Raw genomic sequence first — 56,039 nt, forward strand, 5'->3', positions numbered from 1 at the left:
ATCGCATGTGTTAAAAACAGATCATTGTCTCTTATGTAGTTAAAGTAGTTTTTTATATTTACAGACCACTCAGGATTGTACTGATCAAGGAACCAGCCATTGTGCGCCATGCCTGTTACAACAACGTTTAGAAAATCAGGAGTACGGCCCATCAGTCCAAAAGTAGATTTTGCGTAGATCTCAAACAGCTGGCTGCGCGCCATCAATTCTTCATAGGTTGTCGGATGGAGAAAAGCATTGTTTACACGCTCACCCGTCTCTTTGCAAATATGTGTAATGGAATCTTGATATTGTGGATCGTGCTGCATGTCGTACAATTTAGCGATCTCTTGAATTGGCTGATTAAAAACAGGTTCGTTTACAACATCTGTTACTCTCCTGCCCTCTAACCAAATTTCTGGCGAACGAGATTTTAAAGCTTGTATATATTGAGCACCAGTTCTTATTCCCATACCATATACCTCCTCTATGAATCTTGTTTTAATTTGTTTCAACTATATAAGAAAGCGCTTACAAGTCTCAATGCTGTAATTTCACATTATGAAATTATCTGAAAATTTTATTCGCAGGTGCTATTGGGAGCAGTTGATCTGCGTTTCAGATTGCTCGCTTTCCGCGGGGCGTGCGGTGAGCCCTTTGCCGCTTTGCGCCTTTAAAGGTCTCACCTGACCGCTCGTCCCGCAGGAGTCTCGCATCTTTCACTGCAATCAACTTATCAATGAAGAGAAGGCCAAAAAATTGAGGCCTTAGCGATAAACTTCTAGGGAGAACTTTACAAAAATCCAAAAAAAATAGAGCCTTAATATTAGGCTCTATGATATTTAAAGACCGATCATTCTAGGAATCCAAAGGACCGCATCTTCTAAATATGTGATTAAGAACAAGATGGCGATTGCAATTGCCAAGAACGGCCCTGATGCTCTAACTAGCTTTTCGAAACGCACTTCAGCAATAGATGAAACGATAAACAGCCCTGTTCCAACAGGCGGTGTTAATAAACCAATCGTTAAGTTGATGCAAATGATTACACCAAAGTGTATTGGGTCGATCTCAAACGAGGTCACGAGCGGCATAAAAACGGGAACTAAGATAATTAAAGCTGCAATCCCGTCCAGCAGCATACCGACAAACAACAGCATGACATTGACCAACAGAAGAAAAACGAACGGATTTTCAGAGATGGACAACATGCTGTCTGCAAAAACTTGCGGAAGCTGTTCAAAAGCAATCAGCCATCCAAAAATATTAGCCATTGCGATCAAGAATGTAACCGTTGCAGTACTTACTACAGTGTTAATAAGGATTTGAGGAATCGACGTCCATCTTAGTTCTCGATAAAAGAAAACGCCTACTAAGAATGCGATCACGCAAGCTACCGCCGCAGATTCAGTTGCCGTAAATGCACCAGACAGGATACCAAAGATAATAACAAATGGAACCAAAAGTGCCGGCAATACCTTCACTGTGCTGTTCCACATTTCTTTTCCTGTCGCTCTTTTACTTTTAGGAAAATTGTATTTGTAGCCCATATAAGCAATAACACTTACAAACGCGACTCCGTAAATCAATCCTGGAACAATGCCTGCCATAAACAGTCCGCCGATGGATGTTCCTGACAGCGTCCCGTAAATGATAAAGATCATACTTGGTGGAATAATGGGTGCAATAATAGATGAAGCAAGTGTTAAAGATGATGAAAATTCCCTGGAGTAACCTTCCTTCTCCATCTCAGGAACCATAATTTTACTCATCATAGCAGCTTGTGCGTTTGCAGATCCTAAGATTGAGGCTAAGAACATGTTGGCAACTACAGTCACGTATGCTAATCCTCCACGCACATGACCTACGAACACTTTTGCAAACTTAACAAGACGAGTCGTGATTCCTCCGCCGTTCATCAGTTCTCCGGCAAGCATGAACAGTGGAATGGCAAGCAAACCGAAATTATCAAGACCTGAATACAGTCTCATTGGTGTGGAATCTAATAGAGCCGTGTTCCCGTTCAGAAAAAAATAAACGACTGTAATCATTCCTAAAACAAGTGAAATCGGAATTCCCATTAACAAAAACAGAATAAAAATCCCGATAATAAGAGCAGTTGTCATAGCTCTGCCCCCTTTGTTTTAACAACGTGAACCAATTGAGCCAGTACATGAACACATGCAAACGTTAAGCCGATCGGAACAGCACTATAAGGAATCCACATCGGAAGCAATATAGCTGTGGATTTTTGAAAAGCTACACCGTCTGACAATATCCACGTGTACGTGTACGATAGAATCAAAACTAAAAAGATAATAATGAAAACCTGACTGAACACCGCTATCCACATTTTTACTCGTTGCGGGTAATAATCAAGCAATAGTGTGACAGCAGCCTGGGACCTGTACTTCAACCCCAGACTACCACCGATAAAACTGATCCAAATCAATAGAAATACAGCAACTTCACCTGACCAAGATAATGGTGCGTTCAAAAAGTAGCGAAATGCCACCGAAACGGCGACAATAACTGCTAATGCGAACATGAGAATCGCAGCAAGAAATTTTTCTACCTGGCAAATTCCGTTGCTAAGGCTTTGTATTATGCCGCTTCCCCCATTTATTGGAGGCTTTACACTTTGATTGATATCCCTGTCGTAATTAATCTTCAATTAAACCACACCAATCTCTCAATCTACTTTCTTACTGAATCTATAAATTCTTGAATAAGAGGGTCAGTCGGTCCGTATTTTTTATCAAATTCTTCAATATATGGCTTGAATAGTTCTGGGTCAATATCATAGATTTTCATTCCGTTGTCAGCTAGTTCTTTTCTAAACTCTTCTTCTTGCCCTGAACGTGTTTCAACAGCATAATCTGCTGCAGCTTCTAAAGATTCGCGTACAATCTTCTGATCTTCTTCAGACATGCCTTCAAACGTTTTTTTGTTAACCATTGCGACTGCCGGCCAAACCATATGATTTGTAACCGCTCCATATTTTGCAACTTCATAGTACTTGTTTGTAATCGCTGCATCCAAGTCCATGTCCATTCCGTCGATTACTCCTGTCTGTACAGCTGAGTAAACCTCCGGCAGGGGTAGTCCTTCGGTTGATGCACCCGTAGATTTATAGAAGTCCTGCATTGGCGGACTTGGTGTTACACGAAGTTTTAACCCTTTCATATCTTCAGGTTTTTGAACATCCTTGTCTTTAAACAACATGACGCGCTGACCCGCAAAAAGATAATCCAATCCTGTAATTCCTTGCTCATCCAGTGTTGCTAGAATTTTTTTCGCTGGTTCAGACTGTCTAGCCTTATGTGCTGCTTCCAGGTTTTCAAAAGCATATGGAGCAAACCATGCTGCAAATGAAGGTGAACGAGAGCTTGTGTAAGCAGCTGTTATAAAACCAAAGTCAACAGAACCTGATTCGATTTGCTGCATCATATCCGCTTCACTTCCAAGCTGGGAGGATGGATAGATTTCGAGTTCAATCCTTCCATCTGAACGTTTAGATAACTCTTCTTTAAATTTCTCTGCAGCTTTATGCCACATGTGTGAAGGCGGTGTGATATGCGCTAGTTTGAACTTGTATGTCTTTCCATCAGAAGATGCATCCCCTGAACTTGCGGAATCTTTGGCTCCGCTGCTGCAGGATGTTAAAAGAATCAATGCCAGCAATACAGTCATTACGATTTTTAATTTCTTCATCCCTATCAACTCCCTTGTTTATGTAAGCGTTATCATAAAACACTAATATAACCGAGTTCTTTTGAGATTGACTCTGCTGTTTTAACGACATGATGAATCATTGAAGGCGTATCTTGCCCTAACATATACGAGACTGGTCCTACCATATTAAGTGCAGCGATGATTTGTCCTGTATAAGATTTAATAGGAGCAGCAATTCCATACAACCCCATTTCGTTTTCGTTATTGCTGATGGCATAGCCATTTGTTCGTATAACATCAAGTTCATTCTTTAATTTTTCAACACATGTAATGGTATTAGGAGCGCGGCGAAGCAATCCCCTTGATATGGTCGGCTTAATCATGGAGGGGTTAAAGGCTAGCAATACTTTTCCTGTACTTGTACAATAGGCAGGTTTTGTATCGCCTATAAAAGTGGGGACAGCTACTGAATTTGATGAAGCTACTCTTAGAACGAAGCGAACTTCACCACGATCGAGCATTCCGATATGTACGGTTGTGTTAAACCTTCTGACAAGACCTTCGCACAATGGTAGTGCTTCCGTATTGATGTCTTGCTGATACATGACGTGATTGCTCCATTCGAGCAATTTCCATCCTAATCTATATTTTTTCTGACTGTCTTGAATCAGTATGCCTTCTGAGCAAAGTGTGCGAACTAAGTGATGAACTGTGCTTGCGTTCATGTTAAGTTTTTCGGCAATCTGCAGGTTTCCTAGTGCTGGTTCATCTTTCGTAAAGCAATTTAATATCCTTGAAATTTTTTGAACAGATGAAATCACCAATTCTCCCCCTCAAACGGATACGATTTAGTTGAAGTCAGCTTAGCAACCACCCCTTTCAATATGCGTTCATCGTATTGAAAACGGTCGGCTTGTACAATATCAAAATTTCACAATATGAAATTACAAGAAATATATTTTGAATTATTAGAAAATTATAGAGGATTGTATTCACTCATAAAGAAGAAGTAAGGACTAGAGGTATATGTAAGTTTTCGTGGTCTTCTGTCGATTTACCTCCTATTTTCATAATTTCATGAAAAAAATGTAAACAGCATATGGCAATTCGTCTATATTTCAATTACTATATGTAGTATAAATACTTTTATATATCAAATGATTGATTCATTCTTTCCATGATTTTAATGTTGAAAGAGGTGCGAGAGTTGGACATTACTGAAAGTCTTATCACTTATATGGATGAAAACCTGCCTACCTACTTACAAGACTGGCATCAGAGAGTTGTCATTTCAAATCATGACATACATAAAGAAAAAGTAATTGAAAATGCCCTGCATATGATTGAGCTAGTCAAGTTATCCTTACGCGGACAACTATCCCCTCAAAAAATAATGCACCTCGCACATGAAGTAGCCGTCCAGCGGTTGGAAGCGAAAATCAACATAGGGGAATTTGTTTACAATGTAAATCTGGGCCGCAGTGAGATTGTGCGGTTTGTTACAGGCTCTGGCATATCTATCGAACAGCTTCAGCCTGTCATTGAAACAATTAATTCTCTTTTTGATGAATTTTTGTACCATGCCGTTAAGAAATATACACAGTTAAAAGATGCGGAGATTCAAGAAAAGACGCTGTTCATCGATCAGAGTCATAAAGAGCGTTTGACCATTTTAGGGCAAATGTCATCAAGCTTTGTACATGAATTTAGAAATCCTCTTACAGCTGTTATGGGGTTTGTGAAGCTCATGCAGCAAGAGAATCCGAACATGAAATACATAGATATTATCAGCCATGAATTAACACAGCTAAACTTTCGAATTTCTCAATTTCTTCATGCCTCCAAAAAAGGGGTTCAAGAACGTGAAGCAGAGGATTTTTCATTAGAGGATTTGTTTACTGATATTCTAGACTTTATGTATCCAAGCCTAGTGGATGCAGATGTTACAGTGATTCCGCGTATCGATCCCACGATTACGCTTAAGGCACACAAGGACGAGTTGAAACAAGTTCTGCTCAATCTCATCATGAATTCTATCGATGCGCTGCGACAAAAAAAGCAAAACCGGCGCATCATGATCTTTAGTAAAATGGAAAATGACTCAAATGTTCAGATTACCATTTCAAACAATGGACCTGCTATTCCATCTGAAACTATCAGTACGATCTTTGAGCCTTTTTTTACAACGAAAGAGTTAGGAACAGGTATTGGCCTTTTTGTGTGTAAAAAGATTATCGAGAAGCATAACGGTGCAATCAGCTGTTCGTCAGATGATAACATCACTACTTTTACGATCGTTCTTCCAATTCGCGGAGCTGTTATAGAAGAAGAAATCTCACACTTGGAAATATAAAAGGAACTTGGAATATCCAAGCTCCTTTTTTAATGCAAACTTTTAATGCATCTCTTCACGATACAAGGGCATCGAGCAGCATCTGAACGATCCGCCTGATTTAATGATTTCGGATATATCAACCTCAAGCACGTCAAACCCTCTTTCACGAAGTGCCGCATTTACTTTTTTATTGACGGGTAAGCTTAAGACTTTATTGTTGCCAATCGACAAAACATTTGTCCCCAATGTAAACTGTTCATCTTTCTCTACTTCAATTATATTAAATTTCGCTGCAAGAATTTGATATTCCTTATCATCAAAGGCATCTTTATAAATCAACGCATCTTTTTCAGATAAAATGTTAAATACACAGTCCAAATGTAAATACTTCGGATGAAAAGGTACGGAAACAACATTCATATGAGGCAATTGAGACTGAAGTTCCTTAATCGTCTCTTCAGAAGTTCTTCCGCTCACACCGATAAACACGGTATCTCCATGAACGATGACATCGCCACCTTCAATACGGTCACCTTCAATTAGAGAGAGATTGATCTGGTGTTCCAACAGCCAGTTTCGCAAGACTTTCTCTTCACCATCACGAATGTTGCTTCCCATTCGAGAAACGAACACCGTCTCACCAATGGTAAAACCAATATCACGAGTAAAAACTTGTTCCGGAAACCTTTCTATCGCAGGAAGCTTATAAACGTCAACTCCATTGTTTTTCATCGTCTCTACAAAGAGCTGATGCTGTTTCATCGCACGCTTCATGTTGATATTATCTTTAGCAAAATGCCTCTGAGTTTCATTAATAATTTCATCGATCTTCATGTATCTTGGTTCACATACGATTACCTTTTTCAAAACACCATATTCACTATCACAATTCACGTGTTTGTATTCTCCTTTTATTACGGTAGCCATTTATAATCCTCCATTACGCACATAAGGTATTTATAAGGCTCTTCCCTAAATCAATAGTCCCGTAAACGTTTTTTGCATCTTTCATTAGTTTATTTATATTTTTTCCAAAAATGGCTAAAAGTTATCTTCTTTTTGTTACATTCATGAAAAAACAAAGAACAGCTGACTCAAATTGTTGCGTTTCGCTGTCAGCTGTTCTTTAGTATGTGTATTTTGAAGGGTGTATTAGCTTGTTTGCGCGCAGGTGAGCCAAAGCTGCGCGGAAAAGAGCCTGGGCTGCGCGCAATACAGCGAAATGCGCGCGCAAAAGTGCCGGTACCGCGCGCAACGGACAACTTCCTGCGCGAATGTGTAAAAATTATAAAAACACGTACAGTAAAACCCTTATTTAAACAGGTTTTGATCATCCCGTCCTTACTACCTTACTTCCACCACGTGTCATGCATGCTCGCAGGAAGTTGCCGCTTATGTTCTGTCATGAGATAACGGTCCTCAATTTTCTTGGCTGCCTCTTCAGAAACTTTCTTACCTTCTAAATAATCGTCAAGTTCATCGTACGTAATTCCTAATTCCGTTTCATCCCCTTGCTGAGGTTTTTTATCTAATAGATCAGCAGTTGGCTGCTTTAAGTAAAGTCTCTCAGGTGCTCCTAATTCTTTTAATAACATTTTGCCTTGACGCTTCGTCAACCCTGACAACGGGAGAATATCTGCTCCGCCGTCTCCGTACTTGGTGAAGAAGCCCGTTACCGCTTCAGCAGCATGATCCGTGCCGATCACTAGCAAGTTCGCTTGGCCACCCACAGCATATTGAGTAATCATCCTTACTCTAGCTTTGACGTTACCCTTGTTAAAGTCGGAAAGCTGTCCTGACGTAAAGGTGTCATAGCTTCCTGCAAAAGCATCTACTGTTTTTTGAATATCAAATGTTATACGTTCGTCGGCATTGATAAAAGACATGGCGAGATCTGCATCTTCTGCATCTCTTTGTGTTCCATAAGGCAGGCGAATCGCAACGAACTTTACGATGTGACCTGATTCCCTCAGTTCTTCTATGGCCAACTGAGCTAATCGACCAGCAAGTGTGGAGTCCTGCCCACCGCTAATTCCTAGAACAAATCCCTTAGCTTTAGATTTTATTAAATATTCTTTTATGAACGTCACTCGGTGTTGTATTTCAAATTGCGGTTCAATTTCAGGCTTTGTATTCAGTTCACTTATGATTTTCTGCTGCAATGACATTGCTATCCCCTCCTATCACGTATACAATTCGTGTTTTTTAATATAGTCATAACAAGAGTCCGGCAAAAGGTATCTTGGTTCTCCGCCTTTAGAAAACTCGTCTCGAATATAGGAGCTGCTGATCTCCATAGATAGCCCTTTATCGATCAGGTGAAATTTGGTTCCATCGTCATGGTTTCTAAGGATTGGTGAACGAGAGATGGTCTTCACCATATTAATTTCATCCCTAGCCATCACAATGAATTTGTTGCTAGAGATCAATTCTTCGTCGTACTTCCATTTTCCGTCTGCAATATCTACTAGAAGATCGGCTCCCATAATAAAGTAAACCTCATCTTCTGGATATTTCTTTTTAAAATGTTCCATCGTGTAAAACGTGTATACTTCCCAGGCATCTTGAAGCATCTCATAATCATCTGCTACAAATTTGTCGTTATTATAAATCGCTAATTGCAACATACTCCACCGGTGTTCATCAGAAGTCTTCATGATTTTGTCTTTTCTTTTACTTGAACACGGAAGGAAGATAACTTTATCCAGTTTACAGCGATGTGCAACCGTGCTCGCAGTCCATAAATGAACATTTGTTATGGGGTCAAAAGATGAACCATAGATACCGATCTTAGCCATTTTACTTCCTCCTTATTTTTCACCAATCAACTGCATGACTTTTGTCTGTACATCTTGAATGTTCTTCATCTTGTTATCCCAGCATGCTTGGCTGAGGTCCACTGGATATTCTTCCGGATACATCGTGCGTTTGTACTCATCCCATAACACTTCCAGATTCTCTTTAGCATATTGCTGTATTTCTGTCAGACTAGGAGTTTCATAGACTAAGTTGCCACCTACAAAAATATCCTGATGAAGCTCTTTCGCTTCAAAGTTCGTGACGAATTTACTGATAAACGTGTGAACAGGGTGAAACATTTTTAGTTTCGATTCTTCCTGAGGTGTTTCGCTATCCATCGCGATATAATCACCTTCAGATTTGTTATTAAGTGTATTAATAATTCGATAAACTTTTTTCATACCAGGCGTCGTAACTTTCTCGGGATTGCCGCTGATCTTAATCGTGTCGACCATCTTTCCATGTTCGTCTTCAATCGATACGAGTTTGTAGACCGCACCTAAAGCAGGCTGGTCATACGCGGTAATTAATTTTGTTCCAATACCCCATGAATCTATTTTTGCGCCTTGTGATTTCAAGTTGATAATCGTATTCTCGTCTAAATCGTTTGACGCAATAATCTGGGTATCTGTGAAACCTGCTTCGTCCAGCATCTTTCTAGCTTCTTTAGAGAGGTAAGCCAAATCACCGCTATCTAAACGAATTCCTTTAAAGTTGATTTTATCGCCTAACTCTTGAGCCACTTTTATCGCTGTAGGTACACCAGATCGCAACGTATCATACGTATCTACTAAAAACACACAGTCTTTATGGCGGCGAGCATACTTATGAAAAGCGACATACTCATCACGGTACGTTTGTACAAGTGCATGGGCATGAGTGCCGGCAACTGGTATTCCAAAGAGTTTTCCTGCTCTTACGTTAGACGTTGCTTCAAATCCTCCGATAAAAGCCGCTCTCGTTCCCCAAATCGCTGCATCCATTTCTTGTGCTCTGCGTGTTCCAAATTCCATTGCTCGTTGCTCTCCAACGACTTGTTTGATGCGAGAGGCTTTTGTCGCCACAAGTGTTTGATAATTGACGATGTTCAAGATCGCCGTTTCAATAAGCTGTGCCTCAGCAAGTGGTGCTTCAATTCGTAAAATGGGTTCGTTTGCAAATACAAGCTCTCCCTCCACCATTGAACGCACTGTTCCAGTAAATTTCACTTGCTGCAAATAGTCCAAATAATCTTCTTCATACCCTAGTTCATTCCTTAAATAATCAATATCACTTGCAGTAAACTTAAAGTTTTGCAGATAATCTATGATTCTTTCTAAGCCAGCAAATATAGCATATCCGTTACCAAAAGGAAGCTTGCGGAAAAAAACTTCAAACACCGCTTTTTTATTGTACATATTGTCTTCCCAATACGTTTCTGCCATATTGATCTGGTAAAGGTCTGTGTGAAGCGTTAAGCTATCATCAGCATAATGTGTATTCATCGTTAGGTTACCTCCAAAAAATTAAAATTATAGAACTTTTGCGTTTAAACAACTTTTAAAGTGTCCTAAAGCCCATTCATGTCCAGCTTGGTTGAAGCTTGCCACACCTTTTTCATGTACAACAATTTGAAGTCCCGCATTGTAAGCATCAATTGCGGTGTGAAGACAGCAGATGTCTGTGCAGACGCCTACGATATGAATCTCTGTAATACCGCGTTCACGCAGCTTCATTAATAGGTCCGTTCCAGCAAAGGCGCTATATCGTGTTTTATCCATCCAATAAACGTTAGATTTATCTTTGTTGTTTTCGTAGACTTTTTGAAGGTTGCCATAAAGTTGTCGACCAGGAGTTCCTGCAATGTTATGTGGGGGAAAAAGCTTGTTTTCCGGATGGAATTCATCGTTAAGTTGATGCTGATCAATGGCAAAAACAACAAGGTCACCGTTCTTAAGAAATTGTTCTGTGATCGAGATGATTTCAGATTCAATGTCTTGAGCTGGTTTTCCACACGTTAGTGCACCTTCATCTGCTACAAAATCAAAGGTATAATCAATGTTTATTAAAGTCTTTTTCATCATAAATTCCTCCTACTGATTGTTTTTCCAACCTACAATAAACAACTTGTTAATTATAATTCATAAAAAAATTTAGAGTTAATATCGTGCTGTATAGATTGGCTTTACAACATCCATATCAATAAACGTGAAAAGCTTTGTTGCTCTTTTTGAAGTTCTAGTAGTTGTTTTTCCCTGTACTTCTTGAATAAAAGGAAGTGATTTTATTTTTCTTGAGAACGATTGATCGCTTAATATGGCTGGATCGTCTGTTACCGTTTTTAGTACGGCTTGCAGCTCAGAATAGGTAAAATGTTTTGGCAGGAAATTCTTAGCTACTGTCGTCTGCAATAAGTCGTTTGTAATGACTTTGATGGCATCCCCTATAATCTGTTTATGGTCGAAAGCAAGATCAAGATTGAGAACCTCTTTTACTGAAAAAAGCTCTATATTCGCTGCGTCGTCTTGCGCTTTTCTAAGCGATAAATACGTATCAGGTACGATGGCATAATGTGCATTTGAGATAATCCATCCTCTGGGATCCCGCCCCGGCTTGTCGTATACTCCAAATTGTTTAATGTGAATTCCTGAGATGTTCGTTTCTTCTTCTAGTTCACGTTTTGCCGCTTGGAAACCCGTTTCATCATCTTGCACAAAGCCACCTGGAATAGCCCATTTGTTTGCTTCAATGTTTGTATTACCCTCTGTATCAAGTCCTGCTCTTTTGATCAGCATGACCTTGAGGTCCATCGTTGGAGGTTTATACGCTTCGCTTTTTTCAGAAATGATAGTAAAGACACAAATATCGGAAGTATAACCATCTGGTGTACGATATTTTTTGATGTCGTATTGTTCAAGTGCTTGCTTATTAGACAATGGTGTCCCTCCTCTTTCAATTAACAAAATGTTTATTGTTAATTTATTTATATTCTATTTACCTCAAAATGTAAACACGTAAACCTATTATGAAACAAGATTATTTTTCAATGGGGCAACCATTTTTAAAACCATTCATGACTACTAAAACAGCCAAAACAAAAACCACCCGAGAAGACGAATCCACCCGGATGGCTATTTCTATTGTGTATGAATTTTTTTGTTTTTATACTCTTATTGTGTGATCAGATCATATTTTTGGGCCGCACAAAAGCCATTTTTTCTTTGTATGTATCTAAGAAAGGAAGATTTGGATAATGCTTCTCAACTAGTTGAAATACTTCTTCAATCAGCTGCTCTAATTTTTGTATACTTTCTTGAACATCACCAGTTAGAATAGCTGATAATCTCTGATTTAGATTTTCTGGTTTTGTCACAAAAATCTCACTGTATTTGTGCATCCACTTAAAAGAAGGATGGTGGATGTACAATTTATTTAATGCAAAAAGTGTTCCTAATAACTTCTTCTGTACACCGCTCATCAGATCATACAACATAATCCAATCTTTCCTGTCTAATAAGGCATAACGGTTGTTCCATCGATACCAAAGAGCTAGGTTTTCTTCAATCATGTTTTTCGCAAGATCATCTGGATAAATTTCAACCTTCTTTTTCAACTCGTTAATGACATGATCACCATATAAACTTTGTCCATAATAAACGGACGAAACCATGCATTGCTTGCCATAATCGATCTCATACTGCTCCACAACCTCAGCTATCCACTTTTCTGCAGTAGTTGTTAAAAAGCTGCTAATCTCGAGCTTAACATTCTGAGGTGTCAAATAACTCTCCGCCCATTCTTCCTCTTCATACGGGTGAAAATCAATGATAGAGCCATTTATTGCTATGATGGGATTCATCCGGTCTTCATCATGAGGTTTTTCCGACCAAAAAATATTAAGTTCAATGTCAGAATGCTTATCCTCCCATCCCCTTGAAACAGAGCCAGCCAATAATACTGCTTGTACTTTAGGGTTTTGTTGATAAATTGCGGCCAATTCTAACGCGATATCTTTTAATTTCATCTTATACTCTCCCGTAAAACACCTTGTTAGTTAGGCATGTATCCATAACTCTCATCACTTACGAACCTACTAACTTATGTAAATAATTGATACTATAAGATTAGCATATTTTCTTTTATAAGGAGCTTCTCCAGTTCGGCCTTGAAAAGTTACAGCTTCATCGCATTTTTGCGACATGCGTTCCAAGAAATAAAGCATCTGAAAAAGTATTATCTAAAATAGGCATGACGTTAGAAGGAAGAATGCGTGAATGCATCCTTCTTAAAGACGGCTGGCGTGATTCTATGTTGTTCAGCATGCTAGAGCATGAATGGAAACGCCTTAATGTTGATATTTTAGGGTAAGTTGTTGATATTTCATAAATTTTTGTTGATATTCAACAACTTTGTGTTGATTTAACAAAAAAAGGACTCGGCTAGAGTCCTTTTTTCCATTTATTTATGATGAAACGGACATTTTCCTGTTATCGGTTCAACGTCGTCTCCAATAAAATATTGCTTCCACTCACGATGTTCTGGATCACCGTAATGACTAATGTTCGGATGTTTCGGAAGATTATCCCACTTTTCTACCCGCTCCCGGACCTTTTCACGAGACATCGCGCCACCAGGTGACGTCCCCTCTAGCCCGTCAAAAATACGGCGTGGCTGAAAACCAAGAACTAAACTGTTGCCAAGATCTCTTGTTTTACGCTGCTTGTAGGCAGGTGCATTTCCAAATACAAAATACGGCTCGTTATCGAATGAGAACGCAAACAAGTGATGATCTGGATCTTTCGGAATGTGTTCAGGCCAAGGCTGATTATCGGTCTCGTGCAGAGACTGAAGCATCTTCCAGAAGTAATCCCGATAGTACGGAATGTCTTTTTCTTCTTTCTCAGGCTCCACAAACACAAACAATCCATGACGAATTAATTTTGGTGCATCAAAAAGCTTGTTAAACTCTCGGATTGCTTCTGGCAGATTCGACCAATCATCATGCGTCACATACGCATAGCGAAGCTCTCCCTTGTTCTCAGCTGCCATTCCAAAATAACAAGGAAACGTCTTGTTGGTTACGGTTTCGTGAAAGGTCTTATACTCCTCAATGACCCAAGCTGGAACTATTTCTGGATTTGTCATATCTTCTTTTTTCAGCAAGCACAATTGTTTCGTCTCCACTTAACCACTCCTCTAGTCTGTTAATGAGGAAGTTCCCTTATGCTACTTTGTTAAAACATAAAAGTTGCTGCTTCTTTTTTCCAGCCAAGCATTTTTTCTAACTCATCCAGATGTTGTGCTAACCATACCATCTCATGCTGAAATCGTTTCGGCGGCTCTCCCTCATGAAGTTCAACGCTGACCCACCAAGTGCTTTCCATGTACCAAACCAATTTTAACGATAATACTAACCTTTCAATTGATAATTTATTTGTATTACCGTATCCCTTTAGAAATGCATGCACAGCTTCGACATTAATTGTATCGTCGTGTAAGCATGTTGAGATGATGATTCTGCCAATATCCAACTCGATAAAATCATAGTCCAATCGGTCAAAATCCAGGATAGCGGTTATGTTTTCCCCCGAGAATAGCAGGTTATCTACCCAAAGATCACGGTGGCACCAACCAGGAGTAAGGTGTTCAAGTTGAAGTGTTCCCATGTTTATTGTTGCTTTTCTTTGAAGTTCGATTAGTGTTCTTAAATGATCTAAGTCTTGTTCTTCGCATTGAATCCCAACTGATCCCCAATAGTCTAGACGATCTTGAAGAGCAGGAATCTGAAAAACAGTCTTCGATTTTGCCGGCAATGTACCATCATTTAATAGTCGATGAAGCTTTCCAATCTCTTGGCCCAATGACTCCATCTGCTCTGGTGAAGCTTCTCCCGGTTTTATAAGACTACCTTTCATAAAACGCATGACGGTAAAAAGCTCACCACTTGAAGACTTATGTAAAAGGTTGCCTTCATTTGATAGAAGTTCCGGGCAAGGGATGTCAGCAAGAAATGAACGATTTTGAGTGCGAAGAGCTGTATGTATTGTTTTCAAGTCATATTTCTTAATACGCTCTTTATTGTATTGTTTTACTAAAAAAATACCTTGATCCGTCTCTATTTTCCATTTTTGATTCAAATAACCTCGATTAATTTGTGTGCTTTTCATTACTTGAAAACCAAAACGCGTCTGTACTTCTTCCTTTAAGTGCTCCCATAATAATTCTAATTCTCCATTCAGCTCTCTCACTTCTTTCTGTTACTTAAGCTCTTGCCAATTCGTCCAAAGTGATTCGTCTCTTTTTTTGTAATTACCATCTTCTCGATCCATATATCCATTTACGATAAACTCTCTTCGAATCGTACAAAAATCTTCATGATACTTTTTAATAAACTCGTTTATCTCCCTTTCTGTATATGTTTGGTTATCATCCAGCTGTTGAACGAGATATTCCAGCACCACTAACTTTTTCTTCTTTTGAGAAGGAATGTTTTTAAGACGTCCCTCTTTATTTAAAAATGCATTCAACACACTTTTTTGATAGTTTTCTAGACTTGCTGTCATATAGATCATTCTCCTTTTAGCTTAATTCTGATTGTCTATTCCGTTCAAATCCTAAATAACGAGTTCCTTGAAAATTCAGTATTCCTCTATCTCCTTCTACCAGCATACCGTATTCTTGTGAACCCACATGAAACTCCATACGATCACCGCTTTCCACTTCAAACGTTGCATAGTACCATGTAGAAGCTGACGTGTCATTTGCGCCTCCACTTACTTTCGTTCTCTTCGTAACTAACTCGGCAGTCACAGCTAATTTAGGCTGTTTATTATTGCTGCTCCACTCACCAATTCCTTTTATGATAACAAAAATGAAAATGCTGATTACGATTACAAAAAGAGCTCCTCCAAATAAAGGAAGAACATCAAACATCCAATCGCCGCTGCTACCAAAGCCTGGTTCTTCAAAATGATCAAAATCTGTTTCCTCAAAGTTCCCCATGGCTTAACCCCCTCCTACTCCCTTACCATAATATTACATACGAAGGAGAAAAAACAGAAGTTTCAGTTTATAAAAAAGCTTTTTACGATCCGTGTTCTTTTATGTATTAAACGTTCGCGGAATATAAAGTCTTTGACACGTGTTTGTGTATTTATTTCTCGCATAACAAAAAAAGCCGCCGAAGCGACTTTTTTCGATTAAAGAGATACTTTGTTCACCTTGAGTTCATGCAGTGCATTTCGCACTTTTCCGAACTCAGATGCATGAGGCCGATCTTCACCATCACCATAGCCGTAGTCTACCATTCGATTGCGGTTCAGACATAGCTTCGTCAATTCAGGTTTAAAGAAGTCAAACAGTTTAAAACGTTCTTCTAAATGTGAAAACCTCGTCTGATAGGCTTCAATACTATCCACTAAGTGTGACCAGAATGCTGTTTCTTCTATTAACTGATTGCGCACCATGACATTTGACATGTAGCGCAGGTGGCAAATGAACAACCCCGTGAAAATAAACTGAGTCAATCCTTCTGGCGGCTCGCTGCGCAGTACAGACCGCAATTCTTCCGTCACTCCCTCTAACTCAGGAAATGGCTGATCCGAGATATTCACGTCATCTACGTAATCTTTTACAGCTAATCTCTCAGGCTTATAGTCTTTTAAAATTAAAATCGTGTTCTGACCGTGCGGCGAGAAGACTGTTCCATATTGATAAAGAAAATGCAGCAGTGGCGGCATCACTACACCAAAGAATTTCTTCATCCATTCGTCAGCACTCAATCCAGACTTTTCAATCAAACTTTGGACATACGGCTTGCCATCTACATCGACATGATGGAGAGCTGCAAGCGTGATCGGCTGCTCACCATCTTTTAAATACGTATAGATACTTTCACGCCAAATGGTTCCGAGCATCTCCAGGTATTGATATGGAGCACCTTTCAAATTGCTGTAATGAGCGTGATCCACGTTGATGCTTGCTACTTCTCCAGGCAGCACGACTTCACATTCATCTCTTAAAAAGCTGTCACGGTCAAAGATTCCTTTGATGTGTTCTGTTACACGCGGTGCAATTACCGTTCGTTCTGATGGAAGACCTCGATACACGAGCGTATTTAAAATACTCATTGGAAGTTTCACATGTGATTTCAACGGATTACTTCGGTTTACAAACGTTCGCACTGACTGCTGCGGCAAATAGTGATCTGTTCCTTCTTCTAACGGAACGATCATACCGTTCGCCAAGTCTTCAGGGAAGTTTTGGATCAGCACATTTTTCCACTGCCATTCATGAACAGGCATAAAGTAATAATCGAGAGGCAGCTTTCCGTTCTCACGTAAAATTTCGTTAAAGCGCTGAATAAGAACACCATCAAGCTCTTTTATCAACAACTTCTCATAATGCAGTTCACTAACGGATTGAAACTGTGCGCGGTCACGGTGAACGGCAATCCAAAACAGTTTCGTTTCATTCTGGTTTTCAGGGGCATACTTGCTGTAATCATCAAAGCCGAAACCGATTCGCCCTTTGTTGTATGTGATCCACGGATGGCCTGACATTTCTCCCTCTAACTCCGCATAATCAAGATTCACCAACTCATCTGACGTTTTTTTATGGTGATTTAATAGATTGGCATCCGCAATTAGCGTATGGTTCAATTCCTTAATCAAATGACCTGCTGTTTCTGCTGACATACCGATCATCGGCTGAATATCCAATAAGAAACGAATTGCACTTGTTGCCGGCTTCCACTCTTCTCCCTCAAAAACTTCAATAGATTTCGGATCTACATCAAAGCTGTCAAACAAACGTTTTTCAGCGGTAAAACGATACTGACGATCCTCTGTAACAGTAAATACGTATCCCTCTTCTTTTTGCTCAGGAAAAATCATGTCTTCATACATATACTCAGCAAGCATCTTCGCGAGCAAATTTTTGTTTACCGTCTCCCACGTATCCTTCTTAAGAATCGATTCTGTTTCATTTATATAAAACATGTTTTTCCTCCTTATGTAAGTGAAGTTTCTCTCTGTTTTTTTCTCTCGTGAACGTACCCCATAGGAAAACAAGTATATGGAGAACGACGAACAAACTTGCATAAACAAAGATAGCTGATATCGATTGTTCGTTTACAATGGATGATGCTGCTACAGGTGCGAGCAAGAGTCCTACGTTTTGAATCGCAGAGATCTTGCTATAATCGCCATGCGTGTTCTGACTACACTTGAAAAGTAACACATCCAATTTAGCCAGACACCACGCTGCTCCAATTCCAAACATGCATCGGAACAGTACAAGACCCGCAATGCTTGTTTCGATACCTTGAAAAAATAATCCAACAACCATCATGCCTGTTGCCGCTATATAACCACTCCGTCCTAATTGATCACTGTATTTTCGGATGAGAGGCAAAGATACAATCGCCATCAGACTTGGTATTAAGTACAATAAACTGCTCATCAACGTACTCGTGTGATACACAGCCTCAGTGTACGTTGTGAAAAATGGCCGAACCATATTCACTGCCAAATGGAGGGTTAACACGACAATTCCGAAAAGAAAGAATTGCGGCAACAAGCTGCGTTGGTTTTCTTGTAGTGCTGCATCCATGACTCTGGTCTTGCTCACTTTTTTTAACATGAAATAACTGAACAACCCTACCAAACATTCCATGATCCCTATCACCCAGAAGATCAATAAAGGATTGTCCATCTGAATGACCCATCCTGACAATAAAGTTGCTATTACGATTGCTCCCTGCAAAACAGCATGATAACTAGCAGCAGCACTTGTTGTACTCTTCCGGTTCTCCTGCATCAAAATCGTGTAAAGCAGAAAATAACTGCTCTTAAAGATCAGCAACAGAACACTCGCTGCAACAAACATTTCAAAGGTCTGTGAAATCGCCATCAAAAAGCAGGATAGCCCTGTTCCCCATTGACCGATTATCAAAAGAAAAGAACTGTTTTTCCATTTGTTTGCCATAAGACCCCAGATTGGTGTGAAGATCACGACAACGAGCCGGCAGGTCATAATGTAAAACCCTGTAATGTTCGGATCTGTTATCCCATAAACCTTTTTAAAAAACTGCGGGTAAAAAGGCGATAACAGTACTTCTGTACAGATAAACAGAAAAACACAGCTCAACAGAAAAAGATTTAACGAACGGTTGTTGGATTCCATGAAGGTTCCGATCCAAAGTTCTGAAACACGTTTTTATGAGAAACAGAATAGATTTCTTTTTCAAAAAGTTTATTGATGATAACTGCGTTTCTGTGTGCACCAAGGCCAAGATCTGGAGCACCAACACCATGTGTGTGCAGCTCACCATTCTGAATAAAGATATGGTTGTTCTCAAGGTCCTTCATCTTCAATCGATAATCATGTGTAATCTGGTAACGGTTTTTGTAATCCCACTCGATACTCTCCTGCATGTTAATCAGGAAATGCGGGAATGACGGTGCATAACCTGTTCCTAAAATAACGACTTCAGATTCTAGTTCAAACACATCTCCCGTAACGTTTTGACGAAGTGAGAGCATGTGTGTATCAGCTTTCTTCTCTAGTGAAACAAGTTCGGTCATCGCCTGCAATTGAATCTCTGGCTTCTGTTGACCGACAGATTTTTCGTAAAGGAGGTCATAAATATCCGCGATGGTATCCATGCTTATTCCTTTATATAAGAGGTCTTGCTTTTTCAGAAGATCATCCTTCTTGGATGGTGGCAGCTGATAAAAGAAATTCGTGTAATCCGGTGAAAAATATTCAAGTCCAAGCTTTGAGTACTCCATCGGGAAAAATCCTTTTGAACGCGTGAACCAGTTTAACGAATACGCCTCATTATCCTGATGCTGTGCAAGATCATAGAATACCTCCGCTGCACTTTGCCCTGAACCAATCACCGTGATCGATCTCGCGTTCAGCAGCTCTTCTTTTCGATCTAAATATTGAGAAGAGTGGATGACTTTTGTGCCAAGGTTCTTCTCTAGGTGTGAAGGGACTGAAGGACTTGTACCAATGCCAACTGCTAGATGCTTTGTAAAATACGTTTCCGTTTTACCTGTCTTCAGAGACCGAACGATGACTTTGTATAATGGGACGTCCCCATCTTCAACAGGCAATATCTGCTCTACTCCCATTCCAAAACGGCAAGAGTTCAACTGACTTGCTGTCCAACGGCAATAGTGATTGTATTCCTTGCGGGGAATATGAAAGTTCTCCAGAAAATAAAAGTGGTACAATCGCTGGTGTTCTTGAAGATAGTTTAAGAACGTGTACTTGCTTTTCACATTCGCCATACTTACCAAATCAGCGAAGAAAGGGACTTGCAGGGTCGTACCATCGATCAGCATCCCTTTATGCCAGTTGAACTCTGTTTTCTTTTCAAAAAACAGTGCCTCTTTACCGCCTGTTTCATCAAGCATAGCCGCTAGTCCAAGGTTGAACGGACCGATGCCTACACCAATGATGTCATACACTTTTTCAAATTGCGGCTGTTTCAAAGACATCTTTCCATCTCCTCTCAAACGTTTCTCTATGGCAATACATGAGCATACCTGTCTTATCAGGCAGCTCGATCGGTTTCACTTTTTCAAAACCGCACTTTTCAAACACATGTATCATCTTCTCGTTTTGAATATCAGGCTCAGCAATGATCTTCTCCGTTCCTTGATTTAAAAACTGAAAATTCACGATCGCCCGTAATAAAGGGAGTGCGTATCCGTTACCTAGAAAAGCTTGTTCCCCGATTAATAGATGTATTCCTTGATCCTCAGGGTGCGGGTCGTAGCAATTCTCAACCACATCCCCCCTCACCCAATATGCTTCCCAATAGCTTATCGGGACGCCATCGATCAATCCCAAATACAGAGTTTGGTGTTCATCTTCTAAAAATTTCTCTAAATGCTTTTTATAGTCTTCAAACGAAATATCGAGCTTCCAGTAAGGAACCACGTAAGACTGCTGCTGCCATTTGTGTAAAAGTGCCACATCTCTCTCAAAATCTACTTTTGCAAATGATAATGTCTTTTCAATGGTGTAATCATAGAAACTAAACGCTGGCTGCATTTGAAGTCAACACCTTTTGTAATGGGTTCGGTATGTTCGTATAAACAGATTGTGTTTCAAGTGAGCCAACGAGCTCGTCCATATCATGAAAACGTGTTAGCAAGTTCGCTTTACAAGGAAGTTCTTTCGAGTCTAGTAAACTCCTTAACAACCCGGATTTTCCGTCTGTGAAAGTATCATGGTGCATCAAACGATTTCGGAGCATGTTCATAAGCTCTGCTTCATCGATTAAGTCTGCGGCTCCAAAACCGTTTATCAGACCAAACAGATGATTCATGAAAAAGTAATATCGGAACCGTTCGATTGCGACTTCATCACTGCAGATCGTGACACTCTTCCGATTAAGTTCAGGCAGCTGTTTCACTAGCAAATCTGCTTTCGATTCGCTGTAATAATAGCCTTGATTATCACGGTAATAAAAATGCTTTGGATAGCCGTTCTCCATCTGGACGATCGAATTCTGCTGATGGGCTTCAAGCGCTACGCCATATGTTTCATACAGCCATAGTATTGGATCTAGAGCGATCGACAAGTATTCACTAAACCAATCCTTGCTCACTTCTTCTGTCGATCTGTTCTCTTTTTGAGCTAAGTCTTGTATGATTGCTTCAATTCGTGATCGTCCGCCAAATCCATGATCCTGGCAAAGGCCAGCTACTAAACTCGCATTTTTATCATTTTCATAAAATGGGTTCTCTCTGATTACCACTTCAAATCCTGACATTTCTTTTCCCGTTGGGATGTTTAAGAATGCAGGATCCTGAATGATCTGGAACGATGGAAAGATCTCCTTCAGCTCTTGTCCGATTCTCGATTTCATGAGTCTGGAAACTTCTACTCCTCTATGAAGCTCCTTTTCCAGATTAACCCTTAATGAGTTCGTAATTTTAACAGGTACAGAGAATTTATACATGTATTTATAATTTCGGCTGTATACAGAACGCATGGAAGACGTCGCTGAGAACGGTTCACCGAAAGGTCCTATGTATGTTAACTTTTCGTCTTTAATTAATGTTTGAACAGAGAGATCATTTAATAGAACAGGCACTTGTAATGGATGCACAGGGATATAGACGGATTGTTCATCACGTTCTATTTGTTCCATAAAATTCTCATCCTTCTGAAGCAGCTGCAATGTAATCTCTTCAGCTGTCACCTTGTCAGCGGAATCCTGATCGACAATCGACCGGTCAGCTTGAAAGAAATGCAGCTGAAACGTTCCCTTAAGTTCCGGAGAATAGAGAGACTCCTGCTCGGTACTCATGCCTTGCTTGCTTTTCGGTGTCGGGTGAAGAAGGTGCCCAAAAAGAAGAGACTGCTCTGCTTCAATAAACGTGAACTCACTGTTCTCTAGAGCATCACTGTCACTTTTCCGTTCTTCTAAATAGCGCTGTATGTTCTTTTTGCTAAGAATCGTACGAAGCATTAACTCGTCTTCTGCATCTTCACGATTCTGCTCCAGCAATAATTCCTTCGAAAGAACCGATACAAGCGTAACGTAATCGAGTGGGATTATTTTTTCATTCGTTTGATGAAGTATAGGAAAATGAAACAGATGCCTTCCTGTTAAAGACCAATGCTTTACCGCTGCAAAAATCGCAGAATCCTGATTGGCTAGTGAAACTTTCAACCATCTTTCTGGTGTTTCACCGTTCCAGCCTATCTGCTCCATGTCACCTTCAATCTCTATTAAATTACGAGTTTCTCTCAGGTAACAGTTCAAGAAACTCTGCATGCTTGCATTTTCTGCTCGTTGTTTATAATTTGTCATTGGGTGATCCCCCTGTTTTCGTACTCTGCTGCAAATTGAGAAATGCTATGAAGAACGTCTTCAATATCGACGATTGTCGTTCTCGGATTCAACAATGTAAATTTCAAAAATACTTGACCCTTTACTTTTGTTTTGGCGATCAAAGCTGTTCCTGTTTGTAGAATCTTTTTATAGATAAACATGTTCAGCTCATTCAGCTTTTCTATAATTCCACCTCTATAGCGGAAAACAATCGCGTTGATTTCAGGATTTCTGTTACAAACTTCGATATCTTCGTTATGTTCCATCACACCAGCTGCCTGACTTGCTAGATGAAGCGTGTAGTCGATCATGTTGGCAAAGTTCTTTTCACCAACGATACGAAGAGACATGAATAGCTTCAACGCATCAAATCGTCTAGTCGTTTGAACAGATTTGCTTACCAAATGAACAAGTCCGTCCTCTTCATCGTTCTCTGGGTTCAAATAGTCTGCATGATGTGCAAGATAACGAAAGCTCTCCTTATTTTTCACAAAAAATGCTCCACAGCTGATCGGCTGATAAAATTGCTTATGAAAATCGATTGTAATGGAATCTGCTTGCTCAATCCCTGCTAATTTATGAAAATGCTTTTGACTTAGCATTAACGCTCCGCCATAAGCGGCGTCAACATGAAGCCAAAGCCCATGGTTTTCAGCAATTTCCGCAATTTCTGGAATGGGATCAATGCTGCCAAAATCTGTTGTTCCAGCCGTTGCAACTACACACATTGGTATGAGACCTCCAGTTTTTAACCGTTCGATCTCTTCCGTTAACTTAGCTGTGTTTATTTTTTTATTGCTGTCTGTTGGAACTGTAACTACGGCTTGTTCTCCTAGTCCTAATTGAAACGCAGACTTTTTGACAGTGAAATGAGCACTTTCTGAACAAAGTATGCGGAGCTTATGGAATTCGGTTGGCAAGCCTTGTATCTTAACGTTCCAATTCCATCTCTTATCACAAAACCAATCTCGCGCTAACAATAAACCCATATAGTTGGATTGCGTACCGCCACTCGTGAACGTACCATCAGACATTGGAGGAAGGGTAAGCTTTTCACTCACCCATTTGATAAGGCGTTCCTCCAGATAAGTAGCCGTTGAACTTTGATCCCAAGAATCCATGGATTGATTAAGTGCACCGATGATCAGCTCGGCTGCAATCGCAGGAATCAGAGGCGGACAATGAAGGTGCCCCATGCTCGTTTGATGAGACACATGGATGCTGTTGTTCACGATTTTTTTCAAAACATCTTCCAGTACGGTAATCGGGTTATCTCCGTCTTTGGAAGTTAACGAAAGTTTCTGTATTTCTTTTTCAATTTCTTTCGGAGCTGATCCGTTAAAGGCATTGGTATTGCTTTTATAGAAATTACTCAACAGATGTTGTGCTTCCAAGACAATATGATTGAAACTCTGTATTCCCGTTTCACTATCATTAAGAAAAAAACGGTCAAAATCGGTCGTGTTCATGTAGCACCTCTATTTAAGTGCGGCTCTTACCGCGTCTGTGAAGATTGCGATTACTTCGTTCATTTGTTTCTCTGTAATGATAAGCGGCGGCAAGAATCGAACAACACTTCCATGTCGTCCGCCTACTTCTAGGATCAAGCCTCTGTTAAAGCACTCTCTTTGAATACGGCTCGCAAGCTCTGGATTCGCTGCATACGTTCCTTTTAAACCAGATGGGATACGTGGATTCACAATCTCTGCTCCTACCATTAATCCACGGCCGCGAACATCCCCAATTTCAGGAATCTCATTTTGGAGGATGGAAAGTTCGAGCATAAGCTTCTCTCCCATCTCAGCTGCATGCTGTGATAAATTATGTTCTTTAATGTAGCGAAGTGTTGCTGTTCCAGCAGCCATAGCCATTTGGTTACCTCGGAACGTCCCAATATGTGCTCCAGGTCCCCATTTATCAAGTTCACGATCATAAATCACAACAGATAACGGCAAGCTTCCGCCGATTGCTTTGGACAGAACCACTACATCAGGCACGATTCCCGCATGTTGAAACGCAAAGAGTTCACCAGTTCGTCCGATGCCTGTTTGCACTTCATCAATGATTAATGGGATGTTGCGCTCTTTCGTAATGCGGCGAATTTCTCGCAGCCACTCAACCGGCGCTGGAATTGATCCGCCTTCACCTTGAACAACCTCTAAAATCATCGCTGCTGGAGGTAAGATCCCGCTTTCTGGATCATATAAAAGGTTCTCAATATATTTAGCGCTGATTCTCCCTGTGTCGTCCCCACCCATTCCAAACGGACAGCGGTATTCATATGGATACGGCATAAAGTGAACATCTGGCATTAAGCCTTGCACGTTTTGTTTTGGTCCTAAGTTACCTGATAACGCCATCGTTCCATGTGTTGCTCCGTGGTAACCGCCTTGGAACGAAAGGATGCTTCTTCTTCCTGTAGCCGTTTTTACAAGTTTGATCGCGGCTTCAATTGCATCTCCGCCAGTCGGTCCGCAGAATTGTATCTTCGCGCGCTTTGCAAATTCTTCTGGCAAACTATCAAACACTTCACTCACAAATTCTTCTTTTACTGGCGTCGTTAAATCCAGTGTATGTAATGGGCGCTTGTCATGAAGCACTTTCTCAATTGCTTCTATAACAACCGGATGATTATGTCCAAGCGCAAGAGTTCCTGCTCCTGCTAGACAATCAATAAACTTCCTTCCGTCTGCATCTTTTACATAGATTCCATCCGCTTCTTCAATCGCAATCGGAATGCGTCTTGGATATGATCTTGCGTTGGATTCTCTCTTCTCCTGTTGTTTCAGATAAAGTTCGTTCATTTCTAAATGTAAAGTGCTCATATTTAATCCTCCTAAAGGTTAAGTTCCGTTACTGAAAATGATTCTCATTATTGATTACATGTATAACCTTAAATGATAATGATTATCATCGTCAATGATAGTTTATCCCTAACTTGTTTCCATATATTTTTATTGCTGTAATTGGCATACGGGTCTAAAGTCCTTATATTCAAAGGACATTTTTGGTATTTCTCACTAGGGTTTGAAATACTTTTTTTTGAATTCTCTATAAAAAAAAGCCGCTAATCAGCGACTTTTTTATCACATCTCATTTATTAAAATAATAGTAAAACGATGATTTTCTTCCTCTTACTTCACATCCCGATTTCTCAAAAACACGCTGCATTGCGATATTTGATTCGTGCGTTGAACCAACGTAATAACTCGCTCCCATTTCTTTCAAAAGATATAGTGATCGTTTATGTAATTTTCCTGCGTAACCTTTTCCTCTTTCTTCCGGTAATACACCAAAATAAAACAATCGTCCCTCATTCCTCGTCCCAGGCTCAATGTGAGGTATACACACGGCCACAGGTCGTTTACTCAAATAGAAAACACCACAACTCCGCTTCTACTCTCCACCTAATTCATGTTTCACTGATTGTAACTGCTCATCCATAGAAAGAGTGGATACTGCATTGCCTGACCCTTGCATCACTCTCTTCCATAAATCTTTAAATTTCTGTTCTGTAAGAATTGAATCTTCCAAGGTAAAATATGAGAAATGCGCTTCTTCTTCGTTTTCTTCAAATAATTCTTTGTAATATTCTACTGAACTAGTAAACATTTCGAATCCGTGTTGTTCTAAATAAGAAGCATGTTTTTCATAGTTATCACTGCTCTTTTGCAGATGAACACTTACTCGGCTTAGTTTGTTGTTTTCTCCAACAGCTAGAAGCTCAGCGACCAACTGAGAAAATATTTCTAATACGACAGCTTCTTTCTGCTCCAACCCCACATAAGAAGGCATTCCATTTAGTATTGAAAATGAGTTGTTAGATTTTGTTCCTAATTCATTCATACGTTCACTCAACTTTCTTTAGTCCTCAAATGTAATATATCACCAATTTATAAAACTACTTACAATCTCAAAGATTCTACATTGAACGATATATTCCTTATTACCCTATAAACTCTGCCAATTCTTTGTTTACATTTTCCCATTCTTCCCAAAATAGACCATGACCGCTATTTTTTAAAGGGAGGAGCTTTGAGTTTTGGATTCCCTGATTCATGGCAATAGCCAAAGGAAACGGACAGACTTGGTCATGCACGCCATGAAGGATTAGAGTGGGCACTTGTATTTTTCCAAGATCTGAAAACAACTCCTCATCACGCAAAGAGCCTAAAACGGCAGCAGTGGAATAACCAGCTGCTTCTAGTCCCAATTGAAAAAACCAGTCTGAAAAAGGAGATGTCACATACTTAAAAAAGAAGAGATCACCAAATCCAGACAGCATTTTCGGCCTGTCTTTGTATGTGTCCTGAATGAATGTGTTTACTTGTTCTACCGTATTGCCATAAGGAAAATTAGGTCTTTTGGTGAAACTTGGAGCTGCAGCACCTAATAAAGCAAGCTTTGACACACCGTAATTGTTATGCCTAGCCATATAACGAATGGAAATCGCACCTCCAACAGAATGACCGACAAGTGTGAAGTTTTCTAATTTTAGCGTTTGAACGACAGCATAAATATCATCTGAGAGACGATCATAAGAATAGCCGGTGTAAGGTTTATCTGAGTTCCCAAATCCTCTTAAATCAATTCCAATACATCTAAATCCTTGTGACGGAAGCTGATTAAACTGATACTCAAACAACTTATGGTTAGCTGGCCATCCATGTACGAATAGGATTGCTTTTTGACCGTTTGGATTAACATCTTCTACATAGATTCTAACATCGGGTTCAACTCTAACATAATATCCCACTGTCATTCCTCCAATAGCATTATGTATAACATACTCAAGAAGGTGACAATAGGTGATTGCCTAATGAAGACCCATATGCTGCCCGATACATTTTATACTTTCTGAAAGTAAAAAAAAAAAACGACAAGCCGAAGCCAGTCGTTTTAGGAATTTATTTATTGTTTGTCTAAAACATCAATCATACGAAGTGCAACACTTCTGCTTGATTGAGGATTCTGTCCAGTAACAAGATTTCCATCTGTTACTGCAAAGTCTTCCCACTTTCCGGCACGCTGGAATTCTGCTCCGAGCTCACGAAGCTTTGTTTCCAATAAGAACGGCACTTCTTTTGTCAGCTTCATTTCTTCTTCCTCTTCATCCGTAAAAGCAGTAACCGTCTTTCCTTTTACAATGGATGAACCATCTTTAAGCGTTGCTGTTGTTAGTCCAGCTGGACCATGACAAACGCTGCCGATCACTTTGTTCGTTTGTGCCATCTGACTTACAACTTCCTTTAGAGCCTCACTTTTTGGAAAGTCAAAAACGGTTCCATGACCTCCTGGCAAGTAGATCGCATCATAGCTTACAGCATCTTCTGGACTTAGTGCCGCTGTATTCTCAAGCATAGACAAAGCTTCTTTATACGTATCCTTTTCCACACCTTCTAAACTGTTAGGATCTAAAGGAACGCTGCCGCCTTTGATACTCTTTACCGTAATGTCATATCCTTTGTCTCGGAACTCATTGAAAGGAACTGCAAACTCCTCTAACCAGAGACCCGTTTTATTGTTACCAATGTTTTGATGATTTGTTACGACGATTAGAATTCGTTTTGACATCCTTACACTCCCTTTCATTTCTGTACGCTTATCATTTTTCCCGATTTTACTTATTTAAAACAAAATGCAATGGCCTTGTTTCTAAGGAAGCAGTAAAATCTTTCCTAACTTTCCTTTATTCTTAAAATAGACTTGAGCTTCTTTTGCTTCTTCCAAAGGAAAAGTTTTATCAATAACTGGTTTGATTTTGCCTTCTGAAATCGCATTAAGCATTTCTTTAAACTCTGCTCGAGTCCCCAAGACGGATCCATACATTGTAATATGTTTTAGATACAACTTCCTAAAATCAAGATTTGTCTTCTGGCCGCCTGCAGATCCAGAGATACAGAACTTCCCACCATTTTTTAGAACCTCTAGAGACGTTGAAAACAATGCATCGCCCACTACATCTAGCACGGAGTCGATGGGTCCCCCGTTCACTTCTAAAATCTCTTTTGATAGAGAATCGGATTTATAGGATAGTACATGTGTTGCTCCTAATTCCCTCATTTTTGCTTCACTATCTAAATTACCGAGGATTGCGATAACTTTCGCACCAAAGACTTTTGATGCAATCTGAACATTGAGTGATCCTACCCCACCATTAGCCCCAGTTACCATAATCGTCTCACCAGGTTGAACTTGTATTTGTTTAACCATATGCCAAGCCGTTAACCCGCTAACCGAAAAAACGGCACTCTCTGAATAACTGGGAAGAGGCATATCAAAGCAGAGCTCAGCTGGCCACACCACATATTCAGCGTAACCACCGTCATATTCTGAACCAATAAAAGACATATCCAAAGAAATATGTTCTGATCCTTTTTCACCACTCGAAGTAAAAGGAAATAAAACTACATCTTTCCCTAAAAGAGAATCATCGACTAACTTTCCAACTTTCACTATTTTTCCCGTTATATCAGAGCCAGGTGTACGTGGAAATTGTACGCCTTCAGGTCGCCATCCCGATTTAGAATCGGTTCCATATGCGCCTTCTCTCATCCAGATTTCAGTGTTATTAATCGCACAAGCCTCTACTTTTACAAGAACTTCATTTTCTCTTGGTTCAGGTACAGGGATATCCACTACTTTTAACTTATCAACATCCCCATATCCCGTTACTTGCACAGCTTTCATCAAGTTATTCCTCTTCTCTTATTTGAATGAAATTTTATAATTAACAGTATGGTTAGACTATCTATTTCCCTATTATGGACAAAGCTTTTGTTTTGCATAATACAGGATTATTTTCAACAAAAAAGCTAGATAAAAAACAAATTGTCCTGTAGCCATATACAGGACAATTTATATTTTATTTTTATTCAAACTGTTTATAAAACTCCGGATCATCTGGATCTGCACCGTTCCGTTTATCTTGATTAAGTGCTGAAATGCGTGTCATGTCCTCATTCGTCAGCTCAAAATCAAAGATATCAATGTTTTCTTGAATTCTGTGTTCTGTTACTGATTTAGGAATTGTCACAACACCGTTTTGAAGATCCCAGCGCAAAATGATTTGTGCAACTGATTTATTGTACTTATCCGCTAGCTCCACTAAGGTCGGCTCTTTAAAGATTTCTCCTTTTAAAAGAGGTCTCCAAGCTTCTAGTTGTATGCCCTGCTCTTTACAATACGATAAAAGATCTTCCTGAGACAAACGCGGATGGTACTCCACCTGGTTTACCATAGGTTTAATTTCAGCTTCTGCCATCAAATCTTCAAGATGATGCTGTTTAAAGTTACTAACACCAATCGCTTTTGCACGGCCTTCATTGTAAATTTTTTCAAGGGCTTTCCACGTTTCTTTATACTTTCCTGGTACCGGCCAGTGAACAAGGTAAAGGTCTACATAATCAAGACCCAGTCTTTCTAAACTTGCATCAAAGGCCGCAAGTGTTTTTTCATACCCTTGATCGGTGTTCCAAACTTTCGTAGTAATAAACAGTTCTTCTCTTGGAACGTTAGATTCTGCAATTGCCTGTCCAACACCAGCTTCATTTTCGTACAAACTTGCTGTGTCAATGCTGCGATATCCTGCATCAATCGCCCATTTGATGGACTGAATCACTTCATCACCATCTTCAGCTTTATAGACTCCTAAGCCGATCCATGGCATTTGAACACCATTATGCAGAACGGCACGATCATGAATACTGCTTGTCATAAAGAATCACTCCTTGTTCACATTGTGGCACACTTTTTTCTGTAGTTAAAAAGATTAGACTCACCGAAGCTTGTCTGCGGTTTCAGCTAACCGTTGATCGGCATCATCTTTTATTAGAGACTCACTCCACGTAAACCCATCATTTTCATACCGCGGAATAACATGCATATGAAAATGCGTTAAGTCACTAAATTTTCCCCCGTTTTGGTTAATCGTAATCCCATCGGGTTTTAAACACATGTTTAATTTCTCAGATATGTACTTTGCCGCTTCCATGACAGCCAATGTTTCTTCATCTGTCAATTCTGTTAGTTCCTTCACATGTCGTTTTGGAAGGATCAGCGTATGACCTTCATTAAAAGGGTCAATATCAAGAAAACAATTTATGAGCTCATTTTCGCAAATCGTATGTACAGGTAATTTCGCGTTTGCAAGATCACAGCCTAAACAGCTCATCTAGATCAATCCTTTCAATCTCGCTAGCAACAACCCATGTGCCATTTCGCTGTCTTTCCAGATGCCTTGTTCAATATTATGAAATGCCCGTTCTACAGGAATATGAAACGCTTGAATTGTGGCTTCCTTTTTTTCAAGTCTTTGAGATTTATATTCTATGATTTCCTTTGTAAAAAAAACATGTGTAATGACGTTGCTTAAGCACGCACTCGGCTGAATACTACCTAAAAATACAGCCTCCCCACACACGATCCCGGTTTCCTCAAGCAGCTCTCGTTTTGCAGCTTTCATAGGGTCTTCCTTTTCCTTCATTCCTCCGCCTGGCAATTGGATTATGATTTCTTCCACTGCTGGCCGATATTGGCTGATTAAGATTAATGAGTCGTTTTCCAATGCAACCATAACCGCAGCTTCATGTGGCATCTCTTTTAGTGTTATACTTCCAAATTCATCTTCGAACACTTCTATCTCTTTATCTCTGCTCTGATATACAAGTTCCTTTTTCAAGAATCCCCCACTCCTTACACCAGTTTACTTTTAACATTATCCAAACTTGGAAACATTTTCAACTAGCAGCTTATTGGAAATATAGACCAATTAATTATTTGATGGTTGTTTTTAAATGTGTTGTGGTGAGGGAACTTTTAGTAATACTCTTACGTATTACAGTTAATTAATTGCGGAGGAGTATAACATGAAAAAGAAAATCGGAATTATTTTTATTGTCCTCTCATTTGTGTTGTGGATCTTAATACCCGTCATCCCCTTTTTATCGTTTAGTGCTGGGCTTAAAACAGCGATCGTAAGTGGGTTGTTCATCGGCGGAGAAGTTTTCTTTTGGCTAGGAGCGCTGTTAGCAGGAAAAGACATTGTGAAGAAGTTCATTCAGAAGTACTGGCGCAAAAAAGAAAAAAATGATGATGTAACTTGAGAGACTCCATTAATAGAGATGATTTAATAGAATGCTGATCCAATCAAATAGGTGATTAATATGGAAGATATAATTATTGGATTTATCTATACTTTTTTAATCGTTATTACGTTCGAGACTATTTTTAGTAGAATTTCAGGGAATGGTTATAAACACCCCGTAAAAAAATAGGCGTTCTCGCTATACAGTGTCTTGTCATCACTTTGCTCTTATTTAAAATGTATAACTAAAGCCTGTCAGCTTATGGCTGCACAGGCTTTTCATTATTGGCATAATATTTTAATGGAGATGCTTTCATGAGGATTACAGCTGAACCCATGTAAAGGAATGAGGCGATATAAAACAAACTTCCAATCGTCAGGAAATCTACTAAATAGCCTGTTGCCATGACTGCTATTGCTCCCCACACACTTGTCCAAAGATGATAGTTTCCGATTTTTTCACCTGTTTGGGAACCTTGAGTTTGCCTCACGAGCGCTGTTTTCTCCGTTGTCTTTTGTACAGCACCTAAAATACCCATTGCAATCTGCAGCATGTATAGAGCAGCAACCGTTTTAATGATAGGCACAACAAGCATCATTCCGGCCATGCCCCATGTGTAAAATAGAATCAAGGAACGATCTCCCACTTTATCAGAAAGTCTTCCGATAACCGGATGAACCAGCGCTCCAGTAAGTGCAAAAAGACCGTAAGCCAATCCGAATTGTGAGTAGCTGTCTCCAATGTTGCGAATGAGCAGCAGATAAAAAGGAAATACCATAGAACTCGCTGTCATTAATAGGCTTTGGGCTGTTACGAATGTGCGATAATTCATTGTCCATACCTCTCATAAAAAAGATTTTTGAAACGCTCTTCTGGATCGAGCTGTCGTTTCACATTAAAAAACTCATCAATGTGAGGATACGCTTTTTTCAGTTGTGCATTCGTCGGATAGGAATAATAAGGTAAGTAATAACTGCCGTCATGCTCTATCGTCACATCAATCATCTTCTGGATAACATCCTCTGTTCTTTGAATCTCTTTTTTTGATCGCCCTTGGTTGATTAATAGCACGAGAGCAAACATATCGTCCTTGGCATATGACAGGACAGCATCCTCATCATGCTCAACATAGCGTATCGTGATATTTAATACATTTAATTCTTCTTTTTCCAATACACCTCGTAAATCATCGATATAATCTGTGAACTGATCTACAGGAACAAAATATTCTTGCAACACTTCTGTCTGGTTTGGATTTTCATATTCCATAAACGCACTATCCGATCTCATCACGTTGTTCCTAGTTTCATACTTGCCATCGCTTTTCACAAAGTACTTTTTCTGAATATCCCAAAACACGTCTTTTCCCCAGCCGCTGTAACGTGACATGCCCAGCATAAATTTAGGCAGTGCTACCATTTTTTCCTCTTTTAATGTTGAAAACTTTTTTAGCTCATTTTGATCCTCCACCAGCACATAATCGGTTACATACATTTCTTTTAAAAAAGAGTTCGGCGCAACAGATAATCGAGCTACGTGCATTTTCACATCTTTATCATTCTTCACGTACTGATTAAAGTAACTTTCATATTCCTGATAATCCATCGTTGCAATACGGTGCTTGTAAAGTTCATCCTCTGCCAATTGAAGGGTTACATCTAAAATAATTCCGAAAAGACCGTAGCCCCCGATTACATAAGGAAAGTAATCATTATTCTCTGTTCTACTCACATTGATTATTTCACCGTTCGATTTGAGCAGCCGGAAGGAATCAACCGTATCTATCAATGAACCGTAACGTATATCACGCCCATGAACGTTTACACTTAATGACCCGCCTACCGTAAATATGTTTTGCGACTGCATCATTTTAATAGACAACCCATAAGGATTAATTTTTTCTTGAATGTCTGCCCAAGTTGCTCCGCTTTGAACTGTAATTTTTTTATCTTTAGGATTAAAGTTTAGAATCTCATTGTAGCTCTTCATATCTAGGAGCGTTCCGTTCGGATACAGGGTATGGCCACCTTGACTGTGCTGCATGCCTGCAATTGATATTGTTTCTTCTTCTTTAACCCATTTTTGGAGATCACGAGTTGAGCCCGAGCTTTTGACCACCTTCATTTTTGTAGGCATCAATCGTCCAGCATCTTCAACAATAATCGTTTTTTGCTGTTGTGAGTATGCAGAAACACTGAAAAAGAGAGCCAAGCCATATAAAGAAATTCCGAACACAATAAATTTTCGTTTCATTTACAGCACTCCCACCTAAACGAATAGTGTAATATTACACTATTATTATAAAATGAATCTTTATTAGGTGACAAGTGATTTTTCCAAATAAGTTAAATTACAGTTTAATGCTCCTTTCATTTCGTGGGCCTTACCTCGAAAGAAAACCATTACTGCGGATAAAAAATGGATTACCGTTGATATAAATTGAATTACCGCGGATAAAATTTGGATTACCTTGGATAAAAGTTAGATTACCTTGGATATATTTATCTTGTACGTTCGAGGCGAACAGATTGAACTTTTGTACACTGTTAAAAAACAAAAAAAGAGGCACCGACACATTTGGGTCGATTAGCCTCATTTCTCACACTACTAAACTAGAGGGATGTTGATTTCACGCTCATTCCTAGATCGTCCTCAAAGCAGATTCCCTAGCTTCCTATTTTGTTAACTCTACTTTTTTCTCGGCATTTTGTTTTAAATACGTAAGTGTTGCAGCACCTAGCAGGTTGGCAGCTATCAGTAAAGCATCTTCGTTAATCTTGAACTTTGGATGGTGGTGCGGGTATGTCTCCTCCCACGCTGTGTCTTCAGCTCCCGTAAAGAAGAAGGTGCCAGGGATTTTTTCCAAATAATATGCGTAATCTTCTCCTCCCATCTGCGGCTCGATTTCCTCTAATTCCACTATACCTGGAACCCTTTTCGCTACATCTACAACGAATTCTGTGTCTTCTTTATGGTTAACAACGGCAGGATAACCACGTTTAAATACATATTCATAGGATGCATCAGAAGCAAGGCTAGTACCTTTTGCGATACGGTCGATCTCCTCTTCAATCGCTACACGAACTTCTTCCTTAAACGTCCGGACCGTTCCTGTTAGCTTTGCCGTATCTGCAATCACGTTAAATGCATTTTTTGCCTCAAAAGCACCAACAGATACAACCGCTGCGTCCAATGGATTAACTCGACGGCTCACGATCTGCTGCAGGTTTGAAACAAGCTGCGCCCCAATCACGATGCTGTCTTTTGTTTTATGCGGCTGCGCACCATGTCCGCCTTTACCTTGAACTTTTATAGTGAAGGAATCTGCGGCTGCCATTACTGGACCGGTACGGTAACCGATCGTTCCTGTTGGCATCGTTGCCCAAAGGTGTGTGCCGTAAATCACATCAACTCCGTCTAGACATCCGTCTTCAATCATCGCAATGGCTCCGCCCGGCGCAAGTTCTTCAGCGTGCTGGTGAATAAATACGACATTTCCTTCGAGACCATCCTTCATTTCTGTTAAAACTTTGGCCAATACAAGCAATGTTGCCGTATGACCGTCATGACCGCAAGCATGCATGACACCTGGCACTTTCGATTTGTATGGAGAATCATTTTCCTCTTGAATCGGTAGTGCATCAAAATCAGCTCTTAGGGCAACAGTCTTACCTGGCTTACCGCCTCTTAACGTTGCAACAACCCCCCTGCCGCCGACTTCTGTACGAACTTCTAGCCCTAACTTTTCATGATACGCAGCAATAAAGGCGGGTGTCTCGACTTCTTCAAATGAAAGTTCAGGGTTTTGATGAAGGTGTCTGCGAATCTCAACCATTTCGTTTTCATAATTAGCCAATCGGCTGAATAACTGTTCCAAACCTGCTCACTCCTTCTATAAAATCTACATGTTTATATATTCGCCAGGTCCTAATGGAAGTCCTAGCACGTACCAGATGGTAAATAAGATGCACCAAAAGATTGTGTATGCGATTGAGTATGGAAGTAAAGCAGATATGAGCGTTCCCATCCCCATGTTTTTATCGAACTTTTTAGCAAACGTAAGCAAAATTGCAAAATAGGCAAGCATCGGTGTAATCGTATTTGTGATGGAATCTCCAATTCTATATGCCATTTGTGTGAAGGCGGGACTGTAGTTTAAAGCCATGAACATCGGAACGAAAACCGGCCCTAATATCGCCCACTTAGCAGATGAGCTGGCAATCAGAAAGTTCACGAGTGCTGTAAAAAGGATAAAGGCGAGAAGCAGTGGCAGACCGGTAAACCCTGATTCTTTTAAAAAGTCAGCTCCGGTAATTGCGATGATTGATCCTAAATTGCTCCAGCTAAAATAAGCGATCATTTGAGCCGCAATAAAGGCAAGCACGATATAGTATCCCATGCCGCTCATTGCCTTTGTTAAATGTTCGGCAACATCTTTGTCATTTCTTAACACTCTTGATCCAAACCCGTAAGCCATTGCAGGGATTAAGAAGAACAGAAGCATGATGGGAACGAGTGAATCCATAAATGGTGAATCGATCAGCTCACCCGTTTTAGCATGACGAAGCATCGCACCTTTTGGGACTGTTACAAGCAAAATGATGATAGTGTAGATTAGTAGAGAAATCGTAGCCCACTTCAGTCCTCTTTTTTCTTCAGAAGATAAAGCTTGTTTCTTCACTTCAAGATCATCCGGGACTTGATATTCACCAAGCCTTGGTTCAACGATCTTTGTCGTTACCCATACCGCGACTGGTAAAAGAACGAATGTTGAGGCAAGCATGAAGTAATAGTTCATCGCTGGGTTTGCCTTATAGTTTTTATCTTGAAGATGTGCCGCTGACTCTGTAAATCCGGCGAGCATCACATCAAGCATGCTGATAATAATGTTGGCACTAAATCCGCCGGCTACTGCTGCATAAGCCGCTGCAAGTCCTGCGATCGGATGACGTCCAAGTGTGAGGAATACCATTGCAGCTACTGGCGGAAGCACGATTAGTGCGGCATCAGCGGCTGCATTTCCTACGACTCCAATAAAAACGATAATTGGCAGGATAAGCGCTTTTGGTGAGGCTAGTACAACTTTGCGCATGAAGGCTGAGATCAAGCCTGTTGACTCAGCTAGTCCTACCCCAAGCATGACAACGAGAACAAGTCCAAGCGGCGGGAAATTCACAAAGTTGCTGACGAGTTCTGTGAGCATCCTCTTAATGCCTTCTTCGTTTAATAGATTTACCGCTGTAATTTTTTCGTTATTAGCAGGATTTACCGCACTCCAGCCAGTCACTCCAGCAACAAACGAACCTAACAGAATAATCGCTGTAATGATTACAAACAAAGTGAGAACATCCGGAAGCTTATTTCCGTTTTTCTCTACCCAGTCCAATAGCCGATTAAATATGTTTTTATTGTTGTTCTCAGGCTGTGACGGTTTTGGTGAAGGTACTGCTTTTATTGCTGAACGTGCCATGGTTATCCTCCCTCTTTCGTTTGATTTTTCTGAAATTTAAATTTCTTAACATTCTACAGGCAGTTATCCCCTGTTTCAAGGGGTCATTCAGAACACAACTATTTTACTAGTTACTAGATACAGCAATGGATTAAGAGGATGTAAGGGCTTTCCTTTGCAGAATATTCTTTCATTTTAAAATTTACCAGTTCGACATCTTCCGCTATAATGATTACATTGTTTTGCTTTTGAAGATGATTTTCAGGTAAAGATAAAGGAGAGAACTTCATGGATCTTTTGTTAAAGGAAAGTCTGAAAGCAAGCTACAACGAACAAGCCGATTTACGCAATAAAGTAGAAATAGAGAGTTGGAAGGTTAGTGAGCTGAATTCTTTTATTTCAGCTCTTACTAATGAAAGCAGCCAAACTGTTCTTGATATTGGAGCAGGATCTGGTCAGCATGGTAAATACTTATCAGATCACAGCTTAGATGTAACGTGCATCGACCTCTCACCAAACATGGTAGAAACATGCCGTGCAAAAGGTTTAAAAGCAGAAGTGATGGATTATTACACATTAAACTTTGATGCTGAATCTTTTGATGCAGTATGGGCGATGAATACGCTGCTTCATGTTCCAAAAGTAAGTCTGCCTGCGGTACTTAAGAACATTCATACTGTCTTAGCAGAGGATGGTTTGTTCTACATGGGCGTATACGGCGGAAAGGATTCTGAGGGCGTATGGCAAGAAGATTCGTATATTCCAAAGCGGTTCTTTTCGTTTTATACAGATGACGATCTAGTAGAGGTGGTTTCTCCTCTTTTTGAGGTGCTAGACTTTCACATCGTTTCAGTAGCTGGCGGAAGTATGGACTTTCAATCGTTGCTTTTGCGGAAGAAAGGGATAGAGGGTTAATTTAAAGACTGCTCTAAAAAATGCTTTGTTTACTATCTTCTTTGACAAGTTGATTGGAGCATAAGGTGCGAGACTCCTGCGGGACAGGTGGGCAGGTGAGACACTTATACGTGAAACGTACGAATGTGGCTCACCGCCTGCCCCGCGGAAAGCGAAGCACCTGGAGCGGAAATTAACTACTTTCAATGCAATAATAGTCAAGCAAAAAAAGCTCCTCCATTAAGGGGCTTTTTATATTTCTCGCATGTATCGAATAGATATGTATTTATCGCTGCCTTCGCTAACCTTTTCTGATTGTTTAACAAATCCTTTTGCTTCATAAAATGGAATGCCTTTTTCGTTATCTTTCTGAGCAGATAGCCACTGTTTCTTTATCCCTAAACTTTTTTGATAGTCTGTGTAGTAGTTTAACAGCTGACTTCCTATTCCGAGGTTTCTTTTGTTTGGATCCATGTAAAACACAAAGATCTCTCCTGTTTCTTCTCCTGTCGTTCCCCCGCCGATCGCTCCCACCACATGTCCATCCTCTTTCGCCACAAAGTAACCGTGCCAATAATCGCTGAACTCCGTCACTTCTTTTAAGATACGATCCTCGTTATAGTACTCTTCTATCACTCGGTTTACATACGCTTCGTCTTCTAAATAGCCGTACGTTGCTCTCCATCCTTCTCGGCATACTCTGGCAATTCCTGAAACATCTTCAGAACCTGCTTTTTTTAACGTAATATCCTCTGTTTTTGTCAATTTCCTCACCTCTTTTTTTAGTCTGAACACCTCTATTATAATCTATTTTTTGGTAAAATAGAGGTATGCTATCCAGTCAGTCAGATCGCTATTTTTTAATAGAAAGGCGGAAGATGTTTTGACAGATTTGATCACAAAAAATGAACATATTTACGACATGCTAGACTCTCTCTTGCGTGATGAAGGCACCTTCTGGAACTCTTTTTATGAAGATCGAAATAAAAAGATTCCTTTTTTTGTGGAAGCACCTGATGAAAATCTAGTGAACTATGTGGAGCGTGGATGGATTCAGCCTGGCCGCGTATTAGAACTCGGCTGCGGACCCGGACGCAATGCAATCTTTCTTGCGCAGCTGGGATTTGAAGTAGATGCGGTAGATCTCTCTAGTGAAGGTCTAGATTGGGCTCGTGAACGCACCTCTGAAAAAGGAGTGGATGTGAACTTTATACAAGGTAACATCTTTAAGCTGGATCTGCCTCTTCATGATTATGACTTAATCTATGATTCAGGCTGCTTTCACCACGTTCCCCCTCATAGACGTGTTAGCTATTTGAATCTATTAAACAACTGTTTAAAAGATGGCGGACATTTTGCCATTACTTGCTTTGACGCGGTTGGAATGGGGTTGGATATCCCTGACAAGGATGTTTATAGGGATCGCTCGATGCAAGGAGGTCTTGGCTACACGTTTGAACGGATGCGGGAAGTTTTTTCTGAGTTTACAGAGATCGAATTGCGGAAGATGAAAGAAATTACACAGCCTGCTGATACATTTGGAGTGCCTTTTTTAAATGCAGGGCTGTTTAAACGATAAAAAGAAACACTTGGAGCGGGTCTCCAAGTGTTTTTATGTATAAACCCATTTTCTAGGCTGACGATAAACTGTTGGAAATCTTTTATAGGCCCTTGTTATGAATTTTTAGTCCTTCAAAATTTTTCATGGGCCTTTAAATTATTTTATAGTCCTTCAAATTTATTTATAGGCCCTCAAATTATTTTATAGGCTTTTCGACAATTCCACCTAACTAATTATCTATCCAACACCACAAAATCACGCCATTCCTCTGGCAGCATCTCCATATACTTCCTCGTCAGAAACCGGTCATCAACGAGAACGAGCGTCCCCCGGTCCTCTTCTGATCGGATTACGCGTCCACCAGCTTGAAGTACTTTGTTCATTCCAGGATACACATACGCAAAATCATAACCGTTCTTGCCCGCACTCTGGAAATAATTCTTCATCGTATCACGTTCTAATCCAACTTGCGGCAGTCCAACCCCTACAATCACTGCACCGGTGAGCTTGTCCCCTTTTAAGTCAATTCCTTCTGAGAAGATCCCACCCATGACAGCGAATCCCACAAGAGATTTCTCCTCTACAGAATCAAAATGAGCTAAAAACGTTTCTCGTTCTTCCTCTGTCATACCTGGATGCTGAACAATAGGATGAAATGGCGGATCCTTTTCTAACAACCGTTCATAGACATCCGTCATGTATCTGTATGATGGGAAAAAGACAAGGTAGTTACCTGGCCGTTTATCTGATAAATCCATAAGCATTTCTGCAATAGGCTCTATGGATTGTTCACGATCTTTATAACGTGTGGAAAGTGGCTGAACGAAAACATCAAGCTGATCCATTTCGTAAGGAGAAGGCATCCGAATTACATAATCTTCTTCCTCTCCTCCAAGCATTTCACGAAAATAAGAAAGCGGTGAGAGCGTTGCCGAGAAAAAGACACGTGAACCGTACTTCTTACCTGTTTGAAAAAGCAGCTTTGATGGATCCATACAGAACAAACGAATGCTCACTTCACTCTTGAAAACGGAGATGAACGTAACAAATCGTTCATCATAAAATTGAGAGATCTTCACCCATTGAAGTGCTTCAAAAAAGGTTTCCAACAAACGCTCGTCACTATCCCCGCTGGCTAGCAGCTGTTCAGCTTGGACCATAAATGCCTCGAGACATCCCACTAGCTCTTCTGGCATATCAGGCACAGCGGCTTCTTTTTCTCCATGTTCTTTTTTCAATTTCAAAAATTCATCATTTACTGCTTTAGCTGTTCTCCAAACTCCATCATGCTTTCCTTTAAAATCACGGGAAAGCTGCAAAAAAGAAGATTTTATAATCTCGGCTGAATACATGCCGCGCGCCCTATCCACTAAGTTATGAGCTTCGTCCATCAAGAGTACGGTACGCTTTTTCTGTTCTTCAAACAAGCGTTTAAAAGAGACACGAGGATCGAAAACGTAGTTATAATCACAGATCACAGCGTCTGCAGCATAGGCAAGATCAATAGAAAACTCGAATGGACACACTTTATGCTTTTGGGCATAGTCCGAAATAACGGTGCGATCCATAACCGTCTCGTTCTTCAAGATATCAAGCACAGCGCCGTTGATTCTGTCATAATATCCATCAGCAAACTCACAATACGCCGATTCACAGCGCGTTTCCTCTTTGAAGCACACCTTATCTTTTGCGGTGATGGTCGTACTTTGCAGAAACAATCCTTTCTTCTTCATTAACACTAGCGCTTCCTCAGCATTCTTACGATTGAGCGTTTTAGCTGTTAAATAAAAGATTTTCTCTGCTTTTTCCTCTCCAAGGGCTTTAACTGCAGGAAAAAGTGTCGAAATCGTCTTGCCGGTGCCTGTTGGTGCATTCGCAAAAAGTGTCTTTTTATCAGCGATCGTTTTATAGACAGCACCAGCAAAGTTACGCTGTCCGTTTCGGTATGCAGCGAAGGGAAAAGCTACATCCCGAATACTGTCATTTCTTTTTTGCAGATTATGCAGTCTTAGCTTCGCATATGGAGCATAGCTTTTCACAAGCTGAAGCATAAAATCCTCAAGCTCCTGAAAGGTTACATCTTCCTGAAACCTCTTTTGTTCGCCCGAATCGACCTGAACATATGTGAGCTGTACGGTTACTTTGTCTTTGTCTTCTCTTTCCATGTATATGTAGGCATAGACTTTCGCTTGAGCCCAGTGAACAGGATAGGATTCTCTCGTAATCTCGTTTAAATTCCGAGCGGTTGATTTGATTTCATCGATTGTAACGGATTCATCACGCAATAGAAGACCGTCACAGCGTCCCTCTATCATGTATTCCATATCCTCATGTAGATAGCTAGTTTGCAGAAACACCTCTGCTGCATCCGCTTCTTCATATGTTTTTTGTATCGTTTGATGGGCTTTAGTCCCTTCAATTAAAGAGGAGGTCGACTTAAATCCAGATTCAATACTCCCTGATCGAAAAACATATTCAACTAGCGATCGAACAGAGAGTTTCACAGAATAAGTCATACTTTCACCCTCCAATTCCGATTAAAATAATAGCTTCATTGTAGCATATAAGCTAAATGATTCCGCCTTCCACTTCCAATATCTTTCATTTTCATCATACTTTAGATAAGCATTAGTACTATTCCTATAAATAGTTATTGTCACAGAAAACTTTTATGATAAAATGTAAAGAGTTTGAAAGCGATTACATAAAAGTCTAGGAGGCTATACAATATGTCTACTTTATCTGCTTCACTCGTAAAAACACTGAACTTAAAAAACTTTACACATGGTACATCCCATCAGCGAAAAGAATTTGCTGTTCAATTTGAAGCAGGTTTAAAAGAAACGGGCTTCATCATTTTAGAAGGCCATGGTGTGAATACACATCTGATTGAAAAGAACTATGAACTATGGGAAAAGTTCTTTACTCTTGATACAGCTATTAAAGCGAAGTATGAGGGTGTTGAAGGCGGTGCACGTGGATACACTGGTTTTGGGAAAGAGCATGCGAAGAATCGTAAAGTTGGAGACTTAAAAGAGTTTTTCCATGTGGGTCAAGAGCTTCCTGTCGGCCACCCGCTTTCCAGTGATTATGCTGCAAATGTATGGCCTGAGGAAGTTGCTGAACTTCGCCAGTACGCGTTGAACTTCTATCGTGAACTTGAGCGTGTTGCTCGCAACATGCTTGAAGCACTAGCGATTCAAATGGATCTGCGACCACGATTTTTCGCAGACATGATCCAAGACGGCAACAGCATCCTTCGTGCCATTCACTACCCGCCGCTTGATGATTCTATGGATAAAGGTGCCATTCGTGCAGGTGAACACGAAGACATCAACTTGATCACACTTTTAGTAGAATCAACAGCTTCTGGTCTTGAGCTTCTTACACGCGAAGGAGAATGGGTACCGGTTAAAGCTGAAAAAGGACAGATCATCGTTGACGCTGGTGACATGCTTTCACGCATTACGAATGAAGTGATTCCTGCAACAACACACCGAGTGGTAAACCCTGAAGGCGAGAATACATCTCGTTACTCTATGCCTTTCTTCGTGCACCCTTACCCGAACTCGTTGCTCGAAACCATTCCATCATGTATTTCTGCAGACAACCCAGAGAAATACCCACCGATTACAGCTGGTGACTTCTTATACGAGCGTCTCGTTGAAATTGGACTTATCAAAAAATAGACGAATAAAAAAGCTGATCCCACTGGATTAGCTTTTTTATTGTACAACATGCCCGCTATACGGTTTTTCCCAGTCTTTTTCTTGAAAGGATTGAAGCATGCCTACCTGCCACTTATTCTTTTTATTAAAAGAAATGTATACGTTCGGATAGTGCTTCTCTTTTCCTTTTTCCATCATAACAATGTCAACAGTTCCATTAGGCCAGCCGTCATCCATTCGTATACTTAAATGATCGTATGATTTCAGGTAAGTCCCTTCGATAAACAGTTTTTTATTACGGCTTACCCAGCTGCGTCTTGCGCTGTTCTCTTCAATCGTTACGTCTTCATCATAAGCTCCATTAAAAAAATAAACGTGATCAAACGCTTTTTCAAAATCTTGATTTGCAGCATACTTTAAAAACTGTGTTGCTTGCTGACTCGCTTGGTATTTTACCAATAGATCTGGCCCCAAAAGTAAAGAGAATACAACTAAAAATAGTCCTGTCAATATCCACGTAACTTTTCGAAAATTCCCCATACAAACTACCTCTATTCTTTTTCCTTAAAAATAACCATTTATTGTAATTATGTCTATGGTAAAAACATGATAGATTTGTGATTTAATTGAAAACAAAAACAGCCCTCTTACTCAGAGGACTGTTTCAGAACGGCATCATCGTTTAAATCTGCTGTACAGTTTTGGCATTTCACTGCTCTCAATGGGATTGTGGATAAGCAATACTTGCATTCTTTTGTATCCGGTTCTTTCACTTCTTCCTTTTTCTTAAGGCGGTTGATTTGCTTCACCACAAGAAATATAACAAGTGCAATAATCAGAAAGTTGATAAGCGTATTGATAAAAAGGCCATAGTTTAGTGTGGCAGCCCCAGCTTTTTGAGCATCAGCTAATGAGGAATAATCCCCTTTTCCCAAGTTTATGTAGAGATTGCTAAAATCCACTTTTCCTAGCAGCAAACCAATTGGCGGCATGATAACATCATCCACGAGTGAAGTGACGATTTTACTGAAGGCTGCTCCAATAATGACTCCGATGGCAAGATCAATCACGTTGCCGCGCATAATAAATGTTTTAAATTCTTTCCACATCTACCTTAATTCCTTTCTGTTTCGCTATTATATGTATAACCATACTGTATTCACTTTCAAACATCATCCGATATCAAATCATATCCCTTATTCAGATTTACCGTCAATATATCTTTTACACTCGTACAAACATCTGCTTCATACTGAAGTTTAATTAATGCGATGCTGTCAAGTGTGGCATGAAAAGGCTGCAGGTTTCGTGCCGAATAGTCAAACGCCTTTACTAAATCTTCATGTGATAAGTCCATTACAATCGTACAATGAGGAACCCAATTAGAAGGAGCATACAAAGATTTAGGGTCTACATAGTTCTTAAACTGTTCGTGATATCGCTGATGAAAATCTGTCAGAACCTTATTTTTAGTAGGTGCGGCATATAATGTTCCACTGTTCAAAAATATACTTAACGATGGAAAAAATAAAGGCAAAGCTGACGTATGTTCAAAGTAATTTTTCATATCACGTTTAAACGTTTCGATCTCTACCTCTGGATGTGTAGCGAGAGTAACGTGCGGTCTCATGCCATGACCTACAATCCCCAGGCTCTTCATCCCTTCCCTTAAATCACATAGTTTCTTTTCTGATTCAAAATCTAGATATCCGATTATAGCGTACATGTAAAGTTGCCTCCCCTTTTAGAGTAATTATACAGAAATTATTAATTTGGTAAATACATCCATAGTTAAAATGCCCTATCCGCTCTTGTCCCGAAAAAATGGGCTAATTTCGCCCAAACCTTTAACTTGTACCGCTAATATTCTGTCATTGTAAAGAAGGAGGTGGGTTAAATGGGATATAAGTACGGAAACAGTTTCGCTCTAATCGTTGTGCTATTTATCTTGTTAATCATCGTTGGGTGCTGTTGGTGCGGTGGTTACGGCGGCGGACACGGCTGGTGCTAATCAGTTCATTTCCTGAGTGGAAATAAAAGCGCTGATCTATCCATGTAATCAATTGCGTTAAAACCTTTTGCTTTAACAACCCCTCGTATGATAACAGAGAGAGAAACTAGAGAGAGAAAAAAGGCCTGCACTCTATTGAGGGCAGGTCTTTATAGTTTATTTGCTCGTTCGCGGGGTTTTTGCGCGCTCACGAACTTTCATGCTCGCTCACGACGAAACCTACACAAAAAAAACATCGCAGGAGCCACTCTGCAATGTTCGTATAATCCACTTGATGAAACTGCTTCTATCAACCTATAAATTTATTACTTTTTTCAACAGCAGATCCTTCTGCACAGCCCTTCCCTCTGCCTTCTTCACCTTTCCTGCGACTTCATAAACAACAAGGTCCGGATTTTCTTCTAACAAAGAAGCTGTATTCACTTGACATTTAATCAGCAAATATACGGTATCACCTTTTACTTCTTGTTTTAAGATCTCTACTTCATCTGTTCCATGAAATCCTACAGAAGAGCCTATGACAACATATTCTCCAACTAACGTAGAGTCTGCATTCTCACTGCTTACGGCTGCTGCAATAGAGGCTGATTTTTTCTTTTTAACGAATGAAGAACTAGATTGAAGCACATAGGTCAAGTCTTCCACCATGGCGCTTGCCGTTGGAAGTTTTCCTGCCCCTGCTCCTTGAACCGTTACTTTACCCGCAAGACTTGTTTCAACCATGATCGCATTTTGAACATCTTCTACCCCATACAAAGGGTGAGCTGCATCAACCAATACAGGTTTGACAGAAGAAATGAATTGGTCGCGGTCACGTCGGATCCGCGCCAAATGCTTTACCTTATAGCCCCAGTCCTTAAATACAGCGATCTGCTCTGAGGTTACTTCTGTTATTCCTTTACGTTCAACGTCCTCCCATTCTGGCGACTCACCAAACGACAACTCGCTAAGGATCATTAACTTATAAAAAGCATCATAACCTTCTACATCACTTGCAGGGTCAGCTTCTGCATACCCGAGCTTCTGTGCAGAGTTCAAGACATCATGGAATGCTAATCCCTTTTCCCTCATATTTGTTAAAATATAGTTGGAGGTGCCATTAAGGATAGCTTCAACGGAATGAATTTCATTTACTTGCAGCAGCTGTGCGATGCTGCGGATAATTGGTGTCCCACCAGCCGTTGTTGCCTCAAAACCAACGAAGCGTTCTAGCTGTTCCGCCTTATCCAGCAATGTCCTTCCATATCTCGCAAACATCACTTTGTTCGCTGTGATAACATGGCACCCTTTTTCAAGGGCACGGCTCAAGTAAGTAAAGCCAGGCTCTTCTCCTACAATCGCTTCAAACACGATCTGCAGTCCCTCAATTGCCAGGATCTCTTCAAAGTCTGTTGTTACTGTAACATGTTCATCCACATCACGTTTTTTTGATCCGTCTTTTACAAGGATTCCTTCAATCACAACCTCTTCACCCAAAACTGCCTTAAGCTGTTCACTATGTGTTTTCAGTGCTTCATATACACCTTGGCCGACGGTTCCAAACCCGAGCAACGCCGCTTTAATAGGTGCCATATTGCAGCCTCCTTTCTTGTCTCAATGCTTCCTTCACATAAGGTCCCCATTTTTCAAATTCAACTAAAAATCCATCATGACCAAAGTCTGTTTGAATCGAATAATACGTTCCAAATCTCGTATGTTTTACAAAATCCTCAATCGCTTCTGGAGGATATAGCAGATCACCTTCATAACCAAACGCATGCACTTCAGCTTGAATTTGCGAAGCTGCACGCTCCCATCCTCCAAGTCTATCCCCAATATCATGAGCGTTCATTGCGTATAGAAGAGTAACATAGCTGTCGATATTAAACCGTTTGGTCAGCTTCTCTCCCTGATACGTAAGGTAGGAATCCACTTGGAAAAACGGCTTTCCTTCATCATCCGTATCCTTCACTTCCCGATTAAAACGATCGTTGAATAGTTTAGGCTGGCGATACGTCAATAACCCTGCCATTCTTGCAATCTCCAAGCCTTTTAACCTGTCGCTACCATCGTAATTACCGCTTTTATATACTGGATCACTCTCAATCGCGTGAAGTGCAAGTCTATTAAAGGCCACACCATAATCACTTAAATACGGGGTAGCAGCAAAAACAAATACTTTTTCTAAAAAATACGGAAACTGAACAGCCCATTCTAAAGCCTGCATCCCGCCTAACGATCCACCCATCACGGCTAGAAGCCTAGGAATCCCTAAAATCCCGAGTGCTTGTCGCTGTGCTCGCACCATGTCTCTAACCGTTACAAAAGGAAACACCTTCCCGTAAGGTTCTCCCGTTTCAGAGTTGGTCTTTGTTGGACCTGTTGAACCGCTGCATCCTCCTAAAACATTAAAAGTAATGACTTGAAATTGATTGGTATCGATGTATTGATCGGAACCAATCAATCCTCTCCACCAGCCTGGATCTTCTTCTGATCCAAACGCGTATTGATTTCCAGTCAAAGCGTGACAAAGCAGGATGACAGGCCCGCTTGTGTTCCCTGTTTTTTCATAAGCGAGTTCCGCATCTCGAATAACTTTGCCTGACTCTAAAGCAAATTCGCCGATCCTCACCTTACCTATTTTTCTCGTGGTTTCAAGCAAGTTTTTGTAACTCACGGGCTTTCAGCTCTCTTCGCAAAATTTTTCCGCTGATCTTTGTTTTTGGCAGTTCTTCTACCACTTCAATCTCCCGAGGAGCAGCATGTGCCGCAAGCTCACCTCTGACAAAGATACGGATTTCTTCCAAAAGCTCACTGCTTGGTGTGTATCCCTCTTTTAAAACAATAAAAGCTTTCACGATCTCACCGCGGATGGGATCTGGTTTTCCTATGACTCCTGCTTCTGCTACAGCTTTATGTTCAATTAATTTACTTTCCACTTCAAACGGCCCGATTCTTTCTCCTGAAGAATTGATCATGTCATCTGATCGTCCTTGGAAAAAGATATATCCATCTTCGTCCTGATAGGCAAGATCTCCTGAAACATACCATTCACCCCAGCTAAAGTAGGAGTTATACTTTTCAGGATTTTGCCAAACCTCTCTCATAATGGCTGGCCATGGTGCTTTAATCGCTAAGTGACCGACTGAATAAGGAGGCAATTCTTTCCCGTCTTCATCCAATACCGAAACTGAAATGCCCGGAAATGCTTTACCCATTGAACCCGGTTTGATCGGTTCGGTCGGCAGGTTGACGATCAGCTGTGCACCCGTTTCAGTCATCCACCACGTATCATGAATTCTTTTTCCAAGTATATTCTTTCCCCAATAAATTACTTCAGGATTCAACGGCTCTCCCACACTCAAGATGTGACGGAGATTTGATAAATCGTATTCCTCAGGCAGCTGATTTCCTTTTGCCATCATCATCCGAAAAGCTGTAGGCGCGCTATACCATACGGTCACTCCTGTTTTTTGCAGTGTTTCATACCACGTTTCCGCTTTAAATCTGCCACCGTGAACGACAATCGTTGCTCCGTTCAACAGTGGAGCGAACACACCATAAACGGTTCCTGTTACCCATCCAGGATGTGCCGTGCACCAATAAACATCATCTTCTGTAATATCTAAGACCCAGCGACCTGTTAAGTATTGCTGTCCCATGGCACGATGAGCATGAATAATCCCTTTAGGTTTCCCAGTTGAACCTGACGTATAGTGGATGTTCAACCCATGTTCCGGGTCTACCCATTCAATCAGACAATCTGTGTTATCAACGTTCTTTAGCTCATCTAGTAATGAGATTTCTCCATTTTCACCTTCTCCATCTGTTAAAAACACAGTGTGAAGACTTGGCAGTTCTTGACGCGGTACTCGCTTATAAAGATCACGATCCGTAATTAAAAACGTTCCTTCACAATCTGCGATACGATCTCTTACTGCATCTGACATAAATGCTTCAAATAAAGGTCCAACAATGGCTCCTAGCTTAATTGCTGCAAGCATCGCAATGTGACAATGAGGGTGTTTAGGCAGGAATACGAATACAAAATCCCCTTTCTTCACACCATGCTTTTTTAGAACCGCTGCCCATTCGTCCGTTGATTCCTTGAGCTCTTCGTAACTAATTCGGTATTCTTCAGAATCATCTATATAATGGAGAGCCGTCTTTTCTCCTCTGCCCTCTTCGACATGACGGTCCACACATTCGTAAGCCATGTTTGTTTTTCCGTCTAGTCTTCTGTTGAATTTGTCTTTTACGAAGTCCCATGAGAAAGGAACATCGACTCTATCTGTATCAATATTGTGTGTTCCAGCGACTGGCTGTATGGTGGCTAGTCTTGTCATTGCGGATCACCTGCAGCTTTCTTTTCGACGTTTAGTAGATTTAAGATGTGCGCTTTTTGTTTGGATAGATACGCATCTCCACGTGTTCTAGGCTTTGGTTTCTCGACCAGGACTTCAGCGTAAACCTCGCCTGGCTGACCTTTTAAAATGAGTATTCGATCACATAGATAGAGCGCTTCGTCAATGTCATGCGTGACGAGGAGCATCGTTGTTTTCTTTTTTTGCCAGATCGATAATAGAAGATCTTGCAGCTGCATTTTTGTAAAAGCATCTAGAGCACTGAACGGTTCATCTAAAAGGAGAACTTCTGGTTCTGTAATGAGCGCTCTGGCAATCGCAGTCCGCTGCGCCATTCCGCCAGATAAGTCTTTCGGATAATGATTTTCAAAACCCTTAAGGCCAACAAGGTCTAAATAGGTTTGATATTTATTAGAAGTTCTTTCTTCTTTTTTTAAGCCGAATGAAATGTTTTTGCTTACTGAGAGCCACGGCAGAAGGCGAGGTTCCTGAAACATCATACCGACTCCATTGCTTTCTTCATTACTTGATATCTTGCCTTCATAATGTGGATCAAGCCCCGATAACACTCGTAGCAACGTGCTCTTACCGCATCCGCTCGTACCTAAAATACCAATGATTTCTCCCTTATCTACAGAGAAGTTGATGTTTTGAAACCCCGCTTGATCGTTATTAAACGTTCGTTTTAATCGTTTTACATTCAGCATCCTTTTCCCCTCCTTCTACACCTGATTGTTTATGCTGTCTTGCCATTTTAACGAGCGATATTCAATCCATTTCAATAACGCATCTGTACCTTTTCCGAGTATGGCAAACAGCAGTATGCTCGCAATAACCGTGTCCGGTGAATACGTGTTCTGTCCGACAACAAGCAGATAGCCTAACCCTTCACTAGCTCCCATCAGTTCTGCTGCTACTACAAACATCCAGCCAAGTCCCAGTCCGCTTCGCATACCTGTGATGAACGATGGCAATGCAGCTGGCAAGATAATGCGCTTCGTTAACTGAAAGGGTGTGAGTTGATAAATTCTTCCTACTTCGATCAGCTTACGGTCAACGCCTTGAATGCCTGCCACGATATTCAAATACACCGGGAAGAACACGCCCACTGCTATCAATGAAATCTTTGAAGGTTCTCCAATCCCCATCCAAAGAATAAAAAGCGGTACCCAAGCAAGAGAAGGAATAGAACGGAACGCTTGAAATAATGGATCTAAGACCTGTTCAGCCGTTTTGGCGTAACCAACGATCGCCCCAATCACAACTGCTGCTATTGTACCGATTGCGAAACCTAGAAAGACACGAGTCAAAGTGATGGACACGTGACCAAAAAGAGAACCGTCTCTATACATACTCGTTATTTTCTCTAAAATAACGCTTGGTGCCGGAAGCAGGTGTGGAGCAAGAAGTCCTGCTCTAGCGGCAATCTCCCAGGCTATGAGAAGGATGACAGGCAGAATGGACCCTAAAACAAATCCTCTGCCAATCTGAAATAATCCTTTTGAAGTAGAGAGCTTTTGAGGGGAAGCTCTCTGTCCCAATTTCCATTTTTGTGTTTCAGATATCATCGACACTTCCTCCTCTCACTCTTTATTTTTTGACTACTTTCTCTGCGTATTTTGGATTGATCAGTTCACTTACAAGCTTTTGGACGTCAGTATCTTTTTTGACAATCTCTTCTGCCTGGAGAACTTCGCCTGCAGCCGATATAGCTTTTTCGTGCTGTGATCCTGGAACAGGTTCCGAGAAGTTATTTCGTTGGAGTTGTTTTTTTGCGACATCTTCTTTAATCCCCGCCTCTTCAGATAAAAGTTTTGCTGCTTCTTCAGGATTTTCCAGTGTCCATTTTCTTGCTTTTTCGTATAGCTCAATCACTTGTTCCACCTGCTTCGGGTGGTTTTTTGCAAACTCAGATCGTACGTTTAACGTTCCATACGTATTAAAATCAGGGTTACGGTAGATGTACTGTGCACCGGATTCTACTTCTGTTCTGGCCATATGCGGATCTAAGCCGGCCCAAGCATCCACTTGCCCTTTTAGTAAGGCGTTGGCACCGTCTGCGTGCTGCAGATTTACGATTTGTACGTCTTTTGCAGAAAGGCCAGCATCAGCAAGAGCTCGAAGTAAGAAGATGTGCGGATCCGTTCCGAAAGTTGCCGCTACCTTTTTACCTTTAAGGTCTTTCACATCCTTAATCGGTGAACCATTCTTAGCAACAAGTGCTGTCCATTCAGGCTGTGAATAGATGTAAACCGATTCAATTGGTGCTCCTTTGTCTTTTGCGATAAGTGCAGCAGCACCAGCAGTAGATCCGAAATCAACACTATCTGAATTCAAGAACTCAAGTGCTTTGTTGCTTCCCTGGCTCTGAACCCATTCCACTTCAATGCCTTCTTTTTTAAACGTTTCTTCTGCCCAGCCAAATTTTTTAAGTGCTAAGCTTGTTGGCGAATAAAATGCGTAATCCAATCTGATTTTCTCAGGTTTTTCTCCTTCTTTTGCAGAGCTTGAACAGCCTGCTAAAACCAATGCGCCAGCGATGCTTACCACCAGCGATATTTTCTGCCAAATTTTCATAATGTGTTTCCCTCCACTTTTATCTCTTTGTCTTTGAGCTGTTTCTAATGTTCCTTCTGGAAGTGGTTGATTTCCTTTCTAGAATGTTCGCTTTCCACGGGGCGTGCGGTGAGCCACATAGTTGCTTTGCACTTGATGTGTCTCACCTGTCCCGCTGCTCCTTGTAGGAGTCTCGCATCTTGCACTCCAATCAACTTGCAAAGAAGATCGTACAAAAATCACCTTTAATCAATAACATTTATAATTCACAAGCGTATGTTGCAATCGTTCCTCTTAAACGCTGAGCTTCTTTGTACGTACATCTGTTATGAACAACATCAATCCCTGCATCTTTTGCAATCCTTGCTGCTTCTGGTGAAATAACGCCTTCTTGCAGCCAGAACACTTTCGGCTGAGTAATAGCCGCTTCTTTCGCCAGTTCAACCGCTGCTTCAGGACTTCTAAACACTTGAACAACGTCAATTGGAAACGGGATGGACTTCAGATCTGGATAGGCTTCTTCATCAAGCACTTCGGTTTCTCTTGGGTTAACCGGAACAACCTTATATCCGAGGCGCTGCATTTTTCTTGCAAGTCTGTGACTTGGTCTTGCTGGATTTGAACTTAAGCCCACTATAGCAAGTGTCTTTGGCCGTTGAATTTCTTGGCCGTTCTCTGTTGATCTGTATATTGATGATTGCAGCGCCCAGCGAATGACCCCTTCATCATTGATTGTGATTTCTGTTTTATCAGATCCAATGCCAGTTGCGACTTGAATGGCGCGATCAAGATCATTCGTTAAATCTTTCACCGATTCAAGTCCGATCGATAAGCGAATGAGCTCTTCTGTAACACCTGTTGCTAGCAACTCTTCACCGCTTAGCTGCTGATGTGTTGTTGAAGCAGGATGGATAATTAATGATTTCGCATCTCCCACGTTTGCAACATGTGACCATAGTGAAATGTTGTTAATTACTTTGCGGCCTGCATCGTGTCCCCCTTTAATTCCAAAGTTTACGATTGAACCGAAGCCGTTGCTTAAGTACTTTTTAGCCAGTTCATGACTTCGGTGAGATGTTAGCCCAGGGTAGGACACCCAATCGACTGCTGGATGTTTTTCAAGATACTCCGCAACTTCCTGCGCATTTTTTGCATGTTTTTCTACTCTTAAGTGCAGCGTCTCTAAACCTTGTAAAAGAAGAAACGCATTATGCGGGCTTAAGCAAGCTCCAAAATCTCGTAATAACTGGACACGCAGTTTCGTTGCAAATGCCAACGTTCCAAAATCATTTGCATATCGAAGTCCGTTATAGCTTCTATCAGGCTCCGTGAATCCCGGGTACTTTTCTGAGTTCCAATTAAAACGTCCTCCGTCAACCACCACTCCTCCAATTGCTGTTCCGTGACCGCCGATCCATTTTGTAGCCGAATGGATGACGATATCAGCTCCCCAGCTTAAAGGCTTTGTTACATATGGTGTCGCGAACGTGTTATCAATGAGCAGCGGCACTCCATTTTCATGCGCGATGTCCGCTACTGCTTCAATATCTAGAACATTCAGGCTCGGGTTTCCGATTGTTTCAGCGAAAAAAGCCTTCGTATTTGGTGTAACCGCCTTTCGGAAATTCTCTGGATCTTCAGCATCAACGAATTTTACGTTGATTCCGTATTTCGGTAGAGTAGTAGAAAATAAGTTGTACGTTCCGCCATACAGATTTGTAGCAGCAACGATCTCATCACCAGCATGTGCGATATTAAGAATGGCTAGGGCGATGGCTGACATGCCTGATGAAGTAGCTACCGCTGCAACACCGTCTTCTAAGAGAGCTACTCTTTTTTCAAACACATCCACTGTCGGGTTTCCAATTCGGCTGTAAATGTTTCCAGGCTCATCAAGTGCGAATAGACTTTGTGCGTGATCGGTATCTGAAAAAACATAGGAAGTAGTTTGATAGACTGGCACTGCTCGCGAACCTGTCGTTGGATCGGGCGCTTGCCCTCCGTGTAAAAGCAATGTCTCAATGTCGTATCCGTCAAAAGATTTTGTCATGTTAATCTCTCCTTGTATTTTGTGAATTTAAGTTAATAAAATCTATAGGAAAACTAGGGATAAAGGTTAGTACTTTTCCCTTGTCTCATATGCAATTTTTAAAATGAAAATGGATTACGGTGTGAAGTTTTATGTTGAAGAAAAATAAGGGGAAAAAGAAAAACCCCCTTCCTAAGAAGAGGGTTTTGGTCCTCCTCTTATCTTTCAGATCAAAAACGATCTGTAGGAATTGGCACCTTTCCAAACCAAATGTGGTTTGTTGGTTGCCGGGCTTCATCGGGCCTAGTCCCTCCGCCTCTCTGGATAAGAGATAATTAAATTATGTTTAACACATTACCGTGCTGATGTTTGTTTTGTTCTTGAATAGGATTATAGAGGAAGACGTTTTAGAAAGTCAACCGTTTTTTGAAAAATCATAAAAGTTATACAAAATACTTAGTGTTCAACTGTCAGCTTTGAATTAAGATTATGCCCATGCTATGCCAGTTATGCTAACTTTGTTCCACTTTTTTCATCAGTCCACTGAAATTCTTCAATCCTTTTCACAAGTACCGGTATTCGGTTGGCGATTGCCTCCCTTTCTCCGTAACGAATTTTTTGTTCAGACGTTAATTCATCAGACTGGAGCAGTTCCCAATGCGATGCAGCTAAACTTGTCAACTGAATGAACTCTTCTTGTTTCACTCTCTGTTTTACAATAAGGTCGCCATTAGAGTATCCTTCTAAAAATCCATCTGCCATTCTGTGCAATCTGTCTTCAAAACGATCAAATTCATGTTTTGCGTATCGTGGCGCGTTATAAAATGTCGGAAACAGTGTTCGGTAGTTATTGAGAAAGTTTCCTGCTAATGAATCCCCGCTGTATAAAATTGGTACAGGATCAATTAAACTTACTCTTCCGTCAAGGTGAATCAATACATTTTCCGGGGACGTATCTTGATTTGCAAATGTAATATTATGCTCATCAATCTCTCTATTCTTCATACATTCTTGAAGCTGAATAAGAGCTGCTGGATGTATAGAGCTATTATAAGTATTCATAAATTTTTTAAAATCAGAGATATACTCTTCGTTCTCTTCTTTCATAAATGCAGAAGCACTTGATTTGATCTGACCTTCAATTTTATTCCCGTTCCATTGCAGATAACCAAAGCCTTTTAACCCATGTTTTGCGGTATTCATATTTCTGAAGAACTCGCCTAATTCCGCGCCGACTTGGAACGCCTCTACATATGTAAAATGTTCTAGTTTTATGGCTTTACCTGCATACGACTCGACCGTAAACGTTTTGTCTTTTTCTACATGGTAGTAAAAGAATTCTGGGCATATTCCAGGCTTAACGGAATTAGCTAGCTCATAGTAGGCTTTTGTACCGGCATATTCGGCATAAGAAGCCGCTTCATCAAACTCAATTTTTCTGCCGTATGCTTCTGCTTTAGGGAATCGAACGACCACTGGGTCACCTATGCGCAGCTGAACGAGATATGCATAATGCCAAGCTCCTTCGCCTAAGTATTGGACTTGCGTTGGATCTTTAAGCTCTTCAAGTCCACTTTTTTGCAAAGCATAGTCAATCAAGTCAAATGTCTCTTTCATAAGATGTTCCTCTTTCTTTTATGAAAATACGATTTATGAAACATATATTCGGTAACTGTCGAAAAAAATCCTTTTTTTATTGAAAATTTGTAGGTCTGAAGTCATAGTTCAGGTCCGTATTCTCATTTTGCGCTCGTAAATCTCATTTTGCGCTCGTAAATCTCATTTTGCGCTCGTAAATCTCATTTTGCGCTCGT

53 protein-coding genes, 2 pseudogenes and 1 riboswitch (1 of these 56 only partly in view) are annotated in these 56,039 nt (G+C 40.5%); of the genes and pseudogenes, 7 read left to right on the forward strand and 48 right to left on the reverse strand.

Annotated features, from left to right (window positions below):
• The 5 genes from P8610_RS13760 to P8610_RS13780 form a co-directional block, all read right to left on the reverse strand.
• Positions 1-452, reverse strand: partial view of a 4-hydroxyphenylacetate 3-hydroxylase family protein gene (locus P8610_RS13760; RefSeq protein WP_394604862.1) — the beginning only. Its footprint begins 1,036 nt before the window's first position; 452 of the gene's 1,488 nt are visible here — the first part of the coding sequence; it begins with the start codon at positions 450-452; its stop codon lies off the left edge, out of view.
• 369 nt (positions 453-821) lie between these two features.
• Positions 822-2,105, reverse strand: a complete 1,284-nt coding sequence (locus P8610_RS13765) for a TRAP transporter large permease (protein WP_198770144.1) — start codon at positions 2,103-2,105, stop codon at positions 822-824.
• Positions 2,102-2,653: a TRAP transporter small permease gene (locus P8610_RS13770; RefSeq protein WP_394604863.1), complete on the reverse strand. Its 552-nt coding sequence runs from the start codon at positions 2,651-2,653 to the stop codon at positions 2,102-2,104. The genes P8610_RS13765 and P8610_RS13770 overlap by 4 nt, the downstream gene beginning before the upstream one ends.
• Before the next feature lie 23 nt (positions 2,654-2,676).
• Positions 2,677-3,693: a TRAP transporter substrate-binding protein gene (locus tag P8610_RS13775; protein ID WP_394604864.1), complete on the reverse strand. Its 1,017-nt coding sequence runs from the start codon at positions 3,691-3,693 to the stop codon at positions 2,677-2,679.
• A gap of 32 nt (positions 3,694-3,725) precedes the next feature.
• Positions 3,726-4,475, reverse strand: coding sequence for an IclR family transcriptional regulator (locus P8610_RS13780; protein ID WP_198770146.1), 750 nt, complete (start codon positions 4,473-4,475; stop codon positions 3,726-3,728).
• A gap of 386 nt (positions 4,476-4,861) precedes the next feature.
• On the opposite strand from P8610_RS13780, the gene P8610_RS13785 reads away from it, so the two are divergent.
• Positions 4,862-6,007, forward strand: a complete 1,146-nt coding sequence (locus P8610_RS13785; RefSeq protein ID WP_394604865.1) for a histidine kinase N-terminal domain-containing protein — start codon at positions 4,862-4,864, stop codon at positions 6,005-6,007.
• Positions 6,008-6,049: 42 nt separating this feature from the next.
• Here the strand turns inward: P8610_RS13785 and P8610_RS13790 are convergent, their stop codons facing one another.
• The 7 genes from P8610_RS13790 to P8610_RS13820 all read right to left on the reverse strand — a co-directional run bounded on the left by P8610_RS13790 (position 6,050) and on the right by P8610_RS13820 (position 12,791).
• Positions 6,050-6,916: a dimethylarginine dimethylaminohydrolase family protein gene (locus P8610_RS13790; RefSeq protein WP_394604866.1), complete on the reverse strand. Its 867-nt coding sequence runs from the start codon at positions 6,914-6,916 to the stop codon at positions 6,050-6,052.
• Between the two features lie 422 nt (positions 6,917-7,338).
• The gene (nadE, locus tag P8610_RS13795; protein ID WP_394604867.1) at positions 7,339-8,157 is read right to left on the reverse strand and encodes an ammonia-dependent NAD(+) synthetase; all 819 of its coding nucleotides are present in this window, start codon (positions 8,155-8,157) and stop codon (positions 7,339-7,341) included.
• 15 nt (positions 8,158-8,172) lie between these two features.
• Positions 8,173-8,787, reverse strand: a complete 615-nt coding sequence (gene nadD / locus P8610_RS13800) for a nicotinate (nicotinamide) nucleotide adenylyltransferase (protein ID WP_394604868.1) — start codon at positions 8,785-8,787, stop codon at positions 8,173-8,175.
• Positions 8,788-8,799: 12 nt separating this feature from the next.
• A complete protein-coding gene (locus P8610_RS13805; protein WP_394604869.1) occupies positions 8,800-10,272 on the reverse strand; it encodes a nicotinate phosphoribosyltransferase in 1,473 nt (490 codons plus the stop codon).
• A gap of 27 nt (positions 10,273-10,299) precedes the next feature.
• On the reverse strand, positions 10,300-10,848 hold the full coding sequence (locus P8610_RS13810; protein ID WP_394604870.1) for a cysteine hydrolase family protein: 549 nt from the start codon (positions 10,846-10,848) through the stop codon (positions 10,300-10,302).
• Positions 10,849-10,926: 78 nt separating this feature from the next.
• Positions 10,927-11,703, reverse strand: coding sequence for an NUDIX domain-containing protein (locus P8610_RS13815; protein WP_394604871.1), 777 nt, complete (start codon positions 11,701-11,703; stop codon positions 10,927-10,929).
• A 245-nt stretch (positions 11,704-11,948) separates the two neighbouring features.
• Positions 11,949-12,791 carry a DUF4037 domain-containing protein gene (locus P8610_RS13820; RefSeq protein ID WP_394604872.1) on the reverse strand — a complete coding sequence of 281 codons (843 nt, stop codon included), beginning with the start codon at positions 12,789-12,791 and terminating at the stop codon, positions 11,949-11,951.
• A 107-nt stretch (positions 12,792-12,898) separates the two neighbouring features.
• Between P8610_RS13820 and P8610_RS13825 the strand changes: the two are divergent.
• A pseudogene (locus tag P8610_RS13825) lies at positions 12,899-13,009 on the forward strand (GNAT family N-acetyltransferase); the annotation flags it as partial.
• 216 nt (positions 13,010-13,225) lie between these two features.
• Here P8610_RS13825 and P8610_RS13830 read toward each other — a convergent pair.
• The 19 genes from P8610_RS13830 to P8610_RS13920 form a co-directional block, all read right to left on the reverse strand.
• Positions 13,226-13,912 carry a YqcI/YcgG family protein gene (locus P8610_RS13830; protein WP_394604916.1) on the reverse strand — a complete coding sequence of 229 codons (687 nt, stop codon included), beginning with the start codon at positions 13,910-13,912 and terminating at the stop codon, positions 13,226-13,228.
• An 89-nt stretch (positions 13,913-14,001) separates the two neighbouring features.
• Entirely contained in the window at positions 14,002-15,015 is a 1,014-nt protein-coding gene (locus P8610_RS13835) for a phosphotransferase (RefSeq protein WP_394604873.1), read from the reverse strand.
• Positions 15,016-15,024: 9 nt separating this feature from the next.
• A complete protein-coding gene (locus P8610_RS13840; RefSeq protein ID WP_394604874.1) occupies positions 15,025-15,330 on the reverse strand; it encodes a DUF2087 domain-containing protein in 306 nt (101 codons plus the stop codon).
• 16 nt (positions 15,331-15,346) lie between these two features.
• Positions 15,347-15,769 carry a DUF2500 domain-containing protein gene (locus P8610_RS13845; protein WP_394604876.1) on the reverse strand — a complete coding sequence of 141 codons (423 nt, stop codon included), beginning with the start codon at positions 15,767-15,769 and terminating at the stop codon, positions 15,347-15,349.
• 197 nt (positions 15,770-15,966) lie between these two features.
• On the reverse strand, positions 15,967-17,766 hold the full coding sequence (locus tag P8610_RS13850; protein ID WP_394604877.1) for an IucA/IucC family protein: 1,800 nt from the start codon (positions 17,764-17,766) through the stop codon (positions 15,967-15,969).
• Complete coding sequence (locus P8610_RS13855; RefSeq protein WP_394604878.1) at positions 17,750-18,952, reverse strand: MFS transporter; 1,203 nt, start codon at positions 18,950-18,952, stop codon at positions 17,750-17,752. Before P8610_RS13855 ends, P8610_RS13850 begins: the two co-directional genes overlap by 17 nt.
• Entirely contained in the window at positions 18,928-20,277 is a 1,350-nt protein-coding gene (locus P8610_RS13860; RefSeq protein ID WP_394604879.1) for a lysine N(6)-hydroxylase/L-ornithine N(5)-oxygenase family protein, read from the reverse strand. The genes P8610_RS13855 and P8610_RS13860 overlap by 25 nt, the downstream gene beginning before the upstream one ends.
• Positions 20,252-20,836, reverse strand: coding sequence for a GNAT family N-acetyltransferase (locus P8610_RS13865; RefSeq protein WP_394604880.1), 585 nt, complete (start codon positions 20,834-20,836; stop codon positions 20,252-20,254). The genes P8610_RS13860 and P8610_RS13865 overlap by 26 nt, the downstream gene beginning before the upstream one ends.
• A complete protein-coding gene (locus P8610_RS13870; RefSeq protein ID WP_394604882.1) occupies positions 20,820-22,607 on the reverse strand; it encodes an IucA/IucC family protein in 1,788 nt (595 codons plus the stop codon). The genes P8610_RS13865 and P8610_RS13870 overlap by 17 nt, the downstream gene beginning before the upstream one ends.
• Positions 22,604-24,097 carry a pyridoxal phosphate-dependent decarboxylase family protein gene (locus P8610_RS13875; RefSeq protein ID WP_394604884.1) on the reverse strand — a complete coding sequence of 498 codons (1,494 nt, stop codon included), beginning with the start codon at positions 24,095-24,097 and terminating at the stop codon, positions 22,604-22,606. Before P8610_RS13875 ends, P8610_RS13870 begins: the two co-directional genes overlap by 4 nt.
• Positions 24,098-24,106: 9 nt before the next feature.
• Positions 24,107-25,453, reverse strand: coding sequence for an aspartate aminotransferase family protein (locus tag P8610_RS13880; protein WP_394604885.1), 1,347 nt, complete (start codon positions 25,451-25,453; stop codon positions 24,107-24,109).
• A gap of 268 nt (positions 25,454-25,721) precedes the next feature.
• Positions 25,722-26,000 (reverse strand): GNAT family N-acetyltransferase, encoded by a 279-nt coding sequence (locus tag P8610_RS13885; protein ID WP_394604887.1) that lies wholly within the window; start codon positions 25,998-26,000, stop codon positions 25,722-25,724.
• Positions 26,001-26,024: 24 nt separating this feature from the next.
• Positions 26,025-26,486 (reverse strand): hypothetical protein, encoded by a 462-nt coding sequence (locus P8610_RS13890; protein ID WP_394604888.1) that lies wholly within the window; start codon positions 26,484-26,486, stop codon positions 26,025-26,027.
• An 88-nt stretch (positions 26,487-26,574) separates the two neighbouring features.
• Entirely contained in the window at positions 26,575-27,384 is an 810-nt protein-coding gene (locus P8610_RS13895) for an alpha/beta fold hydrolase (protein ID WP_394604889.1), read from the reverse strand.
• A 155-nt stretch (positions 27,385-27,539) separates the two neighbouring features.
• Positions 27,540-28,202, reverse strand: coding sequence for a type 1 glutamine amidotransferase domain-containing protein (locus P8610_RS13900; RefSeq protein WP_394604890.1), 663 nt, complete (start codon positions 28,200-28,202; stop codon positions 27,540-27,542).
• 81 nt (positions 28,203-28,283) lie between these two features.
• On the reverse strand, positions 28,284-29,318 hold the full coding sequence (locus tag P8610_RS13905; RefSeq protein ID WP_394604917.1) for a zinc-binding dehydrogenase: 1,035 nt from the start codon (positions 29,316-29,318) through the stop codon (positions 28,284-28,286).
• A 181-nt stretch (positions 29,319-29,499) separates the two neighbouring features.
• A complete protein-coding gene (locus P8610_RS13910) occupies positions 29,500-30,345 on the reverse strand; it encodes an aldo/keto reductase (protein ID WP_394604891.1) in 846 nt (281 codons plus the stop codon).
• Positions 30,346-30,405: 60 nt separating this feature from the next.
• Positions 30,406-30,801 carry an HIT family protein gene (locus P8610_RS13915; RefSeq protein WP_394604892.1) on the reverse strand — a complete coding sequence of 132 codons (396 nt, stop codon included), beginning with the start codon at positions 30,799-30,801 and terminating at the stop codon, positions 30,406-30,408.
• A complete protein-coding gene (locus P8610_RS13920) occupies positions 30,802-31,308 on the reverse strand; it encodes an NUDIX hydrolase (protein WP_394604893.1) in 507 nt (168 codons plus the stop codon). It abuts the gene before it with no gap.
• A gap of 187 nt (positions 31,309-31,495) precedes the next feature.
• On the opposite strand from P8610_RS13920, the gene P8610_RS13925 reads away from it, so the two are divergent.
• Complete coding sequence (locus P8610_RS13925; protein WP_394604894.1) at positions 31,496-31,732, forward strand: transporter suffix domain-containing protein; 237 nt, start codon at positions 31,496-31,498, stop codon at positions 31,730-31,732.
• Between the two features lie 241 nt (positions 31,733-31,973).
• Here the strand turns inward: P8610_RS13925 and P8610_RS13930 are convergent, their stop codons facing one another.
• The 4 genes from P8610_RS13930 to P8610_RS13945 all read right to left on the reverse strand — a co-directional run bounded on the left by P8610_RS13930 (position 31,974) and on the right by P8610_RS13945 (position 37,184).
• On the reverse strand, positions 31,974-32,546 hold the full coding sequence (locus P8610_RS13930) for an MFS transporter (RefSeq protein WP_394604895.1): 573 nt from the start codon (positions 32,544-32,546) through the stop codon (positions 31,974-31,976).
• Positions 32,543-33,967: an FAD-dependent oxidoreductase gene (locus P8610_RS13935; RefSeq protein WP_394604896.1), complete on the reverse strand. Its 1,425-nt coding sequence runs from the start codon at positions 33,965-33,967 to the stop codon at positions 32,543-32,545. The genes P8610_RS13930 and P8610_RS13935 overlap by 4 nt, the downstream gene beginning before the upstream one ends.
• A 421-nt stretch (positions 33,968-34,388) precedes the next feature.
• On the reverse strand, positions 34,389-35,591 hold the full coding sequence (locus P8610_RS13940; protein WP_394604897.1) for a M20 family metallopeptidase: 1,203 nt from the start codon (positions 35,589-35,591) through the stop codon (positions 34,389-34,391).
• Positions 35,592-35,615: 24 nt separating this feature from the next.
• A complete protein-coding gene (locus P8610_RS13945) occupies positions 35,616-37,184 on the reverse strand; it encodes an AbgT family transporter (protein WP_394604898.1) in 1,569 nt (522 codons plus the stop codon).
• 261 nt (positions 37,185-37,445) lie between these two features.
• Between P8610_RS13945 and P8610_RS13950 the strand changes: the two are divergent.
• Positions 37,446-38,078, forward strand: a pseudogene (locus P8610_RS13950) (class I SAM-dependent methyltransferase); the annotation flags it as partial.
• Positions 38,079-38,309: 231 nt separating this feature from the next.
• Here the strand turns inward: P8610_RS13950 and P8610_RS13955 are convergent.
• Positions 38,310-38,822, reverse strand: a complete 513-nt coding sequence (locus P8610_RS13955) for a GNAT family N-acetyltransferase (RefSeq protein ID WP_394604899.1) — start codon at positions 38,820-38,822, stop codon at positions 38,310-38,312.
• Positions 38,823-38,940: 118 nt separating this feature from the next.
• On the opposite strand from P8610_RS13955, the gene P8610_RS13960 reads away from it, so the two are divergent.
• On the forward strand, positions 38,941-39,636 hold the full coding sequence (locus tag P8610_RS13960) for a class I SAM-dependent methyltransferase (RefSeq protein WP_394604900.1): 696 nt from the start codon (positions 38,941-38,943) through the stop codon (positions 39,634-39,636).
• A 215-nt stretch (positions 39,637-39,851) separates the two neighbouring features.
• On the opposite strand, the gene P8610_RS13965 is transcribed toward P8610_RS13960, so the two are convergent.
• Positions 39,852-42,134, reverse strand: a complete 2,283-nt coding sequence (locus P8610_RS13965) for an ATP-dependent DNA helicase (RefSeq protein WP_394604901.1) — start codon at positions 42,132-42,134, stop codon at positions 39,852-39,854.
• 213 nt (positions 42,135-42,347) lie between these two features.
• On the opposite strand from P8610_RS13965, the gene P8610_RS13970 reads away from it, so the two are divergent.
• A complete protein-coding gene (locus P8610_RS13970; RefSeq protein ID WP_394604902.1) occupies positions 42,348-43,307 on the forward strand; it encodes an isopenicillin N synthase family dioxygenase in 960 nt (319 codons plus the stop codon).
• A 36-nt stretch (positions 43,308-43,343) separates the two neighbouring features.
• Here P8610_RS13970 and P8610_RS13975 read toward each other — a convergent pair whose 3' ends face one another.
• The 3 genes from P8610_RS13975 to P8610_RS13985 all read right to left on the reverse strand — a co-directional run bounded on the left by P8610_RS13975 (position 43,344) and on the right by P8610_RS13985 (position 45,012).
• The gene (locus P8610_RS13975; protein ID WP_394604903.1) at positions 43,344-43,826 is read right to left on the reverse strand and encodes a hypothetical protein; all 483 of its coding nucleotides are present in this window, start codon (positions 43,824-43,826) and stop codon (positions 43,344-43,346) included.
• Between the two features lie 107 nt (positions 43,827-43,933).
• Positions 43,934-44,395 carry a large conductance mechanosensitive channel protein MscL gene (mscL, locus tag P8610_RS13980; protein ID WP_394604904.1) on the reverse strand — a complete coding sequence of 154 codons (462 nt, stop codon included), beginning with the start codon at positions 44,393-44,395 and terminating at the stop codon, positions 43,934-43,936.
• Positions 44,396-44,451: 56 nt separating this feature from the next.
• Positions 44,452-45,012: a 2'-5' RNA ligase family protein gene (locus tag P8610_RS13985; RefSeq protein WP_394604905.1), complete on the reverse strand. Its 561-nt coding sequence runs from the start codon at positions 45,010-45,012 to the stop codon at positions 44,452-44,454.
• A gap of 171 nt (positions 45,013-45,183) precedes the next feature.
• Between P8610_RS13985 and P8610_RS13990 the strand changes: the two genes are divergently transcribed.
• Entirely contained in the window at positions 45,184-45,297 is a 114-nt protein-coding gene (locus tag P8610_RS13990) for a YjcZ family sporulation protein (RefSeq protein WP_289496703.1), read from the forward strand.
• 294 nt (positions 45,298-45,591) lie between these two features.
• Here P8610_RS13990 and P8610_RS13995 read toward each other — a convergent pair whose 3' ends face one another.
• The 8 genes from P8610_RS13995 to P8610_RS14030 all read right to left on the reverse strand — a co-directional run bounded on the left by P8610_RS13995 (position 45,592) and on the right by P8610_RS14030 (position 55,842).
• Positions 45,592-46,869: a homoserine dehydrogenase gene (locus P8610_RS13995; RefSeq protein WP_394604906.1), complete on the reverse strand. Its 1,278-nt coding sequence runs from the start codon at positions 46,867-46,869 to the stop codon at positions 45,592-45,594.
• Complete coding sequence (gene metX / locus P8610_RS14000; RefSeq protein WP_394604907.1) at positions 46,856-47,953, reverse strand: homoserine O-acetyltransferase MetX; 1,098 nt, start codon at positions 47,951-47,953, stop codon at positions 46,856-46,858. The genes P8610_RS13995 and metX overlap by 14 nt, the downstream gene beginning before the upstream one ends.
• On the reverse strand, positions 47,931-49,622 hold the full coding sequence (acsA, locus tag P8610_RS14005) for an acetate--CoA ligase (RefSeq protein ID WP_394604908.1): 1,692 nt from the start codon (positions 49,620-49,622) through the stop codon (positions 47,931-47,933). The genes metX and acsA overlap by 23 nt, the downstream gene beginning before the upstream one ends.
• Entirely contained in the window at positions 49,619-50,347 is a 729-nt protein-coding gene (locus P8610_RS14010; RefSeq protein WP_394604909.1) for an ABC transporter ATP-binding protein, read from the reverse strand. Before P8610_RS14010 ends, acsA begins: the two co-directional genes overlap by 4 nt.
• A 15-nt stretch (positions 50,348-50,362) precedes the next feature.
• Positions 50,363-51,208: an ABC transporter permease gene (locus tag P8610_RS14015; RefSeq protein ID WP_394604910.1), complete on the reverse strand. Its 846-nt coding sequence runs from the start codon at positions 51,206-51,208 to the stop codon at positions 50,363-50,365.
• Between the two features lie 22 nt (positions 51,209-51,230).
• Positions 51,231-52,217 (reverse strand): aliphatic sulfonate ABC transporter substrate-binding protein, encoded by a 987-nt coding sequence (locus P8610_RS14020; protein WP_394604911.1) that lies wholly within the window; start codon positions 52,215-52,217, stop codon positions 51,231-51,233.
• A gap of 238 nt (positions 52,218-52,455) precedes the next feature.
• Positions 52,456-54,246, reverse strand: a complete 1,791-nt coding sequence (locus P8610_RS14025) for a PLP-dependent aspartate aminotransferase family protein (protein ID WP_394604912.1) — start codon at positions 54,244-54,246, stop codon at positions 52,456-52,458.
• Positions 54,247-54,440: 194 nt separating this feature from the next.
• A riboswitch (SAM riboswitch) is annotated at positions 54,441-54,556 on the reverse strand.
• Positions 54,557-54,732: 176 nt separating this feature from the next.
• A complete protein-coding gene (locus P8610_RS14030) occupies positions 54,733-55,842 on the reverse strand; it encodes a hypothetical protein (RefSeq protein ID WP_394604913.1) in 1,110 nt (369 codons plus the stop codon).
• Positions 55,843-56,039: the final 197 nt, after the last annotated feature.

It is taken from the genome of Fictibacillus sp. UD (assembly GCF_043558025.1).
Classification (GTDB): Bacteria; Bacillota; Bacilli; order Bacillales; family Fictibacillaceae; genus Fictibacillus.

Coding starts and splice junctions, on each gene's coding strand:
- P8610_RS13875 (WP_394604884.1), bottom strand. CDS start 24,097: ATGAACACGACCGATTTTGACCGTTTTTTTCTTAATGATAGTGAAACG.
- P8610_RS13840 (WP_394604874.1), bottom strand. CDS start 15,330: ATGACAGCAAGTCTAGAAAACTATCAAAAAAGTGTGTTGAATGCATTT.
- P8610_RS13855 (WP_394604878.1), bottom strand. CDS start 18,952: ATGGAATCCAACAACCGTTCGTTAAATCTTTTTCTGTTGAGCTGTGTT.
- P8610_RS13765 (WP_198770144.1), bottom strand. CDS start 2,105: ATGACAACTGCTCTTATTATCGGGATTTTTATTCTGTTTTTGTTAATG.
- P8610_RS13985 (WP_394604905.1), bottom strand. CDS start 45,012: ATGTACGCTATAATCGGATATCTAGATTTTGAATCAGAAAAGAAACTA.
- P8610_RS13865 (WP_394604880.1), bottom strand. CDS start 20,836: ATGCAGCCAGCGTTTAGTTTCTATGATTACACCATTGAAAAGACATTA.
- P8610_RS13880 (WP_394604885.1), bottom strand. CDS start 25,453: ATGAGCACTTTACATTTAGAAATGAACGAACTTTATCTGAAACAACAG.
- P8610_RS13975 (WP_394604903.1), bottom strand. CDS start 43,826: ATGGGGAATTTTCGAAAAGTTACGTGGATATTGACAGGACTATTTTTA.
- nadE (WP_394604867.1), bottom strand. CDS start 8,157: ATGTCATTGCAGCAGAAAATCATAAGTGAACTGAATACAAAGCCTGAA.
- P8610_RS13935 (WP_394604896.1), bottom strand. CDS start 33,967: ATGAAACGAAAATTTATTGTGTTCGGAATTTCTTTATATGGCTTGGCT.
- mscL (WP_394604904.1), bottom strand. CDS start 44,395: ATGTGGAAAGAATTTAAAACATTTATTATGCGCGGCAACGTGATTGAT.
- P8610_RS13930 (WP_394604895.1), bottom strand. CDS start 32,546: ATGAATTATCGCACATTCGTAACAGCCCAAAGCCTATTAATGACAGCG.
- P8610_RS13860 (WP_394604879.1), bottom strand. CDS start 20,277: ATGTCTTTGAAACAGCCGCAATTTGAAAAAGTGTATGACATCATTGGT.
- P8610_RS13810 (WP_394604870.1), bottom strand. CDS start 10,848: ATGAAAAAGACTTTAATAAACATTGATTATACCTTTGATTTTGTAGCA.
- nadD (WP_394604868.1), bottom strand. CDS start 8,787: ATGGCTAAGATCGGTATCTATGGTTCATCTTTTGACCCCATAACAAAT.
- acsA (WP_394604908.1), bottom strand. CDS start 49,622: ATGACAAGACTAGCCACCATACAGCCAGTCGCTGGAACACACAATATT.
- P8610_RS13850 (WP_394604877.1), bottom strand. CDS start 17,766: ATGTTTTATATAAATGAAACAGAATCGATTCTTAAGAAGGATACGTGG.
- P8610_RS13870 (WP_394604882.1), bottom strand. CDS start 22,607: ATGACAAATTATAAACAACGAGCAGAAAATGCAAGCATGCAGAGTTTC.
- P8610_RS14025 (WP_394604912.1), bottom strand. CDS start 54,246: ATGACAAAATCTTTTGACGGATACGACATTGAGACATTGCTTTTACAC.
- P8610_RS14020 (WP_394604911.1), bottom strand. CDS start 52,217: ATGAAAATTTGGCAGAAAATATCGCTGGTGGTAAGCATCGCTGGCGCA.
- P8610_RS13915 (WP_394604892.1), bottom strand. CDS start 30,801: ATGAGCTGTTTAGGCTGTGATCTTGCAAACGCGAAATTACCTGTACAT.
- P8610_RS13995 (WP_394604906.1), bottom strand. CDS start 46,869: ATGGCACCTATTAAAGCGGCGTTGCTCGGGTTTGGAACCGTCGGCCAA.
- P8610_RS13970 (WP_394604902.1), top strand. CDS start 42,348: ATGTCTACTTTATCTGCTTCACTCGTAAAAACACTGAACTTAAAAAAC.
- P8610_RS14030 (WP_394604913.1), bottom strand. CDS start 55,842: ATGAAAGAGACATTTGACTTGATTGACTATGCTTTGCAAAAAAGTGGA.
- P8610_RS13775 (WP_394604864.1), bottom strand. CDS start 3,693: ATGAAGAAATTAAAAATCGTAATGACTGTATTGCTGGCATTGATTCTT.
- P8610_RS13910 (WP_394604891.1), bottom strand. CDS start 30,345: ATGACAAGCAGTATTCATGATCGTGCCGTTCTGCATAATGGTGTTCAA.
- P8610_RS13805 (WP_394604869.1), bottom strand. CDS start 10,272: ATGAATACACATTATGCTGATGATAGCTTAACGCTTCACACAGACCTT.
- P8610_RS14015 (WP_394604910.1), bottom strand. CDS start 51,208: ATGATATCTGAAACACAAAAATGGAAATTGGGACAGAGAGCTTCCCCT.
- P8610_RS13990 (WP_289496703.1), top strand. CDS start 45,184: ATGGGATATAAGTACGGAAACAGTTTCGCTCTAATCGTTGTGCTATTT.
- P8610_RS13905 (WP_394604917.1), bottom strand. CDS start 29,318: ATGAAAGCTGTGCAAGTAACGGGATATGGGGATGTTGATAAGTTAAAA.
- P8610_RS13925 (WP_394604894.1), top strand. CDS start 31,496: ATGAAAAAGAAAATCGGAATTATTTTTATTGTCCTCTCATTTGTGTTG.
- P8610_RS14010 (WP_394604909.1), bottom strand. CDS start 50,347: ATGCTGAATGTAAAACGATTAAAACGAACGTTTAATAACGATCAAGCG.
- P8610_RS13845 (WP_394604876.1), bottom strand. CDS start 15,769: ATGGGGAACTTTGAGGAAACAGATTTTGATCATTTTGAAGAACCAGGC.
- P8610_RS13820 (WP_394604872.1), bottom strand. CDS start 12,791: ATGAAATTAAAAGATATCGCGTTAGAATTGGCCGCAATTTATCAACAA.
- P8610_RS13900 (WP_394604890.1), bottom strand. CDS start 28,202: ATGTCAAAACGAATTCTAATCGTCGTAACAAATCATCAAAACATTGGT.
- P8610_RS13965 (WP_394604901.1), bottom strand. CDS start 42,134: ATGACTTATTCTGTGAAACTCTCTGTTCGATCGCTAGTTGAATATGTT.
- P8610_RS13945 (WP_394604898.1), bottom strand. CDS start 37,184: ATGGCACGTTCAGCAATAAAAGCAGTACCTTCACCAAAACCGTCACAG.
- P8610_RS13830 (WP_394604916.1), bottom strand. CDS start 13,912: ATGACAAATCCAGAAATAGTTCCAGCTTGGGTCATTGAGGAGTATAAG.
- P8610_RS13790 (WP_394604866.1), bottom strand. CDS start 6,916: ATGGCTACCGTAATAAAAGGAGAATACAAACACGTGAATTGTGATAGT.